Raw genomic sequence first — 57,264 nt, forward strand, 5'->3', positions numbered from 1 at the left:
GGCGATGGGATTCGAACTCATGGACCTGTTACAGTCGACGGTTTTCAAGACCGTTGCCTTAAACCACTCGGCCACACCTCCGTTTGCGTTGCGGGCGCCATAATACCTGAATGAAACACACTGTCAAACTCTGTGCATGGCTTGTTACAGAGCGTCTGTTATGATCTTTGCGACTGAACGTTTCAAACCAACAGGAGTGTCGCCATGCGCGAACAGGATTACGCAGTTCACAACAGCGTGCAGGCTGAGCAGCTAGAGGTTAGCCGCGTCCTGCGCAACACATACGGCTTGCTGGCGCTCACCCTCGCTTTCAGCGGTGTGATGGCTTTCGTGGCCCAGCAGATGCGGGTCGGCTACCCGAATATTTTCGTGGTGCTGATCGGCTTCTACGGGCTGTTCTTCCTCACCAACAAACTCCGTGATTCGGCCTGGGGCCTGGTGTCCGCGTTTGCGCTGACCGGTTTCATGGGTTTCCTGCTCGGCCCGATCCTCAACCGTTACCTGGGCATGCAGGGCGGCGCTGAAGTGGTCAGCTCGGCATTCGCGATGACCGCGCTGGTGTTCGGTGGTCTGTCGGCCTACGTGCTGATCACCCGCAAGGACATGAGCTTCCTCGGTGGCTTCATCACCGCCGGTTTCTTCGTGTTGCTGGGTGCGACGCTGGCGAGCATGTTCTTCCAGATCAGCGGCCTGCAACTGGCGATCAGCGCAGGTTTCGTGCTGTTCTCGTCGGTCTGCATTCTGTTCCAGACCAGCGCCATCATCCAGGGTGGTGAGCGCAACTACATCATGGCGACCATCAGCCTGTATGTATCGATCTACAACCTGTTCATCAGCTTGTTGCAGATCTTCGGCATCATGAGCCGCGACGACTGATCGCTGCTGCTGAATCAACGAAAAACCCGCCTAGGCGGGTTTTTTGTTGTCTGCGCAAAAGTACCAACGCGATCAGTTGATCACGATGCTGCCGTCCGCTTGTTGTTTGTAGATCGTGTAGGGCAGCAACAAGGTATCGAGCACACCCGATGCGGCGGCATCGATCAGCACGCCGGGGTTGGCATTCTTGTAGTCGAACACGTCGACGCCGTCCTTGAGTTCGGCGTGCATCAGGCAAAAATCGTAAGTCACGCCACTGTAGATCCGTGGTACGGCGCCGCAGTAGGTTTTCTCGTTCCTGAGCCGCTCTGCCGTCTTCTGATCACTGCTCACAACCGTCTGCACCGTCCCGCAGGCGGTGAGCACCATTGTTGCCAGGAGCATTGCCAGGGTTTTCATCACCGCCAATCCTTCGCCGGAAAAACCTCAATCTACGCCGAACATGCGCAAAAAGCACTCACGCCATCGGCGGCAACCGGCGTTTGACCGGAGTCTTCTTGACGATAGCGGTATTGGTTTCGGCCAGCGTATTGAGCCGGTCGAGCAGGGTGTCCAACTGCTCCATCGAACGTACGTGCAGGCGAGCGATAAAGCAGTCTTCGCCCGTGACCTTGTCGCACTCGGTGAATTCCGGGATCGACAGGATCTGCCGCTCCACTTCCTGCAATTGCCCTGGCAGCGGTCGTACCCGGACGATGGCCTGCAGTTGATAGCCGAAGCATTTGGGGTCGATCTCGACGGTATAGCCCTTGAGCACACCGCGCTCCTCCAATCGGCGCAGGCGTTCGGCCACGCTTGGCGACGACAGGCCGCTGATCTGCGCCAACGCCTTGAGCGAGCGGCGCGAGTCTTCCATCAACGCACTGATAAGTATCTGGTCGATATCGTCGGTCATGGGGCAACTCCGGTATTAGGCAGTTGAAGGAAACCACCCACGATAAAAAAGGTAGAAATCAAGTTTAGCCTGCTTTTTGCGCTGGAGGTGTGCGCTGTCGGCTTGGCATACTTTTGCCACGCTTTCGTCACACGCTTTCGTCACACGCTTAGGGAGATCGATGATGGACAACACAATCCGCCGTGGCTCGTTCGAAATGACCGCGGCCATGCTGATTTCCGGGACCATCGGCTGGGTCGTGCTGGTGTCCGGGCAACCAGTGCTGGACGTGGTGTTCTGGCGCTGCGTGTTCGGCGCCGGCACCTTGCTGCTGATCTGCGCCGCGTTCGGCTTCCTGCGCCCGGGCATTCTGACTCGCACCACGTTCCTGTTGGCGGTGCTCAGTGGCGTCGCGATTGTCGGCAACTGGGTGTTGTTGTTCGGCTCGTATTCCCGGGCCTCGATTGCCATCGGCACGGCGGTCTATAACGTGCAGCCGTTCATGCTGGTCGGTCTGGCCGCGCTGTTCCTCGGCGAGAAAATCACTGCGCAGAAACTGTTCTGGCTGGCGATTTCGTTTCTCGGCATGTTGGCGATCGTCAGCGCCCATGGCGGGCAGGGCGAGAGCGGTGGCGATTATCTGTTGGGGATTGCGCTGGCGCTGGGCGCAGCGTTGCTCTACGCGATAGCGGCGCTGATCATCAAGCGCCTGACTGGCACGCCGCCGCATCTGATCGCGCTGGTTCAGGTCTGCACCGGGGTGCTGTTGCTCGCGCCGTTTGCGCACCTCAATAGCCTGCCGCAAACCGGCGGTGCGTGGGCCAGCCTGGTGACGCTGGGCATCGTCCACACCGGCCTGATGTATGTGCTGTTGTATGGCGCGATCCAGAAACTGCCGACTGCCCTGACCGGCGCGCTGTCCTTCATCTATCCGATTGCGGCGATTTTCGTCGACTGGTTCGCCTTCGGCCATCGCCTGGAACCCCTGCAATGGGTCGGTGTGGCGGCGATTCTGCTGGCCGCCGCCGGGATGCAACAAGGCTGGGGCCTGAAAAACCGCCGTCAGCTCAAATCGGTTTGAGCAGATTGCGGAACAGTCCTTTCAACTGTTGATTGCCGGCATCCACCAGATGATTGTCGTCGAAGTACAGCGGCACGCCGTCCCTGGAGCCCATGCACAGGTACGGCGTCGGGTCGATCACCGTTGCATGGCAGCGACTGGCCGCTTCTTCAATCGTCGCGATGGCGATTCGGTTGCGTTTTTCATACGCCTGCAACGGCAGTGAAATGTCGGTGGTTTGCCGAAATAATCGCTGATTCAGATTCAAACCCTTGTAAACGCTGAATGGCATTTCCGGGATCGGTTTGACGATGTACACAGGATGGTTTTCAGCAATCGAGCAGACGGTGCTGACGTACTCTTCGGTGTAAGCCTCGGCAAACGGAGCCTGGCGCTCGGGAAAGGAAATCCGGTAGCTGTTTTCCCGACCAGCATCCGCGTACAGCGCCGCGCGGCTGAACAGCACCACCGGGATGCCGGCGTAATCGGTTTTCAGCCGTTGCAGTTTTTCCTGATTGAAACCCCGGCATTGGCTTTCGACGGTTTTGTCGTGCATTGCAAAATGGGCCAGGGTCGGGCAACCGCCTCGTGACCATGACAGCGCCGCCTGAGGATTTTCCATCTGCACTGCCGCGGCTGTCGATTGTGCGTGGCTGTCGCCATACAGAATCACCGACACCTCGCCGGTGCCCAGTTTGCAATCTGCCGCTGAATAGGCGTTGGGGTAGCACTCCTGCGGATACAGCTTGCTGGTGTATTGCGGCTGGCCCAGTTCGACCAGCGCCGGGCGCCAATCGGGGTGTTGCTTGACCAGCGACGACATCACGGCCGACACGGCAACCACACCCACCGTCAGCGAAGCGAACCTGATCATGGTCCGTGTCGCTGTCGCACCTTTTTTCACCTTCGATTCAACCCCATAAAAGGACAGGGCGCCGAGGGCGAACGAGGAGACAATCGCGCCGATCACGTGCGGCCAACTGTTCAACAGCCCGCACAGGTACAGCAACACCACCAGCGGCCAATGCCACAGGTACACCGAGTAGGAAATGCTCCCGGCAAACTGCAGTGCAGGCTGGGTGCTGAACAGCGACCGGGTATTGCCGTGAATCACCAGCATCGTCCCCAGTACCGGCACCAGTGCCAGATAACCCGGCCACAGATCCTGCTCGGAAAAACCCAGTACGCTGACGAAAATCGCCAGCAACCCAAGCCCCTCGCAGATCGCGCCGCCACGCGGGCTCAGCCGCAGGGGAAACAGAAACACCAGTCCGCCAGCGATCATTTCCCACGCCCGGGTGGGCAGCATGTAGAACGCGAACGTCGGGTTGAGGCGGGTCACGACGATGGATGCACCGAGCGAAATCAACGCCAGGGCAATCAGGGCAAAGCGGGTTTTGTCGCTGCCAAAGAACTTGTGCAAGCCCATGATCAACACCGGATACAGCAGGTAGAACTGCCACTCGACCGACAGCGACCAGGTGTGGAGCAACCAGTTTTCGTGCAGCGGTGTCGCAAAGTAGTTGCCGCTCCGGGCGAAGCTGAAGTTCGAGCTGAACAGCAGGCTGCTCTTGATCGTGCGGATCGTCTCGCGCAAATCGTCCATTGGCAGGTACAGGTAGCCGAAGATCAGCAGCGCAACGCACAGGGTCAGCAGGGCGGGAATGATGCGCCGGGCGCGGGAGGCGTAGAAACCGAGGAGGGAGAAGTTCTGCTGTTGCACGCCATTGAAGATGATGCCGGTCATCAGAAACCCGGAAATGACGAAGAACACGTCTACCCCGGCGAACCCGCCCTCGAACCCTGGCACCTTGAAATGGAACAGCACGACCGAGAGGACGGCCAGTGCCCGAAGCGCGTTGATACTCTTCCTGAATTGCATTTATGCGTCCATGTCACATTCCTTGTGCGGCGCATTGTAATGATGATGTCGGCTTTGTTACATGGGTTTTTCCCTGGGGCTCAGATATTCCAGCGTGGCGCGGTTTTCGCCAGACGCTGGCGCAGTTCGCCGATGTTGGCCGCCAGTTGTCGGGTCAACAGACGGTAACCGTCCAGTGCGCTGTAGACCGGTGTGTCGAGGCTGGCGTCGGGCAAATCAAGCGGGCGCTCCAGGCGTTGCGTGGCGCCGGACTTCAAGGCCCGGGCCATGCCGATCAGTTGCACACGGATCACCCGGTGCTCGGCCCGCAGCGCCGATTGCAGGTGGGTCATGGCGTCGGGATCGTTGGCATCCGGTCGGGTGTTGCCGAGGATTTCCAAAGTACTGACGCACATGCGCAGGTTGCGTTGGATCGCGTCCAGCTCGGTCATGGAAATCTTCACTTCCTTGGACACCGAAGGCATCAACGAGCGCAGTTGCACCATGACCGAGGTCACCCGGCCCATCAGCTTCAGGTGTTCATCGGCGCTGACCGCTTGGCCGCTGATGATTCGTCCGTACAGCGTGGCGCAGTCGCGCAAGGCATCGGCGAGGTTGTAGCGCCACGAATACACCGCGTACAGCGGCAGGGCGAAGGAAAATGCCAGGGCCAGGGCAATACCGATCAGGATGTCGACCCCGCGCCACAAGCCGTCGGTGATCGGGTTGTCGCCATGTCCGGCGACAATGAACACGGTGATCGCCGAGAGCAGGGCGGTATAACCGCCCTTGCCGATGGCGTGATAGGAGAAAAATCCGCAGACCACTGCCATGGCAAAGTACGTCAGCCACGGCAGGCCCAGCCACGCCTGTTGCGCCACCAGCACCAGACCGACGCCGGCACCGATCAAGGTGCCGGTGGCGCGTTCGGCGGCTTTCTTGCCGATGTTGCCGTGGTGTTGCAGGCCGCCGATCACCACCAGCATGGTCACCGAGGCCCACTCACCGTGGGGCAGGTTGATGCCGGTGGTCAGCAGGATGGTCGCCAGCAACCCCAGTGCCACGCGCACCGCGTGAATCAGCCGGGCGTGCTGGTAGCGGCGGTATGGGTCCAGTAACGGACGCAGGATTCGCCGCAGCGGCGGTGGCAGTCGGGGGGTGCTGAATGTACTCAGTGCGATGTCCTCGTCAGAAGATGTAGTCGGTGGTCAGGAAGCTCGAATCGCGGCCGCGAATGATCTCGCTGATCAGGTCCTTGTTGCTGTCCTGGAACTTGGTCGCCACCAGCGTGCGGATCGAAAACACCCGCAAGGCATCGTGTACCGACAGCGTGCCTTCGGCGGAGTTCTTGCGCCCGTTGAACGGATAGGTGTCCGGGCCGCGTTGGCACTGGGCGTTGAGGTTGATTCGCCCGACCTGATTGGCGAACGTATCGACCAGCCGGCCGATCGCCACCGGGTTGGTGCCGAACAGACTCAACTGCTGACCGAAATCCGATTCCAGCACGTAATCGATCACGGTATCGAGGTGACGGTACGGCACGACCGGCACCACCGGACCGAACTGCTCCTCGTTGTACACGCGCATTTGCGGCGTGACCGGGTACAGCACGGCCGGGTAGAAGAACGATTCGCGACTCTCGCCGCCGTTCGGGTTGACCACTTGCGCGCCCTTGCTCTGCGCGTCGGCCACCAGACCGTGCAGGTAATCGACCTTGCCCGACTCCGGCAAGGGCGTCAGCGCCACACCGCTGTCCCACGGCATGCCCGGCTTGAGCGTGGCGAGTTTGGCGTTGAACTTTTCGATGAAGGCGTCGACCACGTCTTCATGCACGAAGAGGATCTTCAGCGCCGTGCAACGCTGGCCGTTGAACGACAGCGAACCGGTCACCGCTTCATTGACGGCATTGTCCAGATCGACTTCCGGCAGCACGATCCCGGGATTCTTCGCGTCCAGCCCCAGCGCGGCGCGCAAACGGTGCGGTTTGGGGTGCAGCTTCTTCAGGTCGCTGGCAGCCTTGTTGGTGCCGATGAAAGCGAAGATGTCGATCTTGCCGCTGGCCATCAGCGCGCTGACGGTCTCGCGGCCGCTGCCGTAGATCACGTTGATCACGCCGGTGGGGAAGCTATCGCGGAACGCTTCGAGCAACGGGCGGATCAGCAGCACGCCGAGCTTGGCCGGTTTGAACACCACGGTGTTGCCCATGATCAGCGCCGGAATCAGCGTGGTGAAGGTTTCGTTCAACGGATAGTTGTAAGGCCCCATGCACAGCGCCACGCCAAGCGGTACGCGGCGGATCTGGCCGAGGGTGTCCTGTTCCAGCTCGAAACGGCTGGAGCGACGGTCGAGTTCTTTCAGGGCATTGATGGTGTCGACGATGTAGTCGCAGGTGCGGTCGAACTCTTTTTCCGAGTCCTTGAGGTTCTTGCCGATCTCCCACATCAGCAGTTTCACCACCGCATCGCGCTGCTGGCGCATGCGTCCGAGGAAGGCTTCGACGTGCTGGATACGTTCGGCCACGCGCATGGTCGGCCACAGGCCCTGACCACGGTCGTAGGCTCGTACAGCGGCGTCGAGAGCGGTGAGGGCGGTGTCGGCGTCGAGCAGCGGCGTGCTGCCCAGAATCACTTGTTCATCGCCATTTTCGCCATGCAGGTAGACGGGGCTGCGCACTTGGGCGAGGGGGCCGTCCCAGCGTCGCAACTGGCCATCGACGAGGTATTCGCGTTGCTCGACCTGACCGTCGAGACGGTATTTTTCCGGGATGTCGCTGACAGAAGGGAACAGGTTGCCAAGGATGTTTGCTGTGGTCATGTCGCTACCCCGTGTTGATGTCCGCATACAGATCAAAAGTCTTTACAGGTTATACGCCTGAATGCGCCGAAATTTAAACCCGTGAATGTCACGCGAATGTCACGCCAAGGCGCACAGCAGAGCTTCAAAGAACATTCGGGAACCCTGGTTCATGATCGTTCCCACGCGCAGCAAAGGAATGCCTCAAGGGACGCTCCGCGTTCCAAGCGGACGCAGAGCGTCCGGGGCTGCATTCCCACGCAGAGCGTGGGAACGATCATCGGGGGGGAGAGCTGGCCCCGTTTGCCCCCCTCACTGTCCCGCAATGCCCTCAACCCGCTGACGTCGCTGCCTTAAGGTGTGATCACAACGATAAGCGGCACTCACGCGAGGATTGTTATGCGGGCCATCCGACTCTCTTTATTGCTGGCACTGGCCATGGTGCTGCCCGGCTGCGGCGAAGACCCCAAACCCCCGGCCACCATCCACAACAACGCCATGCCCAAAGACCCCGCACTGGCGCAGATCTACACCAACAGCTGCCAGCTGTGCCACGCCAATCCGGCCGCCAACGCGCCGCTGACAGGTGATCGCAAAGCCTGGGAACCGCGCATTCAGCAGGGCGTCGATACGCTGCTTGACCACGCCATCAATGGCTACAACGGCATGCCGCCGATGGGCCAGTGCGTCGAGTGCTCGGAAGAACAATTCCTGCAACTGATCGGCTTCATGGCCGACCAGCCCCTCCCACAATAAGGGCGCGCGCATGACCATGGATCTGACCCGGCGTCAGTTGTTGTATCGGGCAAGTATCGTCGGTGCATTCAGTGCGCTGGCGGCCAACCCCGCACTGGGGCAATTGATGCGCGCACCGCGCTTGATCCCCTGGCGCAACTGGTCGGGCGGGCAGAATTGCCTGCCGGCGGCGCGGTTGGCACCGAAAAATCTCGATGAATTGACCTCAGCGATTCGCCAGGCTCAGGGCAAGATCCGTCCGGTCGGCTCGGCGCATTCCTTCAGTGCGCTGGTGCCCACCGACGGTACGTTGCTGTCGCTGAGTTACTTCACCGGCCTGCTCGATCACGACCCGAAAACCCTGCAGGCCGAATTTGCCGCGGGCACGCCGATGTCGCGCATGGGCCTGCCGTTGAAAGACATCGGTCAGGCATTGCAGAACATGGCCGACATCGATTACCAGACCCTCGCCGGGGCGATTGCCACTTCGACCCATGGCACCGGCAAAACCTTTCAGTCGTACTCGGCGCATGTCTGCGGCATGCAACTGGTGACGGCCAGTGGCGAGGTGCTGGATTGCGACAGCCAACGGCACCCTGAAGTGTTCAACGCGGCTCGCGTTTCGCTCGGCGCCCTCGGTGTGGCCACCCGAATCCGCCTGCAAAACCGCCCGGCCTATCGCCTGCGCGAACGTCAGTGGATCGCCAAGACCGAAGAACTGCTGGAAGACCTCGACAAGAACACTCGCGAGAACCAGCACTGGGAAATGCTCGTGGTCACCCATTCCGATTACGCGTTGTCCATCGCCCTCAACGAAACCAGCGACCCGGCCACGCCGCCGATTCCACCCGAAGAGGAGGGCGGTAACGAGTTCGTGACCCTGATCGAGAAGATCGACAAGTACGGCAGCGACTTCCCCGAACTGCGCCGCACGATGCTTAACAGCCTGCGTCATCTGGCGAGTTTCGATGACCGGGTGGGCGACTCGTTCGACATCTACGCCAACGTGCGCACCGTGCGTTTCAACGAGATGGAATACTCGGTGCCTGCCGAACACGGCCCGGCCTGCCTGCGCGAAATCCTCAAGCTGATTCAGGACAAGGACCTGCGCACCTGGTTTCCCATCGAGTATCGCTACGTCAAGGCCGACGACATTCCACTGAGCATGTTCGAGGGCCGCGACAGCTGTTCGATCTCGGTGCACCAGCATTACCAGATGGATCATCACAACTTCTTTGCGGCAGTCGAGCCGATCTTCTGGAAGTACAACGGCCGCCCGCATTGGGGCAAGTTGCACACGCTCAACGCGAAGAATCTGCAGCCGCTGTATCCGCGCTGGCGCGAGTTTGTCGAGGTGCGCCAGGCGCTTGATCCGAGCGGACGGTTTCTCAACGCGCATCTGTCGTCGATTCTGGGGGTGAGCTGATGGCGGTCAATCGACGCAATTTTCTACTGGGTACGCTGGGTGTCGGTGCGTTGTTGGCGGGGGCTGGCGCGTGGCTGCGGCCGGGTGATCGCGGTGCGCCGTACAGCGAATATTTCCGCGCGCTGAACAAAGAGTTAAAGGAAAACGGCCCGATGCGCCCGGTGCTGTTGATCGATCTGGATCGCCTCGACCACAACATCGATGTGGTGATGCAGTCGGTCAGGCGTGGCGGCAAGCAACTGCGGCTGGTGGAGAAGTCGCTGCCGTCACCGGGACTGTTGAGCTACATCTCGCAACGTGCTGGGACGCAAAAATTGATGTCGTTCCATCAGCCCTTTCTCAATCACGATGCTGTCACGTTCCCCCAGTCCGACATTCTGCTCGGCAAGCCGTTGCCGGTGCGTTCGGCAGAGCTGTTTTATCAATCCCACAAAGGCCCGTTCGATCCCGCGAAGCAACTGCAATGGTTGCTCGACGGCCCCGAGCGTTTGCAGCAATACCTGCAACTCGCACAGGGTTTAGGCACGCGGATGCGCATCAACATCGAGCTGGACGTCGGCCTGCATCGCGGCGGCGTCAGTGATGTGAATGTGTTGGGGCAGATGCTCACGCTGATCAGCGCCAACCCGCAGCATCTGCAGTTCGCCGGGTTCATGGGCTACGACCCGTTCGTGGGCATGGGCGTGCCGGGGATTCTCGGCTCGCCTGAAGAGCTGTTCGCCAAGGTCATGCTGATTTATCAGCACTGCGTCGATTTCACTCGCCAGCAGTTTCCGGCGTTGTGGCATGACGGCCTGTGCCTGAACACCGCTGGCAGCCCGAGTTATCGCATTCACGAAAACGAGAAGCTGAGCACCGAGGTTTCGGTAGGCACGGCGATGCTTAAACCGACGCACTACGATTTGCCATCGCTTACCGAGCACGTCCCCGCGACCTACATCGCCACGCCGGTGCTGAAGAGTACCGGCGCGGTGAACATCCCGGCGCTGGACGACAAGTCCAAGCTGTTTTCGTGGTGGGACACCAACCAGCGTCAGACCTTCTTCATCTACGGCGGAAACTGGATGGCCGAGTTCGAATCGCCGCCGGGGTTGCAGAGCAACGGTGTGTACGGGCGCAGTTCGAATCAGGAGATGGTCAACGGCTCCAACGCAGTCGGCCTGACCATTGAAGACCAGGTGTTCCTGCGCCCGACCCAGACTGAGGCTGTCCTCTTGCAATTCGGTGATCTGCTGGCGGTGCGTGGCGGGAAGATTGTCGACACCTGGCGTGTTTACAGCTGATTTTCGATCATCACCAATCCCCTGCGAGAGCGGGCTTGGCATTGACTTTCCTGTTACTTCATAGGTTTTTTCAAGAGGTCTACTGTCAGGTTTTACAGTAGACCTCTTTCGCTTCGCTAGTTATATATCGATTCTCGACATCGCTTCGCGGTAGTCGAAATCAGCAAAGTAATTTGAACTTGTTACGTTGTTTGACAAGTTAAAACCAATCAAGAGGAAAACGAAAATGAAAAAAAAGGTAATCGAACGTCAGCCGAATGCCACCGGAACTGCCTCAATGCAGATTGAGGGGCAACCAGATATTAGAGTGGATGCGATGGGCGTAGAGTTTCATAAGGATGAGGTACAAGTCTGGTTCGGTGAAGGACGAGGTGGTACCTCGGAGCCGAAACAGCTCTTTAGAATGACGCTGCCGAATAAAAACTGGCACTATAACTTTGATGAGCTTAAGGCGGATTTTTTTCAATATTCGGATATATATTATTTTGAATATCATCCAAGGGCGGGTGGGGCCGACATTGTGGTTGATAAAGCCGCAAAGACAATTAAGGGTGTTTTCAATATGAAAATGAAAGAAGCGGGTGGCCCACACCTGCCTCCTCCCCACCCGCAACCAAGGCCGAAAATCATGGTGCATGGTTTTTTTGATTTGAAAAGTGAGGGCTGAGAAAAGAATGATGTCTTTGGTAACTGAGGAAAAGTGGATTTTTTCACCCTGAGTTACCGAAGGCTGTTCCTTTTCCCTTAATACTCCTCCCTTGGGAACCAGTTACTAGCTAGCGATTGCGGAGCAGTACTGAAGTTGATTTCGGCTGATGCAACGCTTGCTCAAGCAAGTCCGCTCACAGATTTTGAATTTCTGCCAGTTACACCCTCTGTAATGAAGCTTTTATGACAAAAGTTCGGTAGCACATCGCCAGTCCGGTCATGCCTATGTAACGCGCTTGAGGGGCCCAACGGGGCGCTTTTCACAAGCCGAGGCGGGACGCCGGGAGTGAGGCAATGGGGACTATGGAACGCTACTCGAAAGTGGGCATGCAGGAGCTCGATCAGCGCCTGTCGAAGATCGTCGAAGCGGCGCGCAAGAAGCCGGTCTCGGTGTATCGCTACGGTGCGCCGTGGGTCTGGATCGTGTCGCAGGATGACTGGCAGGGCGCCTTGAAAGAGGTTTCCAGCTACATTCCGCCGGGCCATTCGCTGGTGTTGCTGCGCCCGCAGATCGACGACCTGCTCGACGCCCACCAAGGCCTGCTGCACGACCTCAATGCCGAGCCCGGCATGCTCATTCCCGCGCAAACGGTCATGCACATCCTGCTCCTGCAGCTGCTGTATTCGGTGCCTAGCGAGCAGCAATTGTATGAACAGCTCAATTACAACCTGCTGTTCCGCTGGTTCGTCGGCCTCGGCCTGAACCAGAAAGTCTGGAGCTTCAACGTCCTCAGTCGCGACATCGCCACGCTGCTCAATGAGCCCCGTGCGGTGCTGCTCATCCAGAAAATCATCGGCGAAGTGTTCTGCGGTGCCTTGCTGCAAATGCCCGAGTTCTCCTTGAACTTCGCGCTGCTGCACACCTGGCTCGGCAAGCACAGCGGTGCCTCGCACGTCAGCAATTAGCCGCGCCGGCAACTGACGCAACACACAAGGCGCGCAACAGCGCCAACAGGTCATCGCGAATTCAGGGGGTAGTGTGGATCAGATTTTCACGTCACGGCTGGCGCTGTGGGGCTGGCTGCTGGTGACGGCCGGCGCTCAGCCAGCGTTCGCCGACGAGGCTGCCGAAAACGCCGCGCCGCAGCGTCTGGTGGACGTCAACGAATACTTCGTGCGCGGCAACACCGTGCTCGACGCCCGGGCGATTGAAGAGGCGGTGTATCCGTTTCTCGGCCCGCAAAAAGCCATGAGCGACATCGAAGGCGCCCGTGATGCGTTGCAGAAGGCCTATCAGGAACGCGGCTACCAATCGGTGTTCGTCGAATTGCCGGAACAAGCGGTGGCCGATGGCATCGTTTACTTGCAAGTCAGCGAAACCAAGGTCGGTCGCGTGCGTGTGGTCGGCGCCAAACACTATTCGCCGCTGGACATCCGCGACAACGTGCCGGCACTGAAAGAAGGCGAGGTGCCGGACTTCGCCAAGGTCCAGGGCGAGCTGGCGCAACTGAACAAGACCCCGGGCCGTCAGGTCATGCCGCTGGTGCGTGAAGGTCAGCGCCCCGGCACCATGGACGTGGATTTGCAGGTCGAAGACCAGAACCCGTGGAGCGCCAGCGTCGGCCTCAACAACGACTACAGCGCCGACACCGAAAAACTGCGCGCCGTGACCAGCCTCGGCTACAACAACCTCTGGCAGCTCGGCCACAGCATCAACCTGACGTACTTCACCGCGCCGCAGGACACCGACAACGCCAAGGTCTGGTCGGGCTCCTACACCGCGCCACTGACCGATCGCTGGAGCGTGCAGTTCTCCGGTTACCAGTCCGACAGCAACGTCGCCACCATCGGCGGCAGCAACGTGTTGGGCAAGGGCCATTCCTACGGCGTGTCGGCGATCTACACGCTGCCGTCCAGCGGCAGTTGGTCAAACTCGCTGTCGGCGGGCATCGACTTCAAGAACTTCGACGAGCGCCTGACCCTGTCCGGCGAGAGCGACAAGGTGCCGTTGAAATACGCACCGTTCACCTTCGCCTACAACGGCTTTCGCTACACCGAAAAGAGCCAGCTCGGCCTCGGCCTGAGCCTGGTGGCGGCCACCCGCAGCATCTTCGGCTACGGCAGCTCCGACGAAGACTTCGACTACAAACGCTACCGCGCGAAGCCCAGCTTTGCGGTGCTCAAGGGCGACAGCAACTTCACCTGGACCTTCGACAACGACTGGCAGAGCGCGAGCAAGGGCGCGTTCCAGCTCGCGTCGGGGCCATTGGTCTCCAACGAACAATTCTCCGCCGGCGGCGCGACCTCGGTACGCGGTTACCTGGCCGCTGAACGCACCGCTGACGACGGCGTGCTGCTGAGCCAGGAGGTTCGCACACCGTCGCTGGCCAAATACGCCGGCAGCTGGATGCAGGAATGGCGCTTCTACGCCTTCGCCGAAGGCGCGCAACTGTACCTGCGCGACGAGCTGCCGGATCAGGACGCCAGTTACGCCCTGGCCAGCGTCGGCCTCGGCACCCGCGCCAGCCTGAGCAAATGGCTGTCCGGCAGCCTCGACTGGGGCTATCCGCTACTCGAAGGGCCGAACACCTCGAAACAGGAATCGCGCCTGCACTTCAACCTTCAAGCCACTTTCTAAAGGAGCACGTTCATGCAGCGCCTCATTCTTTCGTTGTTGATCTGCCTGGGCTTCGTGCTCCCGGCCACGGCTCAGGCCTGGTGGCAGGACGACTGGCACTACCGCAAACAGATCGCCGTCGACACCACGCCGCAGGGCGCCGGGATCAATCAGGCGCTGGGCCGCACCGCGCTGCTGGTACGCCTGCACACCGGCAACTTCACCTTCGACGGCGTCAAGGAAGACGGTTCGGACTTGCGCTTCGTCGCTGCCGATGACAAGACCGTGCTCAACCACCAGATCGAAAGCTTCGACGCGCTGATGGGCATGGCGCTGATCTGGGTCGATGTGCCGAATGTCGAGGGCGGCCAGCGTCAGGACATCTGGATGTACTACGGCAACCAGAAGGCCCCGGCCACCGGCAACGGTCAACTGACGTTCGACCCCAATTACACCGCGCTGTATCACTTCGACGGTGCCACCGGCACCCCGGCCAAAGACACCACCGCCTATGGCAACACCGCGCAAAGCGCCACCGGTGCGGCGATTGACGGCGTGGTAGGGCGCGCCTTGCAGTTCAGCGGCCAGCCATTGCTGCTGCCGGCCAGTCCATCGTTGCAGCACAGCGCCGGTAGCGCGTTCACCTTCAGCGCCTGGTTGCGGCTGGATCAGGCCAATGGCGAACAACTGATTCTGGCCCGTCGTGAAGGCGCCAACAGCCTGCTGCTCGGCGTCAATCAAGGCGTGCCGTTCGTGGAGATCGACGGCCAGCGCGCGGTCGCCACTCAGGCGCTGAATCCCGGCCAATGGCAGCATGTCGCGCTGACGGCTGAGGGTTCGAAAGTCAGCCTCTACATCAACGGTCGTGAAGGCGCGACCCTCGCTCAGGCGATGCCGGCGTTCAATTCGGTGTTGGCCATCGGCGCCGACCTGCACGAAGGTCCGTTCCAGCCGTTCGTGGGCGCCATCGATGAACTGCGCCTGTCGAAAGTCGCTCGTCCGGCGCCGCTGCTGCTGGCGGACGCGACCTCGCAAGGCGCCGAGTCGAAACTGGTGGCCTACGGCGTCGACGAAGAACAGTCCGGTTTCGGTTTCGGCAGCCTCGGTTTCCTGCTCAACGCGGTGCCGGTGGACGCCTGGGTGATCATCGCCGTGCTGGTGCTGATGATGTTCCAGTCGTGGATCATCATGCTGCGCAAGAACCACACCCTCAGCCGTGTCAGCAAGGCCAACGAGGACTTCCGCGAGCAGTTCGCCAAGGTCGGCACGCGCCTGGAAATGTTCGCCGATGACGCGCAACTGGCCCAGCGTCTGCAGCATTCGCCGCTGTGGCGTCTGTACTCGGTGGCAGTCAAGGAGATCCGCACCCGCCGCGAGCAGGGCGCCGATACGTCCTCGGTGTCTGCCGCGACCATTGAAGCCATCCGCTGCTCGATGGACGGCGTGCGCACCCGCGAGAACCAGGCCCTCAGTTCGAAACTCTCGACCCTGTCCAACGCCATCGCCGGCGGCCCGTACATCGGCCTGCTCGGGACCGTGCTGGGGATCATGGTGGTGTTCCTCGGCACGGCGATGGCCGGCGACGTCAACATCAATGCGATCGCGCCCGGCATGGCCGCTGCGTTGCTCGCCACCGCGATGGGCCTGTTCGTCGCGATCCCGGCGCTGTTTGGCTACAACCGCCTGATTACCCGCAACAAGGAAGTCAGCGCCGACATGCGCGTGTTCGTCGACGAGTTCATCACCCGTCTGGCGGAGATGCACGGCGAAGGCCAGTCCAGTGAAGCGGCGCATCAGCGCGGCCATCACGCCAACCACTCCGTACCGGCCTGAGGAGCACTGACATGGCGTCTGTAAATGCCTCCCACGACGATGACGAAGATGCAGCGGTGGACAGCATCAACATCACCCCGCTGGTGGACGTGCTGATGGTGGTGCTGGTGATGTTCATCCTCACCGCCACCGCGCAGGTCTCCGGGATCCAGATCAACTTGCCCAAGGCCAGCGCCTCGGTATCGCTGTCGGAAGCCAAGACCAAGGCGATTTCGGTCAATGACGGCGGCCAGGTGTTCCTCGATGCCTACCCGGTGACCCTCGCCGAGCTGGAAGAACGCCTGCGCATCGAGAAGGCGCAGAGCCCGGATTTCCCGGTGATCGTGCGCGGCGACGCGACGGTGCAGTACCAGAAAGTCATCGAAGTGCTGGATCTGTTGCGCCGGCTCGAACTGTCCCAGGTCGGTCTGGTGACCGGCAAACCGACGCAGGGCTGAGTCATGACCGCACAACTCCCGATCGAGCCGCTGCCGGTGAAGACGCCAGCGCTGCGTTATGCGAAGTGGGGCGCCGGGCTGGTCATCGGCGCGCTCGCCGCGTGGTTCCTGTGGCAGTGGGCCAACGACATGAGCGGCGTCCGTCGTGAAGCGCCGAAGGTGCCGACGATCATTCCGTTGCCGCCACCACCGCCGCCACCGCCGGAAAAACCGCCGGAGCCGGAAACCCCGGTGGAAGAAAAAATCGTCGAGCCCGAACCGACCCCCGAGCCGCAAGAGGTCAAGCCCGAAGAGCAAGCACCACCATCGCCAGCGGACGATCTGGCCAACCCGATGCAAATGGACGGCGACGCCCAGAGCGGCAGCGACGCGTTCAACATCGGCGCGGGCAAGGGCGGCGGCATGGCGGGGGCCGGGGGCGGACGCCTGGGCACCGGCACCTACAGCCAGTTCCTCGCGTTCACCTTTCAGAAGCTGCTGCGCGAGAACCCGGACCTGCGCAACCTCGCGTTCTCGTTGCAGGCCGATGTCTGGCTGAGCAGCGTCGGCGAGATCACTCGCGTGGAGCTGATCAAGTCCAGCGGCAACCCCGAGATCGACACCCAGGTGCTGGCGGCGCTGCGCAATGCGCCGCACCTGAGCGAACGGCCACCGGCCTCCATGACTTTGCCCGTGCGCCTGTCCCTGCAAGGGCGGCGTCCGGGTTAACCCAATTTATTTATCGCCAAGCATTCAAGCTTTGCCAAAAGGAGTTGTGTGCAGATGATTTCCAATGTGAATCGATTGTCCCTGGCGGTCGGCATGGTCATCGCGACCCTGGTCGGTCAGGCCGCGGCAGCGCCTGCGCCCTCGGAGAACGCCACGATCAATCTGATCCGCTTGCTGGTCGAGCAGGGCATTTTGAAACAGGACAAGGCCGACGCGCTGATCGCTCAGGCGCAGAACGAAGCGGCCCAGGCCAAACAGGCGGCGGCGTCCACCGCCGTCGCAGCAGGCCCGGTGGCCGCACCGGGCGATGTGCGCGTGCAGTACGTTCCGGCCGCGGTGCGCGATCAGATCCGCGATCAGGTCAAGGCCGAGGTCATGGCCACCGCCAAGCAGGAAAACTGGGCGGCGCCCAACACCTTCCCGGAGTGGACCTCGCGCATCAGTTTCGATGGCGATATCCGCCTGCGTGACGAATCACGCTACTACTCGGACAGCAACAGCAACGAGATCGTCGACTTCGCCAAGCTCAACAACAACGGCCCCTACGACGTGAACCCCAACAGCAGCACCAGCCTGCCGCCGCTGCTCAACACCCGCGAAGACCGCAGCAATCAATTTCGCATTCGCGCGCGCCTGGGCATGAAAGCCGAGATCGCGCCGCAGTGGACCGCCGGTATTCGCATTGGCACCGGTTCCGACAACAACCCGGTGTCGACCACCCAGAGCCTGGGCGGTGGTTTCGCCAAGAAAGACATCTGGCTCGATCAGGGTTACCTGAACTGGAAGCCGACGGATGAATTGACCGTGACCGGTGGCCGTTTCGCCAACCCGTTCATGTCCACCGACATGCTGTATTCCAACGACCTCAATTTCGACGGCGTGGCGGCGATTTTCGACCACAAGCTCAATCGCGATTGGGGCGTGTTTGGCACCGTCGGCGCGTTCCCGGTGGACTACACCAACGACACCAGCACCAGCAACGGCTTCGACAAGGAAGAAAGCGACAACAAGTGGCTGTACGGCGCGCAGATCGGCGCCAAGTGGGCGATCAACAGCAACAACCGCCTCAAGGGTGCCTTGGCCTACTACCGTTTCGACGACATTCAGGGCCAGCGCTCCAGCCCTTGCGAACCGTGGGCCGGCGCGCCGGGTTGCGACACCGACGGCTCGCGGGTGGCGTTCATGCAGAAGGGCAACAGCGTGTTCCTGCTGCGTGACATCACGCCGAACCCGGCCAATCCGACCACCACCCCGCAACCGCAATTCGTCGGTCTGGCCTCGGAGTTCAACCTGCTCGACCTGAACCTGGTGTGGGACGCCGACCTGCCGCAGGACTTCAAATTGCGCAGCCAGGGCAACTACATCCACAACCTTGGTTACGACGAAGGCGACATGCGCAAACGCTCCGAGGGACAGATCGTCAACAACCTCAACAGCAGCGGCGACATCGAAAGCGGCGCCAATGCGTGGATGGTGCAGTTCACCCTTGGCAACGCGCTGGACCTGAAACGACAGGGCGACTGGAACCTGTTCGCCGGCTACAAGTACATCCAGCCGGACGCCTTGCCTGACGGCTTCAACGATTCCTCGTTCCACCTCGGCGGCACCAACGCCAAGGGCTATTTCCTTGGCGGCAATTACGGTCTGGCGAAGAACGTCTATGCCACCGGCCGCTGGATGAGCACCGAGGCGGTGTACGGCGCGCCGTTTGATATCGACGTCTTGCAGCTTGAGATCAACACGCGCTTCTAAGGCGCCGGGAGTACGGTCATGCACGCACGAGTTTTACTGTTGGGGTTGAGTTTTTTCATCGCTCAAGGCGCCAGCGCCGAAGGCATGGAAGAGCGCTTGCGCACCCAACTGCGCAGCACCACGCAACAGTTGCAGGCCCTGCAAAGCCAGCAGGCCCAGGCCAGCGCCGCGCAACTGGCGGCGCAGAACGAAGCCAGGGCGGCGCAGGCGCAGATCAAGCAACTGACTGCTGAACTGGCCAAGGCCAAGGGCGTCGCCGAGCAGTTGGCCGACCAGCAGCAGATCCTGCACAGCCAGGCCCAGGCGCAAGTGGCGGCGAGCAACGAGCAGACCGGCAAGTTCAAGAAGGCCTACGACGAGTTGCTGGTCATGGCCCGTGCCAAAGAGGCAGAACGGTCTAAGCTTCAGGCGCAATTGGCTGAACGTGACACACAAGTGCAGCAATGTTCAGTCAAGAATCAGCAGATGTACGGCGTCGCCAAGCAGATTCTCACCGCCTACGAAAACATCGACGTGGCCGAGGTGATGAAAATCCGCCAGCCCTTTGCGGGCAGCGCCCGGGTCAAGTTCGACGAACTGGCTCAGGGGTTTGGTGACGAGCTGTACAAGACTCAATTCGACGCGCCGCAAGCCGCGCTCGCACACTGATTAACAAGGAAGAAGAACTCATGACTCAATTAATCACCCACGTTTCCCCGCAATCGCTGACTGAAGTCCTGCAAGCGGCCGGTTATCGCGTCAACCAGACCGAACAGAACGGCATCGTGCAGTTGCTCAGTGCCAGTCAGGGCATCGGTTATGCCGTGCGTTTCGGCAACCCGGCGGTGGAGCAGGGCAGCTATGTCGATTTCACGTTCAGCTGCGCGCTGCGGGTGCAAGGTGAGTTGCCACAGGGTGTGGCCGAACAGTGGAACGCCACTCGCCGGTTCGCGCGGTTGTCGTTGCAGGGCGAGTTTCTGGTGATGGAAATGGACGTGGTGGTGGCGGCCGGCGTGAGTAATGATCACCTGCGCGGCAATCTGGAACTGTGGGATCGCCTGCTGCAAGAATTCATCGTCTATCTGCGAGATTTCAGCCAGGCTGCGCAAGCCTCGACGGCCAAAGTTGCCATCGCCGAGCAAGAGGAAGTCGCACTGTGAAAAAGCCTGCCATGGTGATCGGCGCCGGGGCAGTGGCGCTGTTGGTGGTAGCCGTGGCGCTGGTGCTGCGACCGGGCACAGACCCGGTCGCCGCGCAGCCATCGTCGCCAGTGGCGGCGGTTGCTGCCGGGCCGGCAGTGGCGCGGCTGGGCAATCAGCAGGTAACGCCGCAGGAGTTGCAGGCGTTGCTGGAGACCGTTCCGCCGGCGACTCGCGAGCAACTGCGCGGCAACCGTGAAGCGCTGGAGCGCTGGCTGCGTACGCGTCTGGCGGAGAAGGCCGTGCTCGAACAGGCCGATGCCCAGGGCTGGGCGCAGCGTCCGGACGTGGCGCGGCAAACCCGTGCGGCCACCGAGCAGATCGTCTTCCGTGATTACCTGCGCTCGGTCAGCGAAGTGCCGGCGGACTACCCGAGTGCGGCTGAGTTGCAGCAGGCCTACGACGCCGGCAAGGCCGAATGGCAAACCCCGGCGTTGTACCGGGTGAGCCAGATTTTCCTCGCCGTGAATGACCCGCAGAACGTCGAAGCAGTGCGCAAACAGGCAACGGAGCTGAGCAAAAAGGCTCAGGCCACGCCGGGGGACTTTGCCGCGCTGGCGACCCAGTACTCGCAGGACCGGCTGACCGCCGAGCGCGGCGGTGACACCGGACTGCAACCCTTGCAGCAGTTGGTGCCGCAGGTGCGCAGCGCGGTGGCGCGGCTCAAGGTCGGCGCGGTGTCTGAACCGCTGCAGAGCGCCGCCGGGTTCCACGTGATCAAACTCACCGAACAGCAACCGGCGCGCACCGCGACCCTCGACGAATTGCGTGACCAATTGACCCAGGCCTTGCGTGCCCAGCGTCAGGAGCAGATTGCCCAGGCGTATCTGGACGGGATGCTCAACACGGCGACGCTGAGTATCGACGGGGCTGAGCTGAACAAGGTCCTGGAAGAGAAACTCTGATCGTGATTCACCGCAAATCCCGGGTGGGAGCGGGCTTGCTCGCGAAAGCGGTGTGTCATTCAACAAATAAGTTGGCTGGCATGGCCCCTTCGCGAGCAAGCCCGCTCCCACATTAGAACCGTGGCGTTTTCCAAAATACAAAGATCGACAGGGAGTCATCGATGTCATTCACCGAACCCGCAGGACGGCAGGCCAGCCCCGATTACCGTTGGGCGCAGGGCGAGCGCGAGCCGTGGCTGGCGCAAGCTGCGACCCTCGATGCCGACGTCGCACAATACTTTCTGGTCAGTGCCCGCTGCGGCTGTTTCATGCAGGCGGCGCGCAGCCTCAACGTGCGTTCGACCTTGCTGCGCAAGCAACTGGCACAACTTGAACAAGCGCTGCAGCACTCGCTGTTCAGCTTTCAGGGCAGCGCCCTGAGCCTGACCCGCGAGGGTCAGCAACTCCAGGCGCAACTGGTGGCGCTGGCCCACGAACGCAAACTGCCAGTGGTCGAGCAACCGCTGATCCGCCTGGCCGTCGCCGAGTCGATCCTGCATGACATCCTCGGTCGCGACCTGATCGCGCTGCTGCGCCGCAACGCCAGCGTGCGCCTGGAAGTCATCGCTCTGGACAGCGAACTGGCGCTGCGTGCGGTCAGTGCCGACGTGGTGCTGTGGCTGGCCCACGGCGAAACCCCCAGCCCCGGTCCGACCTTTGCCACCAGCCAGCCACAGGCACTGGCGCGCCTGGACTATCTGCCGCACATCGCCAAACGCTATTCCCGCGTCACCGCCCGCCCGGCCAGTGCCGACGACCTGACTGACTTCATGTTGGTGCAATGGCAACACGACCGGCAGATCGACAGTTTCCGGCCGTGGAATGAGCTGGTCGAACAGCGTCTGGCCGGCGTGGTGCAGATGCAGTCCTATGAGCTGATGCTGGAAATGATCCGCTGCAGTGCTTGCATCGGTTTGCTGCCGGCGTACATGAGTCGTTTTGATCGCGGGCTGATTGCACTGCCGGGGCTGTTCGATGAGCCGATGCAGCTACAGGCATGGCTGGCGGTCAACGTTGAATCGCGAGACGTCGCCGAAGTGCAGACCCTGGTCGAACTGATCCAGCGCACCTTCAACGAACGCCACGAATGGTTCCAGAGCTGAACACATAACCCCTGTGGGAGCGGACTTGCTCGCGAATGCGGTGTGTCATTCAAAGACAAGGTGTCTGACACGGCCCCTTCGCGAGCAAGCCTGCTCCCACAGTTTTGACCTCGCCAAATTGATAACTGGCAGTTTAGAGTGATTGGCCACACATCGATCCAGGAAGGATCCGCCATGCCCGACCACAACCCCGCCATCAAAATCGAACGCTTCAACGAATCGCACATTGCAGGCATCACTGCGCTGTACAACGATCCGGCCGTGACCCGGCAGGTGTTGCAGATGCCGTTTCAGTCCGCTGAGGTGTGGCGCAAACGCCTGGCGCCGGACAACGAACGGGTGGTGCAGCTGGTGGCGCTGCATGAGGGTGTGGTCATTGGCAATCTGGGGCTGGAGCAGTATTCACGGATTCGCCGCAGCCACGCCGGCAGCGTCGGCATGGGCGTCGCCGTGGCGTGGCAGGGCAAGGGTGTGGGCTCAAAACTGTTGGCGACCGCGCTGGACGTCGCCGACAACTGGATGAACCTGCACCGCGTCGAACTCACGGTCTACGCCGACAACGAAGCGGCTATCGGTCTGTACCGCAAGTTCGGCTTCGAGAACGAAGGCCTGTTCCGTGACTACGCCGTACGCGACGGGCAATGGGTCGACACCCTGAGCATGGCCCGTCTGCGCAGCCGCGTCACCGCCTGACTCAGCCGCGCCAACCCCTGACTCAATCGTCCAGGGCGAACGCCACCGCCGACTGCGCATGCAGCTCGGTGGTGTCGAGCAGGGGCAGGGCGCTGTGTTCGGGTTTGACCAGCAGGCCGATTTCCGTGCAGCCGAGAATGATCGCCTGAGCGCCGCGTGCGGTCAGTGATTCGATCACTCGCTGATAGATCTTGCGCGACTCATCGCTGATCACCCCGACGCACAGTTCGTCGTAGATGATCCGGTGCACGTCCTTGCGCTCGGCCGCGTCCGGCACCAGCACCGTCAAGCCCTTGGCAATCAGGCGCTGCTTGAGAAAGTCCTGCTCCATGGTGAACGCTGTGCCGAGCAGGCCGACCGTGTGCGCCTCGATGTCCAGCGCCGCCTGCGCCGCCGGTTTGGCGATGTGCAGGAACGGGATGCTGATCGCTGCCTGAATCTGTTCCGCCACCTTGTGCATGGTGTTGGTACACAGCACTACGCATTCCGCGCCGCCGGCCTCCAGCCTGCGCGCCGCATCCACCAGAATCGCCGCCGCATCGTCCCAGCGCCCGGCATGCTGGGCCTGTTCGACCGGGCCGAAGTCGACGCTGTGCATCAACAGTTGTGCCGAGCGCAGCGGGCCGAGGCGATCGCGCACTTGTTGATTGATGAGGCGATAGTATTCGGCGCTGGACTCCCAGCTCATGCCGCCGATCAGGCCGATGGTGCGCATTGAAATTCCTCTGGCTTGGACCTGGAACGAACCACCAAGTCTGAACAGAGTGTCCATTTGTTCATCGAAGGACGCCAGCGTAAATCAGCTGTACTGCCAATCCTTCTGCCAGGTGTAACGGTGCCGTTCGCCTTCAACCGCCGCTGTTCATTGTGTAACCACTTGATCCGCTGGCGCGAACGTAAAGCTCGCCGCACCCCCGTTACTGGCGGAGGGTGTCAACCGAATGATGGGCACGAGGATTCTCGGGTTGGTCGAGTTATAGAAGTCGCGCTGGTTGTATTGCGCGTCCGCCAGGCCGGCGTTGGCGCCTCCATAAACATAGAAGAACGCCATGATGGGGAATCGGTTGGGAGGAAAACTCGAAGCACATGATTTTGCCGGGTCGGGGGAGGTCGGATTGCACCAGGTTTTTATCAGCAACTCATTGTGTTCATTGTAGCCAGTGAGACTCACAAACGCCCTGGCGCGCACGGATTGATAAAACGCCGGGCCCGCCAGATGATTGCGCTCGTCTCTGACGTCAAAGCCACATTGCCGCTGGTGCGGGTTGCCTCCCGCTATCCTCCAGACCGCATACCATTGCTCTGCGGTGGTGACACCGGCGTTCTGGCAGAGCTGACTTTGCACGGGATAGCTCGGGTGGGCAGCGCAGACGGCGTCAGCCCGGCGTGTCCAGGTCCAGGCATCGTAGGCATAGGCACACAGATAATCGAGGTCAAGCTTGTCTTGGGGGGACTCAAAGATCGGATAAACAATGTAGCCGTTGCCATTGCCCCAGGCGAGTCGGCCGAAGTCGGCATCCTGACGCAGGTAGGAAAAGGACACGCCTCCACTGGTCACAGATGTCGGGCTTGGGTCCCAAACCTTGTATTTGTTGGCGGGATCTTTGACCGTCACCCGCAGGGTCACACCGGAACACAGGAACGCTGGCTGGGAGTCGCTCTTGTTGCAGTTGGGAAATTTGCGCCCGTAAAGCGTATTGAGCTGAGTGGCGATGGCCGGGCCGTTGAGCACCTCAACACCACTGACGCCGATGGCCACCGGCGGTTGGGTTGCGGTCTGCACGCAACCCATCAGTAATGCAATAAAAAACGCTGCGGCTATTTTTCTCATGATGAGCCTCTGGCCTGAAATGGGGATTGTGTTTGTCAGTTCAAAAACGCGGTTAAGCGTTACGGTGCAGGTTCAGGCAACGGCTCGACAGGGTTGCAGCCGGCTGCCAGCGTTCGGGCATATCCCACGTCAGGCCGCCACGGTTCGATGTTCCACTCCGGTTTGTCGCGGGTGATCGCCAGGTGGCAGATCAATTGATGGCGAAGACCGTGGGTATTGGACCAGTAGCGGCTGTTGGAGTAGTCCCTCAGCAATTCATCCATCAGAAACGGCGTTGCTTGTTCCGGGGTACGACGTGCACAGGGCGTTGGGGTGATGGCAAACACCCACTCATCGTCACGGTAGAGCCATTTCGCACTTGCGATGTATCGAGTACAGCGCTCCACGGTCACGATGACGGAGTCCGGTTCCGTTGCCTGTGCGATTGCAGGGGCACCGAAGGGCAGCGCCATGCAGCGATTGAGCAAGGCAATCAAGGTGAAACCTGATCTTTCTCGCCCGTTTTGTTGGTGCAAATTCATTGAGCCACCGCCTGATCTGCTGCCGAATAGGTGAAAGCCGCCGGCGCTGCGGCGCTTGTCGCAGGCGTCAGGCGAATAATGGGGACGACGATTTTCGGGGTGGTCGAGTTGTAGAAGTCACGCTGGTTGTACTGCGCGTCTGCCAGGCCGGCATTGGTGCCGCCGGCGATAAAGAAAAAGGCCATGATCGGAAGCTGGTTGGCGCTCCCGGCTGCCCAAGTGCTGATAATGACTTCGTTCTGTTCGCCGAAGCCGGTCTCTCCCAGCAACGTCTTGGCTCTGAGAGATTGATAAAATGCCGGGCCTGCGAGGTGGTTACGTTCATCCCTGACATCGAAGTCGCATTGACGAAGATTTTTGTTCTCGTATGAATAATCCCAGGCTGCCTTGAACTGCTCAGCGGTTAAAACACCGGCATCCTGACAATGGCCACTGACGTTCGGATATTGCGGAGTGGGAACGCACACAGCGGTTGCGCTGCGATGCCAGCCCCACGCGTCCATGGGGTAAGAGCACAACACTTGGAGCTGAAGCTTGCCCGCCGGTTGTTCCAGGAACGGGTAAACGATATAGCCGTTACCGTAACCCCATGCCAGTCGGCCGAAATTGGCATCCTGGCGCAGGTACGAGAATGAAACACCACCGCTTTTTACCGAGGTTGGGCTCGGATCCCAGACTTTGTATTGGCCTGCCGGATCCCTGGCGGTGACCCGCAGTGTCACACCTGAACACAAAAAGGCCGGTTGTGAATCGATCTTGTTGCAGTTGGGAAACTGCCGTGCATAAAGCGTGTTCAGATAGGTCGCGATAGCAGGACCAGTGCGGGGCCGGGCATTGTTGACGCCAATCTCGGTTGGCAGCTGGGTGGCGGTTTGAGAGCAGCCCCATAGCAGCGCGATGAGCAGTGACAGCAGCAATTTACTCATGAGAACCCCTGTTTAGTGCAATATCGCGCGTTGTTCCGGGATAGGCTTCGAAGTGTTAAAGAGTCACTCGCAGGTACCAGGAAAAAATGATTGGTTCGCCCGTGCCCGTCTTTCTGAGGGTGTAATTGAACAGGCCGGGTTTTCCCCTGTTCGGCGGGATCCAGCTCGACGGGACGACGACGTCGGTATAGGACGACGGCTGGGTGATGAAGAATTCCTCGCTGTCATAGCGGATCGTTTCAACGGTCAGCGATATTCGTACTTTGTAAGTACCGTCCAGCGTCGGGTAGTACGTTCTCAGGTTGTCCTTGGCGGCATTCAGCGTCGGTTCCGGCAGGTGATGCCTTTGTCCGGTAATGGTTATGTTCAGCGGTTTGGACGGGCGATCCTCGGTGGTGTCCGGTAAACGGACGGTGTAGTACACCTTGGCGCTGCTGCCAACGGTGTCGACCACTTCTTCGCGCGGAATCCGAAACTGCAAGGTCTGCCCGACAGCGGTGACGATTTGAACCTCACTGGCATAAGTGGTATTGCGGCCTATCCAGTAGACCTTCACCGATTGCCGCGGCGCCGAGCCGGTGTATTTCACTTCGACGGTCGCGTACTGGGCTGCATAGAAGTCGCGAACAAAATTCAGCACAGTGCCGTTGGCGTCTCTGGCTTCGAGCACTGTGGGGGCAAGCAAATCCAGCACCGGCCGACGAATATGCACATCGACGTAGGTGGTTGCCGACCAGATCGCCTGTGGCCCCGAGGAGTTGCCGAGCAGGTCGGTGACGCGAAAACGCAAGGCGAACCGGGCATTGTCCTGCCAGAAGTCATTGGTGGTCAGCGTGATCACCACTTGACCGACGGCAGCCTGTGCCTCGGTCACGGTATGCTGGATATTGCGCCCGTCAAGATCGACAGTGATGACGTCCCCCGCCCGCATGTAGACATAGCTCAGCCTAGCGGCCACGCCTTGTGCCGCACGTGCTGCATCGATGCCTTCGGTGATGACATCGGCCGGCAGGGCCTTCAGCAAGTTCGGATTATCACCGCCCCCGGCGATCTCTCCACCTGGGCGAGGTGTATGGAAGAGCACACGTAACGGCTCTGAAGTTTCGGGCATCGGTTGCGTGATCCGCGCCACCCGCAGGCGCAGCAGGTTGATTCCATCCCTCAGCAACGACGCCGCAAAACTCATGCTGAACGGTTGATTCAGCTGCGTTGGTCCGATGATTTGTGTGGCAACAATGGTTTGCGACTCGTTGAGCAGTAGCTGAGCACTGTCCTCCAGGCTCTGGTTGGTCCATGGATCGACAAGAATCCGGATAAGTCCACCGGCGACCAGCACGAGCGGAACCCCGCCGTCCGCATTCTGCGGATGCTCGATCGGTGACACCCACCCCGGAATCTTCACCGGGTCGATCTTCAGCAGTTGACTATCGTTGTTCTGGTTGGCCATTTCGTTCGCTCCGCAAAGGATTGCTCTCTGGTTTTATCTAAAACCTTCGCGTACCGCTTGCCTACTGTCAGATCTGACAGGTGGCCGCGCAAAAGACCTACCGTCCATCGTGCCAGTCCCAGATTGGTGCGGGTTGGCATTCGAGGTTTTACGCGCACTGGCGTGTTGATCTGTCACTATGAGTTTCGCAAGCTCTCCCCCGAGGAACGTACCGATGAACGACGTACAACAACTGGGCGAAATGCTTCGTCACTATGCCGAGAGTGAAGCGCACAAGAAGCAACTGTTCGAAACCCAGTCGCAGGCGTGGGCCAGCCGGATCACCGAGCTGTTCGGCCATATTCAGCAATGGCTGGAGCCGGTGCAGGCGCCGGACCTGCTGGAGGTGAGCCGCGAGGCCTACGTCGCGTTCGGGCCGAGCACGCCGGTGGAAACCTCGACCTTCAAGACCGAAAAACTGAGCATCGTGATTGCCGGCAAACCGGTGGAGTTCGTGCCGGATGTAATGGGCAGCGCCGGGCAGATTTCCCTGGCGGTGATGGGCCTGACGGCGGCGCGTTACGGCAGTATTTCGCTGGTGGGACTGCCGAACGGCGAGTGGCAATGGCGCAAGACCAACGGTTTGAAGGATCCGGACACCTTTGTGTTTGATGCGGATTTTCTGGCGCAGCAGTTGCAGAGCCTGATTCCGCGCGACCGTAACTAGATCTCAAGGACTTGCAAATTCCCCTTGTGGGAGCGGGCTTGCTCGCGAAGGCGGTGTGTCATTCAACTTTAGCGTTGGCTGATCAGACGCTATCGCGAGCAGGCTCACTCCTGCAGGTGGAAGGTGGTGTCGCTACATTTCGAGGTTGATCCAGCCCGGTTTTGCCTCTTCCGGCGCCACAGCCTTCACGGTCTTTCCGGTCGCCAGCTCCACCCGCCGCGCCACTTCCGGATCATCGGCAAACGGCACCATGCTCGCATCATCCAGGCTCTCTGAAGTCTGATGGCGCAGGCAGTACTCCACCGCCAGCCACAGAAACACCACCCCCAGCAGATTCAAGAAAAGTTCGAACATCTTCGGCTCCCTGCCTCAGGCGATCTGCGCCTGACTGCGCGCCAGCGCCACGTCGGCCACCCGCACTGTGCGCCAGACGTTGTAGGCCATCAGCAACATGCCGCTGAGGAAGAACACTCCGCCGGCAAAGCGCACGATGAACCCCGGATGGCTGGCCTGCAGCGCTTCGACGAACGAATAGGTCAGCGTGCCGTCCTCGTTGATCGCGCGCCACATCAGGCCCTGGGTGATACCGTTGACCCACATCGACGCGATGTACAGCACCGTGCCGATGGTCGCCAGCCAGAAGTGCAGGTTGATCAGCGGCGTGCTGTACATCTGCTCGCGGCCAAAGACTTTCGGCACCATGTGATAGGTCGCGCCGAAGGTGATCATCGCCACCCAGCCGAGCGCGCCGGCGTGGACGTGGCCGATGGTCCAGTCGGTGTAGTGGGAGAGGGCGTTGACCGTTTTGATCGCCATCATTGGGCCTTCGAAGGTCGACATGCCGTAGAACGCCAGCGACAGCACCAGAAAGCGCAGGATCGGGTCGGTGCGCAACTTATGCCAGGCGCCCGAGAGGGTCATCATGCCGTTGATCATCCCGCCCCAGCTGGGTGCCAGCAGGATCAGCGACATCGCCATGCCGAGTGACTGCGCCCAGTCCGGCAGCGCGGTGTAGTGCAAGTGGTGCGGGCCGGCCCAGATGTACAGGGTGATCAGCGCCCAGAAGTGCACGATCGACAACCGGTACGAATACACAGGACGGTTAACCTGCTTGGGCACGAAGTAATACATCATGCCGAGGAACCCGGTGGTCAGGAAGAATCCCACCGCGTTGTGCCCGTACCACCATTGCACCATGGCGTCGGTCGCCCCGGAATACACCGGATAGGATTTGAACCAGTCCACCGGGATCGACAGGTGATTGACCACGTGCAGCATGGCGATCACCAGAATGAACGCGCCGAAGAACCAGTTGCCGACGTAGATATGCTTGGTCTTGCGCTGCACCACGGTGGTGAAAAACACGATGGCATACGCGACCCAGACCACCGCCATCCACACCGCGCCGGAGAATTCGATCTCGGCGTATTCCTTGGTGGTGGTGTAGCCCATCGGCAGGGGGGTCAGCATGATCACGATCACCGATTGCCAGCCCCAGAAGGTGAAGGCCGCGAGTTTGTCCGAGTACAACCGTACCTGGCAGGTGCGCTGCACCGCGTAGTAACTGGCGGCGAATTGCGCGCTGCCGGCAAAGCCGAAAATCACCAGGCTGGTGTGCAGCGGCCGCAAACGGCCGAAGGTGGTCCACGGCAGGTCGAGGTTCATGTCCGGCCATACCAGTTGCGAGGCGATCCATACCCCCATCGCCATGCCGACGACACCCCAGAAAACCGTCGCGATAACGAATTGGCGGACGACCTTGTAGTTATAAGCCGGTCCGATTGTTGCTGTGCTCATGGTCAGTTCTTCCACGGTTGCAAAGTCTTGCCAGGCCACCCGGTCTGGCATGAGCTGCACTGTAGGAACACCGCCAGAAACAAAACAGGCTCAGGAATATTTCATTTGTACGGATCAGATCAAGGGGCTGCCTGCGGCGTTCTGCCGCGCCCTGATACGGTTTTTATCGTTTCAGGTGAATCTGTAACGTGCTGCGCCGTTCGGCCATAGTCTGGGAAAATCCTGTGGGAGCGAGCCTGCTCGCGAATGCGGAGTGTCAGACAATAAATCCGTTGCCTGACACTCCGCATTCGCGAGCAGGCTCGCTCCCACAGTTTTGATCTGTGATCAATTCTGATGAGGTGTGCATGTATCAATACGATGATTACGACCGGGCGCTGGTGTTCGAGCGCGTTGCGCAGTTTCGCGATCAGGTCGAGCGCTTCATGGCCGGCGAGTTGAGCGAGGAGGAGTTCCTGCCGCTGCGCCTGCAGAACGGCCTGTACATGCAAAAGCACGCGTACATGCTGCGGGTGGCGATTCCCTACGGCACGTTGAGTGCCGAACAGATGCGCACCCTTGCGAGCATCGCCGCCGATTACGATCGCGGTTACGGCCACTTCACCACCCGGCAGAACCTGCAATTCAACTGGATCGAACTGAGCGAAGTGCCGGACATTCTCGAACGTCTGGCGCAGGTCAACATGCATGCGATCCAGACCTCCGGCAACTGCGTGCGCAACATCACCACCGAGGCCTTTGCCGGGGTCGCGGCGGACGAGATGATCGATCCGCGTCCGTTGGCAGAAATCCTCCGGCAGTGGTCGACGATCAACCCGGAATTCCTCTTCCTGCCACGCAAGTTCAAGATCGCCATTTGCTCGGCGAAGCAGGATCGCGCGGCGATCATGATGCACGACATCGGCCTGTATCTTTATCCCGGGCGCGAGGGGCAAATGCTCCTGCGGGTGATCGTCGGCGGCGGGTTGGGGCGCACGCCGATTCTCGGTCTGCAGATCCGCGAAGGCTTGCCGTGGCAGCATCTGTTGTCTTACGTCGAAGCGATCTTGCGGGTCTACAACCGCCATGGCCGGCGTGACAACAAGTACAAGGCGCGGATCAAGATTCTGGTCAAGGCGCTGGGCATCGAGGCGTTCGCCCGGGAAGTCGAAGAAGAATGGCAGCACCTCAAGGATGGCCCGGCGCAGTTGACCGAGGCTGAATACGAGCGGGTCGCCAGTGCGTTCGTGCCGCCGATCTATCACACCCTGGCCGACACTGATCTGGACTTCGGCACGCGCCTGGCCGAGAGCCCGGCGTTCGCTCGTTGGGTGGCGCGTAACGTGCAACCGCACAAAAAACCCGGTTACACCAGCGTGGTGCTGTCGACCAAACCGGGCCTGGCCGCGCCGCCGGGGGATGTTACCGGACAGCAGATGCTGGCCGTCGCCGACTGGTCGGAGCGCTTCGGTTTTGGCGAGATTCGCATCGCCCACGAACAGAACATCGTCCTGCCCGATGTACAGAAGTCTGACCTGTACCCGCTCTGGCAACTGGCCTGCGAGCGTGGCCTGGGCAGTGCCAATGTCGGTCTGCTGACCGACATCATCGCCTGCCCGGGCGGCGATTTCTGTGCGCTGGCCAACGCCAAATCGATCCCGATTGCCCAAGCGATTCAGGCGCGATTCGACAACCTCGACTACCTGCACGACCTGGGCGACATCAGCCTGAACATCTCCGGCTGCATCAACGCCTGCGGCCACCACCACATCGGAAATATCGGCATCCTCGGCGTCGATAAAAACGGCAGCGAGTGGTATCAGATCACCCTCGGTGGCGCGCAGGGTAAAAACAGCACGCTGGGCAAAGTCATCGGCCCGTCGTTCAGCGCTGCCGAAGTGCCGCAGGTGATCGAGCGGATCATCGGCACCTTTGTGCGTTACCGCGAAAGCGAGGAGCTGTTTGTCGACACCGTGGCGCGCATTGGCCTGGAACCGTTCAAGGAGCGGGTCTACCCGAAAGCGCTGGAGGTGACGGCATGAACAATCTGCTGCGGTTGGAACAGGGCGTCGCGCGGCAAGTCGAGGACGATCCGTGGACGCTGGTGCGTGACCCGGAGCAGGGCAGGTCGCAAGGGTTGCTGATCCTGCCGCTGGCGCACTGGCTGCAGTCGCCCTCGACCCACGCGGTGTGGCTGGGGCCGGACGATGAGGTTGAAAGTGTGGTGCCGTGGCTGGCTTCGCTGCCGTTGATTGCCCTGGACTTCCCGAACTTTCGCGACGGTCGCGCCTACAGCCAGGCGTATCTGCTGCGCAGCCGTTTTGGTTGGGCCGGGGAGCTACGGGCGATCGGCGATGTGTTGCGTGATCAGCTCAGCCACATGCGCCAGTGCGGGTTCGACAGCTTTGCGGTGCGTGAGGACAAGTCGGCTGAAGATGCGCTGAAAGGGCTGGCTGGAATGAGCGTGCTGTACGGCCGCTCCGTCATTGAACCGCGCCCCTTGTTCCGCAGACGCTGACATATCCAATGCCTGATAAATACTTTGTGGTGAGGGGATTTATCCCCGATGGGCTGCGAAGCGGACCTAAAACCTGCCAAAGCATTTCTTCAGCTAAAACCTGTTGGCGGGTTCTGCGGCCGCTGCGCAGCCGGTCGGGGATAAATCCCCTCACCACAATTGTCTAGTGGCCCCTTCAATACAGGGGAAACCCTTAGATCCCGCACCATTCCCGGATTTTCCCTTGGGTCGATGCTGGCCTTTTGGTAGAGTCCCCGTCGCCAGCGGGTTTTCGGCTGGACGACGGAACGAAGAAGGGAGTCTGGGTAGTGAGTGCGGGCAAAAAGATTTTGGGCCTCACGGCAATGCTGTTGATGCTGACGCTGTGGGCCAGTTACTTCTATGTGATCAAGGAAAACCGCGACGGCCAGTTGGGCGGCGCCGGTGAAAGCACTGCGTGGTGCGGCACGCCGCCGTCCACCGAAGCGGCGTTGCTGGGCAAGGATCAACTGACCTTGCGCGTGACCAACAACCTGCGCGGCGAGTTCATGCTCAGTGGCTCGCTGGTGGTCTCTGAACGCACCTTCAACCGCTATGACCTGGGTCGCAACGAACTGCGCCTGCGTCTGGAACCCTTGCAGTGGTCGTACGGCGTCACGCCGATCTTCCTTGAGCAGGTCAAGGTTCAGCCGCTGAGCCGCAACCTCGCGTCGCCGACGAAGAGCGCTTACGCCGAACTCGAGCCAAGGCCGATCGGCGTACAGGGTCAGGTCACCGAATTCCCCTTCGACACGTATCGCTACGGCTACAAGCCGGTGCTGTATTACCTCAAGGGCAGCGAGCGCATCGACCTGCGCTTCAAGAACATCACCACGCTGATGGAGATGTCCAACACCTTCACGCCGATCCAGAAGTACAACCGCGTCGAGTACATCAACGAGAAAAACTCGATGATCCGCGACGAGGACTACAAGGCCTACGGTCCGCACGAATGCGCATTCAGCGTCGAGCGCAAAGGCTCGTTCAAGGTGGTGGTGCTGTTGTTGCTGCTGGTGCTTTGCCTGCCGTTGTTGCACGTGTTCTATCGCGACGAACCGGGAATCGATTTCCTTGCGACGCTGGTAGCGATTGCCGTGGTGCGCGTGGTGCTGGTGGGGCCGGTGCAGGACTTCCAGCTGTACAACATCGACTTCCTGTTTGGCGCGGCAATCCTGCTGGTGGGCTCGGTGTCGCTGATCAAGGCGATGCGCGCCAACAGTCGGCGGGAGATGGCGTTGAAGAGCGGCGAGACGTCTTCCTGGTAACGCCACTGTAGGAGTGAGCCTGCTCGCGATCGCAATGGGTCAGTGACATTGATGGTGACTGACACAACGCTATCGCGAGCAGGCTCACTCCTACAGGTGATCGGCGTTTATTGGCCGGTCACTTCAGCGCCGGATCACCCATGTTCATCCTCTTCCATCCCTGCAACAGCACCTGCGCCTTCGGTTCCTGGCCGTTCTCCAGGTAGTACTGGATCAGCGACAACCGCGCATTGTGGTTCGCCGGTTGTACCTTGAGCAGGCGCTCCAGCACCTCGCAGGCTTCATCGACCTTGCCGCTGTCGTGCAACGCCACCGCCAGCACATAGCCGTACTGCGCGTTCTGCGGCTCCAGATGCGCGGCTTTGTGCAGCGCGGTCATGGCCTCGGCGGTCTTGCCGGCGCGAATCAGTGACAGGCCACGGGTGTGTTGCAACAGCGCTGCGTCCGGGTGGGCCTTGAGGCTGTCATTCAGCAGCGTTTGCGCCTCTGGTCCTCGGCCATTGGCCTCCAGCCATTGCATCAGCGTCACCAGCGCCGGGTAGAAATCCGGATCACGTTGCAGTGCGCTGCGCAGCAAGCCTTCGACTTCACCGCTGCGGCCGCTGGCCTGATACAGCATGGCCAGATTCAGATTGGCCTCGGCACGCTCCAGCAGGCTCTGCTGCACCGCCTCGTATTCGGCAATTGCCGCGTCCCAATTGGCTTGCGCCGAGCCAAGGCCGTTGTTGTGGGCCACACTCAGCAGGTCGCGGGCGACGACGATGCGCACTGCTTTAACCGGGTCATTCAACAGCGGCGTCAGCAGCGGTGCACGCTCCGGTGGCGGCAGGAATGCACTGATCGCCCGCACCGCACTTTCACGCACCTGCGGCTCGGGGCTTTGCAGGTCCTGGGTCGCCAGTTTCAACGCCTGCTCACTCGGGTACAACGGCAGTTCCGCCAGCAACGTGGCACGCTGGATCGCCGGCAGGTTGCTGCGCTGCAATTGCTCGTACAACGCGTTGGCAGCGCCGGGCTGACCATTGCGGATCAGCCACAGGCTTTCGTCATAACGCGGCGCCTGTGGGGCGGTTGAAGCACTCCACAGTTTGAACTGCGCGGTGACCTTGTCGCCGGCCTTGCCCTGATGGCAGGTCAGGCAGGCATCCGGGGTGCCGAGCTTTTGCGCACGTTCGGGATTGGGAATGCTGAAACTGTGGTCGTGACGCAAGTCGTTGCCCATGTAGAGCTTGCCGGGCATGTGGCAATCGATGCACTGCGAGCCGGGCTGGCCCATGGTGTGGCGGGTGTGTTCGACGGAGTCGTAATTCTTTGCCAGCAGGCCCTTGCCGTCGACGCCTGCGACCGAGGTTTTGCCGGCGCTGTTGTGGCATTGCAGGCAGACCGCGTTGCCCGGTGCCTTGAGTTCGGTGCTGTGCGGGTTGTGGCAATTGCTGCAACGCACGCCCTTGTCGAACATTTTGCTTTGCAGGAACGAGCCGTGCTCGAACACTTCATCTTTGATCTTGCCGTCCAGCGCATACAGTTCGCGGGTGAGGGTGCTCGGCAGGTAGTCGTCCATCAAACGCTTGCCGACCGTGTAACCATCGCCCAACGGCGCACGGCGGGCATGGCAACGCGCGCAGGTCTCGATCTCGACCGTGGCGTTGTTGTCCTTGAGGTCGACGGCAAAGCCCTTGTGGATCAGGTCGTCCTTGTTCTGCTCCCATTGCAGGTGATTCGATGCCGGGCCGTGACAGGCCTGGCAGCCGACACCGAGGCTGTTCCACTGACTGTTGAAGGTGTTGCTGACCGCGTCGAAATTGCGCTTGAAGCCGGTGGTGTGGCATTCGACGCACATGAAGTTGGCGTTCTGGCTCGGTTTGCTCCAGTGCAGCGGGTTCTTGAAGTTCACGCCCTGGCCGGGGTAGAGGTGAAACCAGCGGTGCTGCTCGGTATCCCATGCCACGCCGAGCGCCTGCAAGCGGCCTTCGCCCACTTCGATCAGGTACTGCTGCAGCGGCGCGATGCCGAAGGTGTAGGCGACCTTGAAGTCGGCGTTCCTGCCGTCGATGCCGGGCGTATTGACCCAGAATTCGTCGCCCTTGCGCGAGAACCGCGTGGTCTCGTTTTGCGCCTTGAACGTGATGTTGTTGAAGTCGCCGAGCGTGGTCTCGGCAGTGGCTGCCTGCATCGCCAGTTGATGATGCGAGCCTTGCCAGTCCTTGACCTGCTCGGTGTGACAGGCCTGACATTGCTGTTCATCGACCAGGGTCGCCGGTTTGCTGGCGACTGCCGGTTGCGGTTTGGCGGGCGCAGCCACAGGCGCGGCGACCGGTACAGGTCTGGCCGGCGCCGGCGCGGGGCTCAGGAGAACCCAGCCGATGCCTGCCACGGCGGCCAGCAATACGCCAATCGCAACAGGGAAGAACAAGCGGGAGAATGACGGTCGGGATGAATCGGGATCAGGCTGCACGGTTTTATTTTTATGCTTGGGCATTACGACTTCCATGGTCCAGGTGCATTTGCCATCTGGCGTGCGTTCAAGCTCGATGCAGCTTTGCCGGATGCTCGGCGTCTGTCAAATGACGGTTGTGATCCGCCGCGCAGCCTGAGTTGAATTTTGTGTTTTCGAATCGCAATTGCCGGGGTTTTAGCTATACCTGTAACTCCCCCAATCCAAAAAGTTTCTGGCCTTCTGACAGGAGTTACAGCATGAAGCTAGCAGTAATGATGGGCACCCTCTGCATTGCCACCCTCGGCGTGGTGGGCTGTTCCAGCAAAACCGTCGCTCCCGACGAGTATTCCGGCTTCCTCAAGGACTACAGCCAACTCAAGGAGGCCAAATCCCCGTCCGGTGCCGAAGTGATGCGCTGGATCGACCCCAAGGTCGACATCAAAAAATTCACCAGTGCCTACATCGAGCCGACTCAGCTCTATCCCAAACCCCAACCGACCGCGAAGATCTCCCAGCAAACCCTCAACGGCATCACCTCCTACTACGATCAGGCGCTCAAGCGTGAAATCGGCAAAGACCTGCCGTTGGCTACCGGTCCAGGCCCGGGCGTGATCGTGGTGCGTGCGGCGATCACCGCCGTGAGCAGCAAGACCGAAGGCCTGCACGCTTATGAAGTGATCCCGATTGCCCTGGTGGCGGCGGCAGTCAGCACCGCCAGCGGTATCCGCGATCAGGAAACCACCCTGGCCACTGAAGCGGTGTTCCTCGATGGCGCGACCAACAAGGTCGTGGCGCAAGTGGTACGCAAAGGCACCGGCAAACCGCTGGAAAATGACACCCAGGCAATGAAGGCAACCGACGTCAAGCCAGTGATCGACGGCTGGGCCAATGACATGCATCAGATGTATGTGAAGCTCAGGGCCAACTCCAAATAACCGCTGAAAGCTTCGCGAGCAGGCTCGCTCCCCCATTGGATTTGTGCACGACACAGTTCAGTGTGGGAGCGAGCCTGATCGCGAAAGCGCTCTATCAGGCAACGGGTTATTGTCCGGTAAACCAACGGAAGTACGGATTCCCGCCATCCCAACGCATCACTTCACGCATATCCCGCCCCCACGCATCCCGATCTCCGTCATACGCATGCAGGCTCGCGCGGTAAAACTGCATCAGACGCTGACGGTGCGTTTGCATCCGCTCACTGAATCCGGCATCGGCATTGACCAGTGTCGGCGGTTGATAGAGGTCCAGCAGCGCCGGCAGCACCCGGGTGATTTCCTTGCTGCGCACCCACGGTGCGTATTCGATGCGCGGCTGATCGTCCGTCACCGCCGGGGCATTCGCCGCGAAACGTTCAAGGCCTGCACGGTCGGTGACCCAGGTCGCGAGCAACGCCGCCGCCGAGCCGATCCCGACATCCTGCAAGGTGCTGCGCACGCTGTCCTGCTGGAAGCGCTCGGTGATTTTCGCCGCGTCCAGTTCCATCGGTTGCAGCGAGCCAACCAGCAGCATCTCGTGGAACTCGCTGGACCACAGCGAGGCATACGGGAACACGTCGAGGAAGCTGCGTACCAGCGAGCGTGAGTCATCGATGTTCTGCGTCGGCAGCGGCAGCCATTGCGCGACGATGCCTTGTTGCTGCAAGCGGCTGGCCGCCAACTGATAGAAGTCCCGCGAATACAGATTGACCACGCCAGCCGCCGAGGGCGGGGGCGGTTCGAGGGTGATCAGGTCGTATGTCTGCGGACTGCGCAGCAGTTCCTGGCGGCCATCACGCAGGCGCACATCAACCCCGGGATTGCTGGCCGCGTTGAAATTGCCTTTGAACAGCGGCGCGGCTTTGACCACCGACGGCAACAGCTCGGCGACCACTCGATGCTCAAGCCCGGGATAGCGCAACATTGCACCGGCGGTGATGCCGGTGCCGAAGCCGATCACCAGCGTCGAACGCGGTTCGCCGTTGTGAATCAGCAGCGGCAACAGGGCCTGAATACGCATGTAGCGCAGCGACGGCATGGCATCGCCAGTGTTGGACACGCCCTGAATGTACAAACGGTGGAAAGCGTTTTCGCCACGGCCCTGCGCGACCACCGCCACCGTACCGCCTCGGCCTTCCTCATAGAACGCCAGCGTGCCGTTGCGCGCACCGGGCAACAGGCTGGCGAGTTTGTCGACCGGCGTCAGCACGGCCAGCGCGACCGACACCAGCCCCAATGCAACCACCGCCTGACGTCGGCCTTTCTTGACGTGGTGACCCTTGCGCACGGCCATGTAGCCGATGCCGGCGGCGATGATCGCCAGCAGACCCAGCGTGTGTACCAAGCCGAGCAACGGGATCAGCAGAAAGCCGCAGAGCATCACCCCGACGATCCCGCCCAGCGTGTTGAACGCCACGACGGCGCCCACATCACGACCGACATGCCCGTGGCCGACGCTCAGCCGCAGTGCCAGCGGGAAAGCTGCGCCCAGCAACAAGGTCGGCACAAACACAATGCTCAGCGCCGCCACGGCAAAACGTGCGCTCATGCCGACCAGTTCACTGGCGCCCATCGACCGCAGCGTTTCTTCGGCAAGGCTTTGCGCCACCACCAGCCAGCGACCGAGCAGGGCGATCTCCAGCAGTGCGATCAGCCCGGCACCGGCAATCAACAGCCCGAACACACCCCACGGATCACGAATGCGCTCGACGCGACGGGCGAGCAGGGCGCTGCCGAGGAACAGCCCGCTCAGGTAAGTGGCGAGGACCACGGCAAACGCATAGGTGCGGGTGCTCATGAACTGCACGATCGATTGCGACCAGACCACTTCGTAGCCCAGCGCCACGCCGCCGGCGATGGAGTACAACCACAGCGCAGTGCGATCCGTGGCTTTCTCCGCATGATGTTTGACCGGGGCAACAGGTATCGTCAGGTGCTGACGCTGCAGCCACAGCGCACCGGCGGCGGCCAGCAGATTGAGCATCGCGGCAAACAGCGCGCTACCGCGCACGCCGAGGGTGGCGATCAGCACGAATGCGGCGAGCAGGGTGCCGACAATCGCGCCCAACGTGTTTGCGGCATACAACTGACCGCCGGCCTTGTCCGGGGCAGTCGCCAGCGAGCGCACCAGCACCGGCAACGTACCGCCCATCAAGACCGCCGGGATGCCGACCAGTAGAAATGGCAGCAGCCACGCCAACAGGCCGACGTGACCTTGCAGCCAGGCAAACGGGCTGGCCGCCAGGCTCATGGTCACCGTCGCGGCAACGCCAAGTAGCGCCACCAGCACCTCCAGCCCGGCGTAGAGCAGAACCGGCTGTTGCAGACGATCGGCCCAGCGCCCGAACAGCCAGCCACCGATCGCCAGGCCGGCGAAAAACGCGCTGATACCGGTGGTGATGGCGTAGACCTCGACCCCGACCACCAGCGACAGCTGCTTGATCCACAACACTTGATACACAAGCGCTGCGGCACCGGAAAGGCACAGCAGCAGGGCAGGAATCAGCAGCGCGGCGCTGGCGACTTGCGGGGCGGGTATGGCCGACGGTTTGCTGGCGATACGTGAGGACATGCGGATTGCCTTATTTCAATTCGGAAATGGCGGTGACGGTGCTGGCCTCTTCGCGAGCAGGCTCGCTCCCACAGTGGATCTCGGGCGTTGCGAAAATCCCTGTGGGAGCGAGCCTGCTCGCGAATGAGGCCGACACGGTCCCACGTGTGAAACAGGGCCGCCCGCCGCTGAGGACGGGCGGCGCTCCAGCGGTTTACTGTGCAGCTGGTGCCGCTTTCATTTTCTCGGCAATCCTGGCGTCAACCGCAGCACGGATCTGGTCGATGCTGAAGCTCGCCGGTTTCTGGCTGGGCGGGTACTCGATGAAGGTCTGGAGGAAACGCGCGGCCTTCGTCGTTGCTACCGCGACGAGATAAACGTTCTTGGTCGACCAGTCATAGTACTGATCCGAGACCACGTCGGCGCGCTCATACGGGTCCATTCTCAAGTTGAATATTTTCGGCACACGCAACGGTGTGAACGGGTTGCTCCATACGGCGAAGCCACCCGGTGCACGCTGCTCGGCGAATACCGCTTTCCAGTTGCCAAAGCGCATCGAAACCAGCATGCCGTCGTCGTTGAAGTAGTAGAACTCCTTACGTTCACCGTTGGGTTGCTGGCCAGTCAGGTAAGGCAACTGGTTGTAACCGTCCAGATGCACCTTGAAGGTGTTGCCGCCGCTGGTCGGCGCCCAGCCCTTCAGCAGCTTGCTCGTGACGTCGGTATCGCCCGCAGCGGCCAGCAGCGTCGGGAACCAGTCCAGGCCCGAGAACATCTCGTTGGAGACCTCACCTGGCTTGATCTTGCCCGGCCAGCGGACCATCGCCGGGACCCGGTACGCACCTTCCCAATTGGAGTTCTTCTCGTTGCGGAACGGGGTGGTCGCCGCGTCCGGCCAGGAGAACTGGTTCGGGCCGTTGTCGGTGGTGTAGACAACAATGGTGTTGTCGGCGATTTTCAGGTCGTCGAGGGTTTTCAGCAGTTTGCCGACGTCGCCGTCATGTTCAAGCATGCCGTCCGCGTATTCGTTGCCGGGCATGCCGCTTTGGCCTTTCATCGAATCACGCACGTGGGTGAACAGGTGCATGCGAGTCGTGTTCATCCAGACAAAGAATGGTTTGTCCGCCTTGGCCTGCTTTTCGATGAACGCTTGCGCAGCCGCGGTGGTTTCGTCGTCGATGGTTTCCATACGCTTGGTGGTCAGGGCGCCGGTGTCTTCGATCTTGCCGTCGGCAAAACTGTGAATGACGCCACGCGGAGAGTAGGCCTTGACGAAATCCGGGTCATCCTTGGGCCAGTAGGGGCGTTCGGGCTCCTCTTCGGCGTTGAGGTGATAGAGGTTGCCGAAGAATTCGTCGAAGCCATGGTTGGTCGGCAGGTATTCGTCCTTGTCCCCAAGGTGGTTTTTGCCAAACTGCCCGGTGGCGTAACCCTGCGATTTGAGAGCCTGAGCGATGGTGATGTCGCGTTTTTGCAGGCCTACAGTAGCGCCCGGCGCGCCGACTTTCGACAGCCCTGTACGCAACGGCGTCTGCCCGGTGATGAACGACGATCGTCCCGCCGTGCAGCTGTTCTCGGCGTAGTAATCGGTGAGCATCATGCCTTCTTTGGCAATCCGGTCGATGTTCGGGGTCTTGTAGCCCACCACGCCCATGGAATAGGCACTGATGTTGGTCTGGCCGATGTCATCGCCAAAGATCACCAGTATGTTGGGTTTTTCGGCCGCTGTGGCGGTTGCCGACACCGCCATCACCGAGGTTGCCACCAGGGCGAATTTCGGTAGCCACTTGCGTATGCGAGTCATCTGACTTGCTCCTTTTTGTGGGGGTCGTTTATTGCGACTTACGTTTCTTGCAGTCCTGCATCACGCTTTTTCTTATTGCACCTGCTCGTTTGCCGGTGGATCGAACGGATAGATCCGGCGCCATTGGGTCGCCATGTCCACCACGGTCCAGCCGCGGGAATTCGCTTCGTCGAGGGCCTTGTCGAGCCGGCCAATGTCTGATTTGCGGTCGTAGGCCCACTCGCGCTTGGCGTCGGTGTGGTGCACCAGGCCCATCAAGCGCTTGCCCGGGCCGGCGGCGGTCCACTGCAGCATCTGCAGGTCGCCGTCGGAATTGCCGAAGGCGAGGATCGGCCGTTTGCCGATCACCGCATCGATACTTTCCGGTTTGCCTGGGCCGTCGTCGTTGTGCGCCAGTTTCGGCGTGCGCAGGATCGAGGCCTTGCCGTCCTTGAGCTGGAACGCGGTGACGAACGTGGTGCCGATCACCTGTTCCGGCGGAATGCCGTAGACCTTCTCGGCAAAGGCGCGCATGAACGCGGTGTCGCCACCGGAAACGATGTAGGTCTTGAAGTCCTGGCTGCGCAGGTAATCGAGCATTTCCAGCATCGGCTGAAAGATCATTTCGGTGTAGGGCTTGCCGGTCTTCGGGTGGCGCGCCTGACTCAACCAGGTCTTGGCGTGGTCATCGAAAGCGTCGGTGGTCATGCCGGTGTGGGTCGCGCCGACGATCTTCAGCAAACCGTCCATGCCGGCGGCGGCCAGCCCCTTGTGGTCGTTTTCCAGTACCGCCTTGAAGGGCTGGGTGGTTTGCCATTCCGGGTGTTGCGCTGCGTTGCGTTTGACTTCATCGAGGGCGAACAGCAGCTCGAAATACATCGGCTGCTCGCTCCACAGGGTGCCGTCGTTGTCGAAAACGGCAATGCGCTCGGCGGGTTTGACGAAGTCCTTGCTGCTCTGGTCGGTGATCGCTTGCACGAACTCGATGATGCTGCTTTTTGCTGGTCCCTCATTCCATGACGGCAGGGGTTCCGTGGCCTGGGCCAGCAGTGGCAATGCCAGCGCAAACCACAGCGCAAGACTGAAGCGTTGACGGTGCTGTGGCGGGTTCGTCATGGGAAATCCTTTTCATGGACGGGGTTGAGCGGGCGCAGGGCCGGGGCCGGTTTGTGCTGCTGTTGCCTGGCCTGACTGTGAAGCGTAGCCAACGATTGGCTCAGCTGAACGAGTGTTTGCCCGGGTGTCGGTTCGCGACCGTAAAGGCCGCGCAACAGGCCTTGCAGACGTGGGCCGGCATCGAGCAGCTTCAGCCCCAGCCGGCTGCGCCGCAGCCACAGGTACAGCGCAGTCAATTGCGCCGGTTGCGCTTGCAGTTGCGGCTCGATTTGCTGCCAGGCGAAATCCGCCGAGTGTTCCCGGGCCAGTTGCCGCGCGTGCTGGCGTGCCTGCCATTGCCGGTGCGCGCGCAGGATGGCCAGGCGCAGCCAGTAACCGCCGCTAACAACGGCCGCGAGCAGCGCCAGCCACAGCAGCCACTTCGTGGAGAAATACAGGTTGTTGCGGCCCAGTTGCTTGAGGTCTTCGGTGATCGAAAACACCGGTTTGTCGGCGCTGTTGGCTGCCGCTTCGAATGTCACCGCCGGTACTTGCGTGGTGCGCGACTGTCGGGTTTTGGCGTCCCACCATTTCACCTCGATGGCGGCCAGCGTGTGCGTGCCGGCCTTGTCGATGCGGTAGGTGACGTTGTCGATGCGCTGGCCGCCGAGAATGTCGCCGCGCCCGTCATCGAGGTTGCTCACTTGCGGGGTTTTCACATAGCGACTCAGGCCGGCGACGTCACCCAGCATCGGCACGGGCAGGGCCATCGCCAATGCGCCGTCGGCTTGCAAGGTCAGTTGGCGGGTGATGCTGTCGCCGACTTTCAATGGCGTTGCCGAGTTGATCACGCTCTGGGTAAAGCGCACGCCGTTGGCCACCAACGGTGTTTCTCCGGGGTTGAAACCGGGCGGCTGGGCGGCGCTGAACTGCAGCGGTTGGCTTTGCGCACTGATCGCGGTGCTGGCCTGACCCGGCGTTGCGCTGACGGTCAGTGCAGGAATGTCGTAGCGCTGCGCGACATTCGGGGTGATCAGGTAGCTGTAGCGCATGCCGCTGAAGGATTGACCGTCGAAGGTCTGGTTCAGGTGCTGCGTCTGGCCGTCGGACGGCATCACCAGCGCGCCGTCGAGTTTCAAGTCGGGCAGGGTGGCAGCGCTGGTGAACCAGGTGTCGGTGAGCACGTCGACTTGCAGCTCGACCAGGCCACCGACCATGGCGCCTTCGGCGGGTTGCAGGTGGGCCTGGACTTTGAGTTGCGGGGTGGCGGCGAAGGCATTCAGGCTGAGCAGGCTGGGCAGCAGCAGGCTGCTGATTTTTGCGGCCACTGATCTGGCCTCTTCGCGAGCAGGCTCGCTCCAACTGGGGTTCAGGTTCATGGCTTGCCTCCCGCCTGATCCTGCAAGCTGAACTTCTGCTTGAGGAATTTCGCCGGCGAGGTGTTCAGGTTCTGCAGCCACAACGCATCCGACGCCGCTTGTTCGGTCTCGACCTTTTTGCTTTGGCCCTTGCCCGGTGCCTTGTCGAATTTCACTTCGTCCGGTTTGGTCTCGGGGGCGTTTTTCTCGGCGCTGTCGGTGTCCTTGAGCAGGGCCTGCGCCAGCGCCAGATTGGCCGTGGCTTCAGGGAACTGTGGTTGCAGCTTCAAGGCCTGGGTGTAGGCGGCAATCGCCTGAACGAACTTGAAGCGCCGCACGTAGATGTTGCCCAGATAAAAGTAAGCCTGCGGCGTGTCCAGCCGGGCAAAGGTCGCCAGTGCAAGGTCGTAGTCAGACGCGTGATACGCCGCCACACCTTTCCAGTACGGATCGACAAACAGCGCCGCCGCTTGCGGCCAGTGCTCATGTTCGAAGGCCCAGCGTCCTTGCTGATCGCGGGTGAAGAAGGCATCGGTCAGCGCGTTGGCCTGCGCCGGTGCGGCCGGCCAGCCAAGGCCTGCGGCCAACAGCAGCGCCGGCACCCAGTTGACGCTCCAGCCCTTGCGCACGCCGACCAGTGCCAGCAGCAACAGCGGCCAGCACAGCCAGTAACCGGCGTCTTTCCAGTGCAGTTCCTGCTGCTCGGCGCCGGCACTCTGGAAGTGCTGTTGGGCGTGCAATTCGATCCAGTCCAGATCATCGTCGTCGAGGGTCAGGCTGCCCAGCGGCGCGTCGACGGCGGACGCCAATTGCTTGAGCGCCGCCTGATCGAAACTGCCGAGCACCGGGCGCCCGTTGCTGTCGATTTTCGGCTGGCCATTGGCGCCCTGAATGACCCCGCCGTCCTCGTTGCCGACCGCGAGCACCAGCACTTGCAAGGCGCTGCCGCGCAGTTGTTTGTCGAGCCCCTCGAGTTGCGCCGTGTCGGCGCCGTCGCTGATCAGCAGCAGCGTGCCGGGCGTTTTCTCGGCGCTGAGCAGGTGTTTGGCTTGCTCGATGACGGCGCCGACGTCCTTGCCCGGTTTGTCGATCAGCCCGGTGCCCAAGGCCTGGATGAAGCTGTCGAGCAGCGCCGGATCGTCGGTCGGCGGCAGCACCAGATGCGCGCTCCCGGCGTAGGCGATCAACGCCGTGCGGGCACCGGCGCGGCGCTGGATCAAATCGTGGAGCTTATGTTTGGCCGCTTCCAGGCGTGTCGGTTGCACGTCTGCGGCGTCCATCGATGGTGACAAGTCGACGGCGACAATCAGCGGCGCACGGTTCTCCAGGAAGTCCGGACGATCCTGCTCCCAGGTCGGCCCGGCGGCGGCGATGGCGCCGAGTATCAGCAGCGTACACAGCCAATGCACCGGACGCAGGCGCTGGTGATCCTGCGGAGTGACCAACAGGTGCGGTAGCAGATGCTCGGCGATGTTGCCGCGCAGCCGCCGCTGCAGGTCGCGGCTGCGGCGCCAGATCAGCGGCAGCAGTGCCGCAAACAATGCCAGCAACAGCCACAGCGGACGCAGGAAATGCAGGTCACTGAGGTTGATGTCCATCTCAGGCCTCCTGCCGCTGGCGGACGAGTGATAGCCGAGGACGCAGCAGCGCGCCGAGGTGATACAGGGTCAGCAGAACCAGGGCGGCGCTCAGCGGCCAGTAGAACAACTCGCGCTGCGGCTGGTGGCTGAGGGTTTTCAGCTGATGCGGGGTGAGGCGGTCGAGGGTGCTGTAGACCTGATCCAGCGCACTGCGGTCTTCGGCCCGGAAAAACTGCCCGCCGGTGGTCTGGGCGATTTTTTCCAGAGCTTGCAGATTGACCTTCGCCTCGCCCGAGGCGGTCGGATCGCCGATGCCGATGGTGTGGATCACCACACCTTTGTTGGCGGCCATTTCGGCGGCATGGTCCGGGGTGATCGCGCTGCTGGTGTCGTTGCCGTCGGTGAGCAGGATCAGCACCTTTTCCTGCTCGTGGGCCTGGTCCAGCAGCTTCAGGCTCAAGCCGATCGCGTCTCCGATGGCGGTGTTGGGCCCGGCCATGCCGATACCAGTGTCGGCCAGCAACAGCGACAGGCTGGCGTGATCGAGGGTCAGCGGCGCTTGCGGATAGGCACCGCTGCCGAACACGATCAGGCCGATGCGATCGTCCTTGCGCTTGTCGATGAAGCCTTGCACCACCTGTTTGACGGCCGCCAGGCGATTGATCTTCTCGCCGCCGGCGTTGGTGAAGTCTTCGGTTTCCATCGATTGTGAGATATCGATGGCGAGCATCAGGTCGCGCACCGATTGTTGGCGCTCGATGGGTTTTTCGACGAATACCGGGCGCGCGGCGGCCAACAGGACCAGCGCCCAGATCAGCAGATTCAACAGCAGTTGCCAGCGATTGCGCCGATTGCCGACGTTGCTCGGTGTTTGCCCGACCGCGCGGCTCATGGCAGCAAAAAACGGTACGCGCACGGCGCTGCGCGCTTCGTTGTAGGCAGGCAGGTAGCGGTAAGCCAGCCAGGGCAGCGGCAACAGCAGCAACAGCCACGGGTAATCAAGCTGCCACATGGTGCTGCTCCACCCAGTGCTGGCAGGTGTCGAACAACGCCTGGCGTTGTTCGGCGGGGAGGGCGCGCAGGGTGGCGTCGGGGGCGTAGGCGAGTTGTGCGAGTTGTTCGCTGAAATCGGCGGGCAGCCTGGTTTTGCAGTGCTGCTGCAGGAAAGCTTGCCAGTCGTCTCTCCCAAGCGCCGCGGGCCCCTGTAGGAGTGAGCCTGCTCGCGATAGCGCTCTGTCAGTCGATGCAGAGGTTGAATGTGATGACGCTATCGCGAGCAGGCTCACTCCTACATTGGTTGTGTTCCAGTGCCGGGAATGTGCGGGTATTGAGAGGGCTACGCGTTTTAACAACTCCGGCAATTCGCGCAGGGCGCTGAGGTCATCACTGCGCCCGCGCAATTGTGCCAGGCGCTGTAGCCCCTCACGCCGATACTGATCCCGTCGCCATTGCCGATAGCGGCGCAGGCCAATCAGCAACGCGCTCAACAACAGTATCGCCAGCAACACCCACCAGCCCCAGGTCTGCGGCGCATAACTGACGGGCGCAGGCAGGCCCAGCTCCTGGAGCTGGTCGATGCTCGGAATATTCGGATTCACCGTCGTGCCCCGGCACTTTTACCAAGCTCGGCGCGCAGTTGCTGATGGGCTTCTTCAGCGGTGCTGAACATCATCAGCGGCACCTGACTGCGGCGCAGCAGAGTGGCGACGTCCTTGAGGCGGCCGCCGAGGTAATCGCCCAGTGGTTGATGCACGCTGCGTTTCTCGACCGCCAGTTCCACTTGCAACTGACCCTGGGTGACCAGCAGCCGGCCATCGCTGGGCAGCTTCAAGGCCAGCGGATCGTAGACTTGCAAGGCGATCACGTCGTTGTGCGCCGACAGTTGTCGCATCAGTTGCAAGGTGCGCTCGCCAGCCCCGGCAAAGTCGCTGACGATGCAGATCAAATGGTCATGCCCGGCCAGCGCCAGGCAGCGCTGCAAGGCTTTGTCCAGTTGGTCTTCGTCTTCGGCATCGGGGTTGGCGGCGTTCAGCGCCTGATTGTGTTCGACGACGCGACTGAGCAGCGCTTCAACCCGTTTGCGGCTGCGCAACGGCGCGATGCTGTCGATACGCTGATCGTTGAACACCAGCCCGCCGACCCGGTCACCGGCGTTGAACACCATCCATGCCGTCAGCGCCGCGAGCTCAGCCGCCAGCGCAGATTTGAAGCTGCGCTGCGAGCCGAAGAACATCGACATGCGCTGATCAACGACGATCAGTGCCGGGCGATCACGCTCTTCGGTAAAGGTGCGCACCACCGGTTTGCCGGTGCGCAGCGAGGCACGCCAGTCGAGGTGGCGCAGGTCGTCGCCGGGCTGATAGCGGCGTAGCTCGTCGAAGTTCAGGCCGCGCCCGCGCAGGCGCGAGGCATGGTTGCCGGCGAGGATACTGCCCTGCGGCTGGCGCGCCAGAAAGCTCAGGTCACGGGCCTTGAACTCCAGCGCCATCAATTGCGCCAGAGAGACATAGACCAGCCCGTCGCTGCTCTGCATATTCAACCTCAGGCAGGAATCGCCACTTTATCGAGGATCCGGTCCAGCACCTGATCGGCGCTGATGCCGTCAGCCACTGCGTCGTAGCTCAGTTGCAGGCGATGGCGCAGCACCGGGTGCACCACCGCGCGCACGTTGTCCGGCGAAACGAAGTCCTGCCCCTGCAACCACGCATCGGCGCGGGCGCAGCGGTCCAGGCCGATACCGCCGCGAGGGCTGGCACCAATGGCGATCCAGCGAGCGAGGTCTTCGTCGTAGTCGGCGGGGTGGCGGGTGGCGTTGATCAGGTCGATCAGGTAGGTGTCGATGGCCGGCGAGACATGCACTGCGCTGACCTCCTTGCGCGCGGCAAAAATCACTTCCTGCGCGAGGCTGAAACCCTTGGCGGGCGTGGTGTTCGCTCCTTGGCTGAACTCTTCGTTACGCAGCAGGCGCAGCACCTGGCTTTCGTTTGCGGCGCTGGGGTAATCCAGCAGGACTTTCATCAGAAAACGGTCCATCTGCGCTTCCGGCAGCGGATAAGTGCCTTCCTGTTCGATCGGGTTCTGCGTCGCCACCACAATGAACAGCTCCGGCAGCGCATGGCTGTTGCCGGCCACAGTGATCTGCCGTTCCTCCATGGCTTCGAGCAGCGCTGCCTGGACTTTGGCCGGCGCGCGATTGATCTCGTCGGCGAGGATCAGGTTGCCGAACAAGGGGCCGGGCTGGAAGCGGATCTCGTGCTTGCCCTCGACCTGATGCAGCACCTCGGCGCCGGTGATGTCCGAGGGCAGCAGGTCGGGAGTGAACTGGATCCGGCTCATTTTCGCATCCAGGTGCTTGGCCAGCGCCTTGACCGTGCGGGACTTGGCCAGCCCCGGCAGACTCTCCAGCAGCAAGTGCCCGTTGGCCAACAGACCGAGAAGGATCTGCCGAATGACTTGATCCTGGCCGAGTACCGCTTCGGCGATGCTGGCTTGCAGGGCGTTGAGGTCGGTGAGTGCAGTCATGAGACAGTCCTTTGCAGGTCTAGAAGAACGCCAGGGTCATGTTGACGGCGAAGCCATTGCCTTCAGGGCGATTCTTGGTGTCGAACTCCGGTACCCAGCGTGCGCTGATGTTGGCCTGGGCGTCGGCGAACTTGCCGGCCCAGCCGATCACCGGGCCGGCACCGACCGAGCGGCCACGGAAGCCATTCAGTGCGTCGGCGGTCTGGCCCTTGTCGTCGGTGACCTGCTGGATATAACCGGCCGCGAGACCTGCGCTCCAGCCACTGCCAAAACCGTGGGTCCACAGCGCATCGAGGGTGAAGATGTTGCCGTTGCGATAATCCGTGGTGGTGTTTTCGGTATAGAACTCCAGACCACTGGACAGGGTGAACTCGCCACCCTTGCCATCCAGGTGGGTGAAGGCCACGGTCGGCATGAACGTGTAGTTGTTCTGGCCCGGGTTGGCCAGACGGTTCTCGTTATAGGCACCGGTCGGCACGTAGATCGGCAGGGAGAACGCGATGTGATTCAGTTCGTCGAAGTGGTAACCGGCGGCAATCGGCGTCACCAGCGCGTCGGCAAACTGAGTGCCGGAATCGCTGGTGCCGAGGGTCCGTCCTCGCGGGCCGGTGATGGCCGCGTCAACGTCGGTGTATTGCAACGGAATGCCGATCGCCGAGGCAAAGTTCCACGGGCCTTTGCCGGTGTCCCAGATGTGGGTCAGGTTGGTCATGGTGTAGGAGACTTTCATGTCGATCCCGGCACTGATTTCACCGGAAATCGGTGCACCACGATTGCCCTTGAGCGAGCCGTCATACCAGATGCTGGTCACCGAGACGACCCAGCCGGGTTCCGGCGGTACGATCCCGGCATTGGAAAACACCTGTTGACCGGTGATCGGTCGACCCACACCACCCTCGGCGGCGTACAGCAGCGGACTGCCGATCATGCACAGCGCCAACAGAGGACGCACAACGTAAGGCTTGACCATCACTGACTCCGCTTATTGTTTTGAGTTGACCGGGGTCAGTGGCGGCATTCTCCATTCGCCACTGGCCACTTCCGGTTTTGGCAGATAAAGACGCAAGATCCCGTAGAAAGGCCCGTTCGGTGCCGGCAGCCAATTGGCCTGTTGGTCCTTGCCCGGGTTCTTGTGCTGCACATACAGGGTCAGGCCGCCGTCGGCATCGAGCTTCAGCTCGGGGAGCATCCGCGAGTTGATCAGGTAGCGGTTGAGCGGGTTGGCCACCAGCAATTTGTTCTTGCCGTCGTACATCGTCAGCGACCAGAACGCATCGGCCGGGGGCAGGGCGCCCTTGTCGAAATGCAGGGTGTAATCGTGTTTCGAGGCGTCGACCGGTTGCCCGTCCTTGTCAACGAAGTAGCCGATGTAGTTCGCCTCTTCGGCCGAGTTGCCGAAAATGCCCATGTTGGCCCCGGCGTAGCGGTACAGGTAGTTGCCCTTGAGGTGATCGCGAGTGCCGAACAAGTCACCGCTGCTGACCTTGTGCGCGTCGACCTGGTCTTTTTTGAACGCGGCGAATTCAGCCTTGGCGTCGCTGATGCCGTCCTCCAGTGCCTTGCGCTGCTCGGCAGTGAGTTTGCCCGGATCAAACGGCTGGCCGGCACCGATGCCGATTTTGGCGAAACGCGCGAGCAGGTCTTTCTCGACGTCCTGCGGCGGCGTGAAGGCGAGCATGAAGTTCAGGTAACGGAACAGATCCGGGGTTTCGCTCATGGTCGGCGTGGGTTTCGGCCAGCTGACTTTCGGGGCCGGGGCCGGGGCTTTCTGTTTCAGGTAATGGCTGAGGGTTTCGACCTTGTAGCCTTTCTGGATCTGCTTGACCTTGCCCAGATCCCTTTCATCGAACAATTGCGTGCGGTACAGCGCGTAAGTGATGTTGCTTTCGCTGCGAAGCAGGCGATCGATATTCACCGGTTGCTGGCCCTGCCACTCCGGCCCGGCAATCATGAAATGGCCACCATTGTTACCGGTGCTGCGGGTGCCCAGATAAGCGAAATTCTGCGTGTAGGCGTCGATCAACTGCACCGAGTAGTAACGGTGTTCCTCGATCGGTGGCAAGGTGAGGATCAGCGGTTCTGCGCGCAGGTCCATCCAGACGAACGAGTAGGGCGTGTCGGCGTTCGGTGTGACGAAAGCGGTGTCCTTGGCGGTGAAGGCCTTGGCGGTGTTGCCGATCTGGTTGAATGGCGCCTTGTAGTTCGGGCTTTTGCTGTCGACGGCCTGGGTGTAGAGGGTCTTGTACATCTCCACCACCGGGAAACCATACAGATAAGCCTCTTTGGCAATGCCCCGAGCCTCTTCGGGGGTGGCGCTGAAATCGGCCCAGACGCTGGTGCTCAGAGTAAGGGCGAGGCCGGTCAGCAACAGACTGCGTGTGTGCATGGTGCGTCCTTGTTTATGGCGCGAGCGTGATGTCGTCGAGTTTCCAGCTTTTGTCGAAATACGCTTCGGTCGGCGCGTACAGACGGAAATAACTGAACCAGTGTTTGCCCGGCAGGGTTTGCACCCAGTTGTTCTCGAACCCTTTGGGCGCGGTAGGGCCGAAGTACAGGTCCACCGAACCGTCGGCGTTTTTCTTCAAGTCCTGACGCGAAGACAGGTCAGCCTTGCGCTGCGGGTTGTCGATCAGACAGCGGCTGTCGATGTCGTACACGGTCATCGACCAGAACTGCTTGGCCGGCGGGTTGGCGCCGACGTGCAGGCGATAACTCTTGCCGCCGTCGAGCCAGTCACCTTTGGCGTCGGAGTAGGCGCCGAGGTAGGTCTGGCCCAGCCCGGGCGTCCGGGAAATCATGCCTTTGGTGTTGGTGACCGCCTCGTAGAACCACGCGCTGCGTTCCCACAACTGGTCGTAATACGTCACGCGTTGCGACGGCTCGGCGATGTTCAGCACCCTGTCCCAATGCCGGTCGGGCCAGTACTGGGCGTCGGGAAAACGTTTGGCGAAGGTGTTGGCCTTGGCGATCAATTCGCCGACCTGCACCCCTTCTTCCAATGCCTTGCGTTGCTGGGTATTGGGATTGAACGGTTTGTCCTTCTCGATGCCGAGGCTGGCAAGCATCGCCATGTAGAAGCGGTCACGTTCGTTGACCGGTTCTTTCTGGATGATCTGGTGCAGGCGCTGCCAATAGGCAATGCCTCGGGGCTGCGTGCCGGACCACGGTTTGCCTTGCGGTGAAAGCAGGCGGGTTTTGCCAGGGGCGCTGCGTTGGGCGTACGGGTACATCTTGAACTGCTCGACCAGCGCCTTGCCTTTGGCCGGGTCCGGATCGAGTACGCGAAACCCCACCAGCACGTTCATGGTTTCCGATTTGGCCAGGTAATACTGGCCGGCATCCGCTGGTGGCTCGGCGCCGGGAGGCAGCACCAGATATTTGCCGCCCTGGCCCTTGTCGGGACCGGTCTGGCCCATGTCGATAATTGCCCGCTGCCAGAAATCGCCGATACCGCCGGCAGTGGGGCCTGGCGGCAACTCGATCACCAGTGGCCCGGTTTCACTCAGGTCGACGAAGCCCAGAATGTAGGGGGTGGTGGCGTTGGCGGTGATCACGCCGAGCTTGTCTTCGTAGCTGTTGAGGACCATCAGGTCGCCGCTGCGCGCACCCAGCTTGTCGCGAAACTCTTCCTGCCACTGGGCGTAAGACACCAGCGGCAAGGCCCACAGATAACTCTGGGTGGCCTGCTGGAAATCCAGTTCGGCGTACAGCCTGGCAATCGAATCATGGGCCGGTAACTCGCCGTCCATGGCGATCTTGCCAATGCGGGTATCCAGGTCCTGCGCACCGACGCCGCAACTGGCGAACAATGTCATGAGGCTGAAACCGGCGGCGCGCAGTGCAATGTGCATCGCAATATCCTTATTTTCCGAACGTTACGTTGATGCCTGTGTACAGGGTGAACTGCGGCAGGCCGTCGCCCTTGCGGTCAGCGGTCCACTGCGGCTCGATAAAGCGTTGAGGATGTTGCTGCCGGACTTCCAGACCTTGCCCAGGCCCAGCCCGATGGGGATGTAGTGGGTGTTGTTTTTCAGGTCGAAGGACCAGGTGCCGGTGGAGCGCAGGTACCAGCCTTTTTCCAGGTTATGGATGATGAACGGCTGCATCGTGGCGCTTTCGACGTGGGCGCGGTCGCTGTCGCCGGCAAACGAACTCTGGTATTGCAGCAGTGCGCCGAGCAGGCCGCGCGGCGACGAATCGATGGCCACTGCGGCCAGGCCACCCTGCCATTTGCCGGTGCCCAGTTCGTCCTGTTCGGCGGTCGGCGCGGTAATCAGCGGCCCGATGCCGAGCTGCACACCCTCGGTTTTCAGGATGAAGATATCGAACAGATTCAGATCACCGATGCCGGTGCTGTAGCCATTGTGCGGGTCGGGGCGGGTGCTGATCGGCAATGTTGCGCGCACCAGTTGCGGGACACCGATGAAGTCGTTGGGGGCTATCGGCAGGGCGCCGCGCAGCAACACGTCGTTGGTGTGCGCGTTGGTGTCGTAGAGCCTGGGGGTGTAGTAGTCCTGCAGATTCGCGCCAGGAGCAATGTTCAACGGGTTGTTGCTTTTATTGGCGTCTTCGGCGTTGTCCGCCTGCGCGCACGTAGCGGCCAGCGATCCGGCCAGAAAGAGAGTCTTCCCCACTCGATTGAACGTCATCCCCGCTTCCCTGGTGGCTTATAGACAGTTCGGCACTTGTCGGCCGTTTGGTCGTAATCCCTTTCTTATCAAGCCTGTAGGACACGTCCGATTGACGCTAGCAGCTTATGGGGACTTAGCCAGTCGAATGGGTTAATTCTTTAGTTTTGTGTACAGGGTCACACTTGCATTGTGTACTTGATGGTTAAGTTTTTTACCAGAGATCGCGCCATCGCGGGCAAGCCACGTTCCCACAGGATTGAGGGCGCCTACAAATGATGTGACTGGCGACGTACCTGTGGGAGCGTGGCTTGCCCGCGATGGCGATCTCAAATTCAGCAAGTGTTTGCGGATTCAAACGTTTTTCTTGGCCTGTTCGCGGATGCGCTCTTCTTGTTCGCGCGCTTGCGGGGTGAACTCGGCGCCGAAATCCTCTGCCGAGAATATCTGCCGAATCTCGATTTCGGACTCGCCCGGCATCGGGTTGGGGCAGCGTTTGACCCACTCGATGGCTTCCTCTTTCGACTTCACTTCCCAGATCCAGTAACCGGCCACCAGCTCCTTGGTTTCGATGAACGGCCCGTCGATGACGGTGCGCTTTTCGCCGGAGAAGCGCACGCGGGCGCCTTTGCTGCTGGGGTGCAGGCCATCGGCGTCGATGAGAATGCCGGCCTTGACCAGTTCTTCGTTGAAATTGCCCATGGCGGTGATCAGCTTTTCGCTGGGCATGATGCCGGCTTCGGAGTCGGCGCTGGCTTTGACAAGGATCATGAATCGCATGGTGGTTGCTCCGTGGATTGGGTGGGGATTCATTGCTTAGTCGAACGGGCGGGGCTTAAATCGACAGGCTTCTAAATAAAAGATGCAGACCTGCGTTTTAACAAGCATCCCCTGCATACGGAGTGTGTCGGCCATGCCAGTCCTGAAACTCACAACGTTGATTCCCGCCCGCACACCGGCCCAAGTGCTCGACTTTTGTCTGGACGGGACGAATTTTCCGAAGATCTTCCCGGAGCGCGTCACGCCGCTGGGCGATGTCGACCTGAACAATCTACGGATCGAAGCCGGGCGCCAGTTCCGCTTTCGGCACTGGATGTTCAACCTGATTCCATCAAACTGGACGGTGGTGATTCGCGAAGTCGGTAACAGCCATTTTGTCGATGAGATGCTCAAGGGGCCGCTGCGTGCCTTTCGTCATGAACATCGGGTGGCCGCGGGTGAGGGCGGTACTCTTTATACCGATCAGGTGACATATGCAGCGCTTGGCGGTCGGTTCAGCGAGCGTCTGCTGGTGGACGCGTACATGCGGCGAATCTTCGAGGCGCGGCACCGCAACATGCTGCAATTGCTCAAATGACCACGCAAATCCCCTGAGGGGGGGATTTTTGCGGGTTGTATACAATTTTTTGTGCGAGCACCTAACAATTTCAGTCTGGGCATAGGTCGTCGGACAATTTCGTGGTTAACTTCGGCCTCTTGCATGCTTTCCAACCAAAACGCTAGAAGGACTCAAGTCATGGCTCAAGTCACCCTCAAGGGCAACCCGGTTCAAGTCAACGGCCAGTTGCCACAAGCCGGTTCCAAGGCACCAGCCTTTTCTCTGGTTGCCGGCAATCTGTCCGACGTCACCCTGGCGAGCTTCGCCGGCAAGCGCAAAGTGCTGAACATCTTCCCAAGCGTCGACACCCCGACCTGCGCCACTTCGGTACGCAAGTTCAACGCCCAGGCCAACGACGTCGCCAACACCGTGGTGCTGTGCATCTCGGCTGACCTGCCGTTTGCCCAGGCCCGTTTCTGCGGCGCCGAAGGTCTGGAAAACGTGCAGAATCTGTCGACCCTGCGTGGCGCCGAGTTCATCCAGAACTACGGCGTAGCCATCGCTGACGGCCCGCTGAAAGGCCTGACCGCCCGTGCCGTGGTGGTTCTGGACGAAAACGACAACGTGCTGCACAGCGAGCTGGTCAAGGAAATCGCTGAAGAGCCGAACTACGAAGCAGCACTCGCCGTTCTGAAATAAGCGCTTTTACAATTGTTAACGGCCTGGCCCTGTCCAGGCCGTTTTCATTTGTGTATCAGTGTTTTGCCTCACACCTTGAAACGTAAGTTGAAGGTAAATTGCCGGTAAAGCTGCTTTGCTAATTCCCTGCCAGTGCTTATCGTTCAGCCTCCCGTAAAAGAAGCCCACGCGCCCAATGGTCAATCAATCCATGCAATCGTCCCCTCGCAACTCCCGCCGCTGGCTGATCAGCTTGCTCGTCCTGTTGGTCATCGCCGTACTGTGCTGGAAGTTCTGGCCCGCCGGTTCGGCCCACAAGGAGGGCGCCGACAAGGCTGCGACCGGCCATGCCGGACGTTCGGGGATGATGCGACCGGGCTTCGGTGGCGCGGCCGGGCCGATTCCGGTGCGTGTAGCCCCGGCGGTCACCGGTGATTTCCCGCTGTATTACAAGGCGCTGGGCACAGTCACCGCGCTCAACACCATCAATGTGCGCAGCCGGGTGGGGGGCGAACTGGTGAAGATCAATTTCGAGGAAGGGCAGATGGTCAAGGCCGGCGACCTGCTGGCAGAGATCGATCCGCGTCCGTACCAGAACGCCTTGCTGCAGGCGGAAGGCACCTTGCTGCAGAATCAGGCGCAACTGAAAAACGCTCAGGTCGATGTCGAGCGTTATCGCGGCCTGTACAAGGAAGACAGCATCGCCAAGCAGACCCTGGACACCGCCGAAGCGCTGGTCGGCCAGTATCTGGGCACGGTCAAGACCAATCAGGCGGCGGTCAACGACGCCAAGCTCAATCTCGAATTCACCAGAATCCGCGCGCCGATTGCCGGTCGCGTCGGCCTGCGTCAGCTCGACGTCGGCAACCTGGTAGCCGCCAACGACACCACGTTCCTTGCGGTCATCACTCAGACCCAACCGATCAGCGTGGTCTTCACCCTGCCGGAAAACAGCCTTGAAACCGTGCTCGCGCGCTACCACAGCGGTGCCAAATTGCCGGCCGAAGCGTGGGACCGTGGCGACACCAGAATCCAGGCCAGCGGCGTGCTGCAAAGCCTCGACAACCAGATCGACGTCGCCACCGGCACCCTGAAATTCAAGGCCCGTTACGATAACCGCGACCAGTCGCTGTTCCCCAATCAGTTTGTCAATGTGCACCTGCTGGCAGACACCCTGAAAGGCGTGGTGCTGGCACCGTCGGCCGCGATTCAGTTCGGCACCAACGGCACTTTCGTTTACGCATTGGACGGCGACAAGAAAGTCACCATTCGCCAGTTGAAGATCGGCGCCAGCGACGGCAACAACACCGTGATCACCGAAGGCCTGGCGGCGGGCGACCGCGTGGTGCTCGAAGGCACCGACCGCCTGAAGGAAGGCAGCGAAGTGGAAGTGGTCAATGACAGCAATGACGTGCCGACCACGCCGACCGGGCACTTGCAGGGCAAGCCCGCCGCCAGTGCACCGGACGCCGCCGTGACTGACAAGGCCAAGAAGGGCGCATGAACATTTC

Annotated in this window: 52 protein-coding genes and 1 pseudogene (1 of these 53 only partly in view); 26 read left to right on the top strand and 27 right to left on the bottom strand. The window is 61.0% G+C overall.

What is annotated here, in order from left to right:
• Positions 1-204: 204 nt before the first annotated feature.
• Positions 205-876, top strand: a complete 672-nt coding sequence (locus PseAD21_RS06985; RefSeq protein WP_025110060.1) for a Bax inhibitor-1/YccA family protein — start codon at positions 205-207, stop codon at positions 874-876.
• 72 nt (positions 877-948) lie between these two features.
• Here the strand turns inward: PseAD21_RS06985 and PseAD21_RS06990 are convergent, their stop codons facing one another.
• Positions 949-1,275 (bottom strand): YceK/YidQ family lipoprotein, encoded by a 327-nt coding sequence (locus PseAD21_RS06990; RefSeq protein ID WP_102355051.1) that lies wholly within the window; start codon positions 1,273-1,275, stop codon positions 949-951.
• Between the two features lie 58 nt (positions 1,276-1,333).
• The gene (locus PseAD21_RS06995) at positions 1,334-1,771 is read right to left on the bottom strand and encodes an Lrp/AsnC family transcriptional regulator (RefSeq protein ID WP_007915449.1); all 438 of its coding nucleotides are present in this window, start codon (positions 1,769-1,771) and stop codon (positions 1,334-1,336) included.
• A gap of 163 nt (positions 1,772-1,934) precedes the next feature.
• On the opposite strand from PseAD21_RS06995, the gene PseAD21_RS07000 reads away from it, so the two are divergent.
• Entirely contained in the window at positions 1,935-2,831 is an 897-nt protein-coding gene (locus PseAD21_RS07000) for a DMT family transporter (RefSeq protein ID WP_102355052.1), read from the top strand.
• On the opposite strand, the gene PseAD21_RS07005 is transcribed toward PseAD21_RS07000, so the two are convergent.
• The 3 genes from PseAD21_RS07005 to PseAD21_RS07015 form a co-directional block, all read right to left on the bottom strand.
• Complete coding sequence (locus tag PseAD21_RS07005) at positions 2,818-4,692, bottom strand: acyltransferase family protein (RefSeq protein WP_102355053.1); 1,875 nt, start codon at positions 4,690-4,692, stop codon at positions 2,818-2,820. The two genes, PseAD21_RS07000 and PseAD21_RS07005, sit on opposite strands and share 14 nt — an antisense overlap.
• An 80-nt stretch (positions 4,693-4,772) precedes the next feature.
• On the bottom strand, positions 4,773-5,822 hold the full coding sequence (locus tag PseAD21_RS07010) for an FUSC family protein (protein ID WP_102355054.1): 1,050 nt from the start codon (positions 5,820-5,822) through the stop codon (positions 4,773-4,775).
• A 37-nt stretch (positions 5,823-5,859) separates the two neighbouring features.
• Entirely contained in the window at positions 5,860-7,485 is a 1,626-nt protein-coding gene (locus tag PseAD21_RS07015; protein WP_102355055.1) for an NADP-dependent glyceraldehyde-3-phosphate dehydrogenase, read from the bottom strand.
• 378 nt (positions 7,486-7,863) lie between these two features.
• Here PseAD21_RS07015 and PseAD21_RS07020 point away from each other — a divergent pair, with 378 nt between their 5' ends.
• The 15 genes from PseAD21_RS07020 to PseAD21_RS07090 all read left to right on the top strand — a co-directional run bounded on the left by PseAD21_RS07020 (position 7,864) and on the right by PseAD21_RS07090 (position 22,821).
• Positions 7,864-8,220: a cytochrome c5 family protein gene (locus PseAD21_RS07020; RefSeq protein WP_102355056.1), complete on the top strand. Its 357-nt coding sequence runs from the start codon at positions 7,864-7,866 to the stop codon at positions 8,218-8,220.
• Between the two features lie 76 nt (positions 8,221-8,296).
• Positions 8,297-9,625, top strand: a complete 1,329-nt coding sequence (locus PseAD21_RS07025) for a D-arabinono-1,4-lactone oxidase (RefSeq protein WP_178082102.1) — start codon at positions 8,297-8,299, stop codon at positions 9,623-9,625.
• Positions 9,626-9,699: 74 nt separating this feature from the next.
• Positions 9,700-10,908, top strand: coding sequence for a DSD1 family PLP-dependent enzyme (locus tag PseAD21_RS07030; protein WP_178082103.1), 1,209 nt, complete (start codon positions 9,700-9,702; stop codon positions 10,906-10,908).
• A 226-nt stretch (positions 10,909-11,134) separates the two neighbouring features.
• On the top strand, positions 11,135-11,575 hold the full coding sequence (locus PseAD21_RS07035) for a hypothetical protein (protein WP_102355059.1): 441 nt from the start codon (positions 11,135-11,137) through the stop codon (positions 11,573-11,575).
• 335 nt (positions 11,576-11,910) lie between these two features.
• Positions 11,911-12,522: a transposase gene (locus tag PseAD21_RS07040; RefSeq protein ID WP_102355060.1), complete on the top strand. Its 612-nt coding sequence runs from the start codon at positions 11,911-11,913 to the stop codon at positions 12,520-12,522.
• Positions 12,523-12,595: 73 nt separating this feature from the next.
• Positions 12,596-14,194, top strand: a complete 1,599-nt coding sequence (locus PseAD21_RS07045) for a ShlB/FhaC/HecB family hemolysin secretion/activation protein (protein ID WP_102355061.1) — start codon at positions 12,596-12,598, stop codon at positions 14,192-14,194.
• 12 nt (positions 14,195-14,206) lie between these two features.
• The gene (locus PseAD21_RS07050) at positions 14,207-16,006 is read left to right on the top strand and encodes a DUF2341 domain-containing protein (RefSeq protein WP_102355062.1); all 1,800 of its coding nucleotides are present in this window, start codon (positions 14,207-14,209) and stop codon (positions 16,004-16,006) included.
• A gap of 11 nt (positions 16,007-16,017) precedes the next feature.
• Positions 16,018-16,443, top strand: coding sequence for a biopolymer transporter ExbD (locus PseAD21_RS07055; RefSeq protein ID WP_003224462.1), 426 nt, complete (start codon positions 16,018-16,020; stop codon positions 16,441-16,443).
• 3 nt (positions 16,444-16,446) lie between these two features.
• The gene (locus tag PseAD21_RS07060; RefSeq protein ID WP_102355063.1) at positions 16,447-17,151 is read left to right on the top strand and encodes an energy transducer TonB; all 705 of its coding nucleotides are present in this window, start codon (positions 16,447-16,449) and stop codon (positions 17,149-17,151) included.
• 54 nt (positions 17,152-17,205) lie between these two features.
• Positions 17,206-18,903, top strand: a complete 1,698-nt coding sequence (locus PseAD21_RS07065; protein ID WP_102355064.1) for a putative porin — start codon at positions 17,206-17,208, stop codon at positions 18,901-18,903.
• An 18-nt stretch (positions 18,904-18,921) separates the two neighbouring features.
• Entirely contained in the window at positions 18,922-19,551 is a 630-nt protein-coding gene (locus tag PseAD21_RS07070; protein ID WP_102355065.1) for a DNA repair protein, read from the top strand.
• A 20-nt stretch (positions 19,552-19,571) separates the two neighbouring features.
• Positions 19,572-20,042, top strand: coding sequence for a YbjN domain-containing protein (locus tag PseAD21_RS07075; RefSeq protein ID WP_102355066.1), 471 nt, complete (start codon positions 19,572-19,574; stop codon positions 20,040-20,042).
• Entirely contained in the window at positions 20,039-20,986 is a 948-nt protein-coding gene (locus tag PseAD21_RS07080; protein WP_102355067.1) for a peptidylprolyl isomerase, read from the top strand. The genes PseAD21_RS07075 and PseAD21_RS07080 overlap by 4 nt, the downstream gene beginning before the upstream one ends.
• A gap of 161 nt (positions 20,987-21,147) precedes the next feature.
• A complete protein-coding gene (locus PseAD21_RS07085; protein WP_102355068.1) occupies positions 21,148-22,128 on the top strand; it encodes a LysR family transcriptional regulator in 981 nt (326 codons plus the stop codon).
• Between the two features lie 174 nt (positions 22,129-22,302).
• Positions 22,303-22,821 carry a GNAT family N-acetyltransferase gene (locus PseAD21_RS07090; RefSeq protein ID WP_102355069.1) on the top strand — a complete coding sequence of 173 codons (519 nt, stop codon included), beginning with the start codon at positions 22,303-22,305 and terminating at the stop codon, positions 22,819-22,821.
• Between the two features lie 22 nt (positions 22,822-22,843).
• Here PseAD21_RS07090 and PseAD21_RS07095 read toward each other — a convergent pair whose 3' ends face one another.
• From PseAD21_RS07095 to PseAD21_RS07115, 5 genes are all read right to left on the bottom strand, one after another.
• Positions 22,844-23,536 carry an aspartate/glutamate racemase family protein gene (locus tag PseAD21_RS07095; protein ID WP_102355070.1) on the bottom strand — a complete coding sequence of 231 codons (693 nt, stop codon included), beginning with the start codon at positions 23,534-23,536 and terminating at the stop codon, positions 22,844-22,846.
• Positions 23,537-23,683: 147 nt separating this feature from the next.
• Positions 23,684-24,652 carry a halovibrin HvnC gene (locus PseAD21_RS07100; RefSeq protein WP_102355071.1) on the bottom strand — a complete coding sequence of 323 codons (969 nt, stop codon included), beginning with the start codon at positions 24,650-24,652 and terminating at the stop codon, positions 23,684-23,686.
• A gap of 59 nt (positions 24,653-24,711) precedes the next feature.
• Positions 24,712-25,173, bottom strand: a complete 462-nt coding sequence (locus PseAD21_RS07105) for a DUF2599 domain-containing protein (protein WP_102355072.1) — start codon at positions 25,171-25,173, stop codon at positions 24,712-24,714.
• Positions 25,170-26,099, bottom strand: coding sequence for a halovibrin HvnC (locus PseAD21_RS07110; RefSeq protein WP_102355073.1), 930 nt, complete (start codon positions 26,097-26,099; stop codon positions 25,170-25,172). The genes PseAD21_RS07105 and PseAD21_RS07110 overlap by 4 nt, the downstream gene beginning before the upstream one ends.
• A 55-nt stretch (positions 26,100-26,154) precedes the next feature.
• Entirely contained in the window at positions 26,155-27,546 is a 1,392-nt protein-coding gene (locus tag PseAD21_RS07115) for a hypothetical protein (RefSeq protein WP_102355074.1), read from the bottom strand.
• A 214-nt stretch (positions 27,547-27,760) separates the two neighbouring features.
• On the opposite strand from PseAD21_RS07115, the gene PseAD21_RS07120 reads away from it, so the two are divergent.
• Positions 27,761-28,252, top strand: a complete 492-nt coding sequence (locus PseAD21_RS07120) for a hypothetical protein (RefSeq protein ID WP_102355075.1) — start codon at positions 27,761-27,763, stop codon at positions 28,250-28,252.
• A 132-nt stretch (positions 28,253-28,384) separates the two neighbouring features.
• Here PseAD21_RS07120 and PseAD21_RS07125 read toward each other — a convergent pair whose 3' ends face one another.
• Both PseAD21_RS07125 and ccoN read right to left on the bottom strand, forming a co-directional pair.
• Positions 28,385-28,606, bottom strand: coding sequence for a CcoQ/FixQ family Cbb3-type cytochrome c oxidase assembly chaperone (locus PseAD21_RS07125; protein ID WP_102355076.1), 222 nt, complete (start codon positions 28,604-28,606; stop codon positions 28,385-28,387).
• A gap of 15 nt (positions 28,607-28,621) precedes the next feature.
• Positions 28,622-30,049, bottom strand: coding sequence for a cytochrome-c oxidase, cbb3-type subunit I (gene ccoN, locus PseAD21_RS07130; protein WP_102355077.1), 1,428 nt, complete (start codon positions 30,047-30,049; stop codon positions 28,622-28,624).
• 347 nt (positions 30,050-30,396) lie between these two features.
• On the opposite strand from ccoN, the gene PseAD21_RS07140 reads away from it, so the two are divergent.
• From PseAD21_RS07140 to PseAD21_RS07150, 3 genes are all read left to right on the top strand, one after another.
• Positions 30,397-32,070 (top strand): nitrite/sulfite reductase, encoded by a 1,674-nt coding sequence (locus PseAD21_RS07140; RefSeq protein WP_102355078.1) that lies wholly within the window; start codon positions 30,397-30,399, stop codon positions 32,068-32,070.
• Positions 32,067-32,546 (top strand): DUF934 domain-containing protein, encoded by a 480-nt coding sequence (locus PseAD21_RS07145; RefSeq protein ID WP_102355079.1) that lies wholly within the window; start codon positions 32,067-32,069, stop codon positions 32,544-32,546. Before PseAD21_RS07140 ends, PseAD21_RS07145 begins: the two co-directional genes overlap by 4 nt.
• A 308-nt stretch (positions 32,547-32,854) precedes the next feature.
• Positions 32,855-33,829: a hypothetical protein gene (locus PseAD21_RS07150; RefSeq protein WP_102355080.1), complete on the top strand. Its 975-nt coding sequence runs from the start codon at positions 32,855-32,857 to the stop codon at positions 33,827-33,829.
• A 118-nt stretch (positions 33,830-33,947) separates the two neighbouring features.
• Here the strand turns inward: PseAD21_RS07150 and PseAD21_RS07155 are convergent, their stop codons facing one another.
• Positions 33,948-36,308: a tetratricopeptide repeat protein gene (locus tag PseAD21_RS07155; protein WP_102355081.1), complete on the bottom strand. Its 2,361-nt coding sequence runs from the start codon at positions 36,306-36,308 to the stop codon at positions 33,948-33,950.
• Between the two features lie 215 nt (positions 36,309-36,523).
• Between PseAD21_RS07155 and PseAD21_RS07160 the strand changes: the two genes are divergently transcribed.
• Entirely contained in the window at positions 36,524-37,201 is a 678-nt protein-coding gene (locus PseAD21_RS07160; RefSeq protein WP_102355082.1) for a DUF3313 domain-containing protein, read from the top strand.
• Between the two features lie 106 nt (positions 37,202-37,307).
• Here PseAD21_RS07160 and PseAD21_RS07165 read toward each other — a convergent pair whose 3' ends face one another.
• The 14 genes and pseudogenes from PseAD21_RS07165 to PseAD21_RS07230 form a co-directional block, all read right to left on the bottom strand.
• On the bottom strand, positions 37,308-39,812 hold the full coding sequence (locus tag PseAD21_RS07165; protein WP_102355083.1) for a fused MFS/spermidine synthase: 2,505 nt from the start codon (positions 39,810-39,812) through the stop codon (positions 37,308-37,310).
• A 193-nt stretch (positions 39,813-40,005) separates the two neighbouring features.
• A complete protein-coding gene (locus PseAD21_RS07170; RefSeq protein WP_102355084.1) occupies positions 40,006-41,595 on the bottom strand; it encodes an arylsulfatase in 1,590 nt (529 codons plus the stop codon).
• Between the two features lie 72 nt (positions 41,596-41,667).
• Positions 41,668-42,690: an HAD family phosphatase gene (locus tag PseAD21_RS07175; protein ID WP_102355085.1), complete on the bottom strand. Its 1,023-nt coding sequence runs from the start codon at positions 42,688-42,690 to the stop codon at positions 41,668-41,670.
• Positions 42,687-44,048, bottom strand: coding sequence for a BatD family protein (locus PseAD21_RS07180; RefSeq protein ID WP_102355086.1), 1,362 nt, complete (start codon positions 44,046-44,048; stop codon positions 42,687-42,689). The genes PseAD21_RS07175 and PseAD21_RS07180 overlap by 4 nt, the downstream gene beginning before the upstream one ends.
• Positions 44,045-45,625 carry a VWA domain-containing protein gene (locus PseAD21_RS07185; RefSeq protein WP_102355087.1) on the bottom strand — a complete coding sequence of 527 codons (1,581 nt, stop codon included), beginning with the start codon at positions 45,623-45,625 and terminating at the stop codon, positions 44,045-44,047. Before PseAD21_RS07185 ends, PseAD21_RS07180 begins: the two co-directional genes overlap by 4 nt.
• A gap of 1 nt (position 45,626) precedes the next feature.
• Entirely contained in the window at positions 45,627-46,619 is a 993-nt protein-coding gene (locus tag PseAD21_RS07190; RefSeq protein WP_102355088.1) for a VWA domain-containing protein, read from the bottom strand.
• Positions 46,606-47,205, bottom strand: coding sequence for a DUF4381 domain-containing protein (locus PseAD21_RS07195; RefSeq protein ID WP_102355089.1), 600 nt, complete (start codon positions 47,203-47,205; stop codon positions 46,606-46,608). Before PseAD21_RS07195 ends, PseAD21_RS07190 begins: the two co-directional genes overlap by 14 nt.
• A complete protein-coding gene (locus PseAD21_RS07200) occupies positions 47,202-48,140 on the bottom strand; it encodes a DUF58 domain-containing protein (RefSeq protein ID WP_102355090.1) in 939 nt (312 codons plus the stop codon). Before PseAD21_RS07200 ends, PseAD21_RS07195 begins: the two co-directional genes overlap by 4 nt.
• Positions 48,141-48,148: 8 nt before the next feature.
• Positions 48,149-49,129 carry a MoxR family ATPase gene (locus PseAD21_RS07205; protein ID WP_102355091.1) on the bottom strand — a complete coding sequence of 327 codons (981 nt, stop codon included), beginning with the start codon at positions 49,127-49,129 and terminating at the stop codon, positions 48,149-48,151.
• Between the two features lie 19 nt (positions 49,130-49,148).
• Positions 49,149-50,099 (bottom strand): transporter, encoded by a 951-nt coding sequence (locus PseAD21_RS07210; RefSeq protein ID WP_102355092.1) that lies wholly within the window; start codon positions 50,097-50,099, stop codon positions 49,149-49,151.
• Positions 50,100-50,111: 12 nt separating this feature from the next.
• A complete protein-coding gene (locus tag PseAD21_RS07215) occupies positions 50,112-51,515 on the bottom strand; it encodes a DUF1254 domain-containing protein (protein ID WP_102355093.1) in 1,404 nt (467 codons plus the stop codon).
• A gap of 13 nt (positions 51,516-51,528) precedes the next feature.
• Positions 51,529-52,980: a DUF1254 domain-containing protein gene (locus tag PseAD21_RS07220; RefSeq protein ID WP_102355094.1), complete on the bottom strand. Its 1,452-nt coding sequence runs from the start codon at positions 52,978-52,980 to the stop codon at positions 51,529-51,531.
• A 10-nt stretch (positions 52,981-52,990) separates the two neighbouring features.
• Positions 52,991-53,778, bottom strand: a pseudogene (locus PseAD21_RS07225) (hypothetical protein).
• Positions 53,779-54,111: 333 nt separating this feature from the next.
• Positions 54,112-54,537, bottom strand: a complete 426-nt coding sequence (locus PseAD21_RS07230; RefSeq protein ID WP_102355095.1) for a YciI family protein — start codon at positions 54,535-54,537, stop codon at positions 54,112-54,114.
• Between the two features lie 133 nt (positions 54,538-54,670).
• Here PseAD21_RS07230 and PseAD21_RS07235 point away from each other — a divergent pair, with 133 nt between their 5' ends.
• The 4 genes from PseAD21_RS07235 to PseAD21_RS07250 form a co-directional block, all read left to right on the top strand.
• Positions 54,671-55,114, top strand: a complete 444-nt coding sequence (locus PseAD21_RS07235) for an SRPBCC family protein (protein WP_102355096.1) — start codon at positions 54,671-54,673, stop codon at positions 55,112-55,114.
• Between the two features lie 159 nt (positions 55,115-55,273).
• Positions 55,274-55,774, top strand: coding sequence for a thiol peroxidase (gene tpx, locus PseAD21_RS07240; protein ID WP_102355097.1), 501 nt, complete (start codon positions 55,274-55,276; stop codon positions 55,772-55,774).
• A gap of 175 nt (positions 55,775-55,949) precedes the next feature.
• On the top strand, positions 55,950-57,257 hold the full coding sequence (locus tag PseAD21_RS07245; protein WP_102355098.1) for an MdtA/MuxA family multidrug efflux RND transporter periplasmic adaptor subunit: 1,308 nt from the start codon (positions 55,950-55,952) through the stop codon (positions 57,255-57,257).
• On the top strand, positions 57,254-57,264 hold the beginning of the coding sequence (locus PseAD21_RS07250; RefSeq protein WP_102355099.1) for an MdtB/MuxB family multidrug efflux RND transporter permease subunit. It continues 3,091 nt past the right edge of the window; 11 of the gene's 3,102 nt are visible here — the first part of the coding sequence; it begins with the start codon at positions 57,254-57,256; the stop codon falls past the right edge of the window. The genes PseAD21_RS07245 and PseAD21_RS07250 overlap by 4 nt, the downstream gene beginning before the upstream one ends.

It is taken from the genome of Pseudomonas sp. AD21, assembly GCF_002878485.1.
Classification (GTDB): Bacteria; Pseudomonadota; Gammaproteobacteria; order Pseudomonadales; family Pseudomonadaceae; genus Aquipseudomonas.

Coding starts and splice junctions, on each gene's coding strand:
- PseAD21_RS07065 (WP_102355064.1), top strand. CDS start 17,206: ATGATTTCCAATGTGAATCGATTGTCCCTGGCGGTCGGCATGGTCATC.
- PseAD21_RS07040 (WP_102355060.1), top strand. CDS start 11,911: ATGGGGACTATGGAACGCTACTCGAAAGTGGGCATGCAGGAGCTCGAT.
- ccoN (WP_102355077.1), bottom strand. CDS start 30,049: ATGAGCACAGCAACAATCGGACCGGCTTATAACTACAAGGTCGTCCGC.
- PseAD21_RS07210 (WP_102355092.1), bottom strand. CDS start 50,099: ATGGTCAAGCCTTACGTTGTGCGTCCTCTGTTGGCGCTGTGCATGATC.
- PseAD21_RS07180 (WP_102355086.1), bottom strand. CDS start 44,048: ATGAACCTGAACCCCAGTTGGAGCGAGCCTGCTCGCGAAGAGGCCAGA.
- PseAD21_RS07230 (WP_102355095.1), bottom strand. CDS start 54,537: ATGCGATTCATGATCCTTGTCAAAGCCAGCGCCGACTCCGAAGCCGGC.
- PseAD21_RS07245 (WP_102355098.1), top strand. CDS start 55,950: ATGGTCAATCAATCCATGCAATCGTCCCCTCGCAACTCCCGCCGCTGG.
- PseAD21_RS07125 (WP_102355076.1), bottom strand. CDS start 28,606: ATGTTCGAACTTTTCTTGAATCTGCTGGGGGTGGTGTTTCTGTGGCTG.
- PseAD21_RS07100 (WP_102355071.1), bottom strand. CDS start 24,652: ATGAGAAAAATAGCCGCAGCGTTTTTTATTGCATTACTGATGGGTTGC.
- PseAD21_RS07120 (WP_102355075.1), top strand. CDS start 27,761: ATGAACGACGTACAACAACTGGGCGAAATGCTTCGTCACTATGCCGAG.
- PseAD21_RS07090 (WP_102355069.1), top strand. CDS start 22,303: ATGCCCGACCACAACCCCGCCATCAAAATCGAACGCTTCAACGAATCG.
- PseAD21_RS07035 (WP_102355059.1), top strand. CDS start 11,135: ATGAAAAAAAAGGTAATCGAACGTCAGCCGAATGCCACCGGAACTGCC.
- PseAD21_RS07105 (WP_102355072.1), bottom strand. CDS start 25,173: ATGAATTTGCACCAACAAAACGGGCGAGAAAGATCAGGTTTCACCTTG.
- tpx (WP_102355097.1), top strand. CDS start 55,274: ATGGCTCAAGTCACCCTCAAGGGCAACCCGGTTCAAGTCAACGGCCAG.
- PseAD21_RS07075 (WP_102355066.1), top strand. CDS start 19,572: ATGACTCAATTAATCACCCACGTTTCCCCGCAATCGCTGACTGAAGTC.
- PseAD21_RS07110 (WP_102355073.1), bottom strand. CDS start 26,099: ATGAGTAAATTGCTGCTGTCACTGCTCATCGCGCTGCTATGGGGCTGC.
- PseAD21_RS06985 (WP_025110060.1), top strand. CDS start 205: ATGCGCGAACAGGATTACGCAGTTCACAACAGCGTGCAGGCTGAGCAG.
- PseAD21_RS07190 (WP_102355088.1), bottom strand. CDS start 46,619: ATGTGGCAGCTTGATTACCCGTGGCTGTTGCTGCTGTTGCCGCTGCCC.
- PseAD21_RS07165 (WP_102355083.1), bottom strand. CDS start 39,812: ATGTCCTCACGTATCGCCAGCAAACCGTCGGCCATACCCGCCCCGCAA.
- PseAD21_RS07085 (WP_102355068.1), top strand. CDS start 21,148: ATGTCATTCACCGAACCCGCAGGACGGCAGGCCAGCCCCGATTACCGT.
- PseAD21_RS07015 (WP_102355055.1), bottom strand. CDS start 7,485: ATGACCACAGCAAACATCCTTGGCAACCTGTTCCCTTCTGTCAGCGAC.
- PseAD21_RS07145 (WP_102355079.1), top strand. CDS start 32,067: ATGAACAATCTGCTGCGGTTGGAACAGGGCGTCGCGCGGCAAGTCGAG.
- PseAD21_RS07220 (WP_102355094.1), bottom strand. CDS start 52,980: ATGCACATTGCACTGCGCGCCGCCGGTTTCAGCCTCATGACATTGTTC.
- PseAD21_RS07115 (WP_102355074.1), bottom strand. CDS start 27,546: ATGGCCAACCAGAACAACGATAGTCAACTGCTGAAGATCGACCCGGTG.
- PseAD21_RS07005 (WP_102355053.1), bottom strand. CDS start 4,692: ATGCAATTCAGGAAGAGTATCAACGCGCTTCGGGCACTGGCCGTCCTC.
- PseAD21_RS07175 (WP_102355085.1), bottom strand. CDS start 42,690: ATGACGAACCCGCCACAGCACCGTCAACGCTTCAGTCTTGCGCTGTGG.
- PseAD21_RS07060 (WP_102355063.1), top strand. CDS start 16,447: ATGACCGCACAACTCCCGATCGAGCCGCTGCCGGTGAAGACGCCAGCG.
- PseAD21_RS07020 (WP_102355056.1), top strand. CDS start 7,864: ATGCGGGCCATCCGACTCTCTTTATTGCTGGCACTGGCCATGGTGCTG.
- PseAD21_RS06990 (WP_102355051.1), bottom strand. CDS start 1,275: ATGAAAACCCTGGCAATGCTCCTGGCAACAATGGTGCTCACCGCCTGC.
- PseAD21_RS07170 (WP_102355084.1), bottom strand. CDS start 41,595: ATGACTCGCATACGCAAGTGGCTACCGAAATTCGCCCTGGTGGCAACC.
- PseAD21_RS07235 (WP_102355096.1), top strand. CDS start 54,671: ATGCCAGTCCTGAAACTCACAACGTTGATTCCCGCCCGCACACCGGCC.
- PseAD21_RS07050 (WP_102355062.1), top strand. CDS start 14,207: ATGCAGCGCCTCATTCTTTCGTTGTTGATCTGCCTGGGCTTCGTGCTC.
- PseAD21_RS07000 (WP_102355052.1), top strand. CDS start 1,935: ATGGACAACACAATCCGCCGTGGCTCGTTCGAAATGACCGCGGCCATG.
- PseAD21_RS07200 (WP_102355090.1), bottom strand. CDS start 48,140: ATGCAGAGCAGCGACGGGCTGGTCTATGTCTCTCTGGCGCAATTGATG.
- PseAD21_RS07160 (WP_102355082.1), top strand. CDS start 36,524: ATGAAGCTAGCAGTAATGATGGGCACCCTCTGCATTGCCACCCTCGGC.
- PseAD21_RS07140 (WP_102355078.1), top strand. CDS start 30,397: ATGTATCAATACGATGATTACGACCGGGCGCTGGTGTTCGAGCGCGTT.
- PseAD21_RS07205 (WP_102355091.1), bottom strand. CDS start 49,129: ATGACTGCACTCACCGACCTCAACGCCCTGCAAGCCAGCATCGCCGAA.
- PseAD21_RS06995 (WP_007915449.1), bottom strand. CDS start 1,771: ATGACCGACGATATCGACCAGATACTTATCAGTGCGTTGATGGAAGAC.
- PseAD21_RS07055 (WP_003224462.1), top strand. CDS start 16,018: ATGGCGTCTGTAAATGCCTCCCACGACGATGACGAAGATGCAGCGGTG.
- PseAD21_RS07185 (WP_102355087.1), bottom strand. CDS start 45,625: ATGGACATCAACCTCAGTGACCTGCATTTCCTGCGTCCGCTGTGGCTG.
- PseAD21_RS07215 (WP_102355093.1), bottom strand. CDS start 51,515: ATGCACACACGCAGTCTGTTGCTGACCGGCCTCGCCCTTACTCTGAGC.
- PseAD21_RS07070 (WP_102355065.1), top strand. CDS start 18,922: ATGCACGCACGAGTTTTACTGTTGGGGTTGAGTTTTTTCATCGCTCAA.
- PseAD21_RS07095 (WP_102355070.1), bottom strand. CDS start 23,536: ATGCGCACCATCGGCCTGATCGGCGGCATGAGCTGGGAGTCCAGCGCC.
- PseAD21_RS07155 (WP_102355081.1), bottom strand. CDS start 36,308: ATGCCCAAGCATAAAAATAAAACCGTGCAGCCTGATCCCGATTCATCC.